Origin of the sequence: Halomonas sp. SpR1 (genome assembly GCF_031010175.1) — a bacterium.
Lineage (GTDB): Bacteria > Pseudomonadota > Gammaproteobacteria > Pseudomonadales > Halomonadaceae > Vreelandella.
Genome location: NZ_JAUAMB010000001.1, coordinates 115344 through 172702 on the forward strand (window position 1 = coordinate 115344; position 57359 = coordinate 172702).

At 55.5% G+C, this 57359-nt stretch carries 53 protein-coding genes and 4 tRNA genes (2 of these 57 cut by a window edge); 32 read left to right on the plus strand and 25 right to left on the minus strand.

From position 1 onward, the window contains the following. On the plus strand, positions 1–102 hold the 3' portion of the coding sequence (locus tag QT231_RS00555; RefSeq protein WP_308335015.1) for an SCP2 sterol-binding domain-containing protein. It extends 396 nt beyond the left edge of the window; 102 of the gene's 498 nt are visible here — the last part of the coding sequence; the start codon falls outside the window, past its left edge; its stop codon occupies positions 100–102. 64 nt (positions 103–166) lie between these two features. Here the strand turns inward: QT231_RS00555 and hmpA are convergent, their stop codons facing one another. After that, a complete protein-coding gene (gene hmpA / locus QT231_RS00560) occupies positions 167–1339 on the minus strand; it encodes an NO-inducible flavohemoprotein (RefSeq protein ID WP_308335016.1) in 1173 nt (390 codons plus the stop codon). Between the two features lie 221 nt (positions 1340–1560). Here hmpA and QT231_RS00565 point away from each other — a divergent pair, with 221 nt between their 5' ends. Further along, positions 1561–2772: an NnrS family protein gene (locus QT231_RS00565; protein WP_308335017.1), complete on the plus strand. Its 1212-nt coding sequence runs from the start codon at positions 1561–1563 to the stop codon at positions 2770–2772. 4 nt (positions 2773–2776) lie between these two features. On the opposite strand, the gene QT231_RS00570 is transcribed toward QT231_RS00565, so the two are convergent. From QT231_RS00570 to QT231_RS00600, 7 genes are all read right to left on the minus strand, one after another. Continuing rightward, positions 2777–3298, minus strand: a complete 522-nt coding sequence (locus QT231_RS00570) for a hypothetical protein (RefSeq protein ID WP_308335018.1) — start codon at positions 3296–3298, stop codon at positions 2777–2779. Between the two features lie 107 nt (positions 3299–3405). Further along, the gene (locus QT231_RS00575) at positions 3406–3852 is read right to left on the minus strand and encodes an Rrf2 family transcriptional regulator (RefSeq protein WP_308335019.1); all 447 of its coding nucleotides are present in this window, start codon (positions 3850–3852) and stop codon (positions 3406–3408) included. 118 nt (positions 3853–3970) lie between these two features. Beyond that, positions 3971–4720: an anaerobic ribonucleoside-triphosphate reductase activating protein gene (locus tag QT231_RS00580; RefSeq protein WP_308335020.1), complete on the minus strand. Its 750-nt coding sequence runs from the start codon at positions 4718–4720 to the stop codon at positions 3971–3973. 68 nt (positions 4721–4788) lie between these two features. Beyond that, entirely contained in the window at positions 4789–4953 is a 165-nt protein-coding gene (nrdD, locus tag QT231_RS00585; RefSeq protein ID WP_308335021.1) for an anaerobic ribonucleoside-triphosphate reductase, read from the minus strand. Positions 4954–4996: 43 nt separating this feature from the next. Further along, on the minus strand, positions 4997–6739 hold the full coding sequence (locus tag QT231_RS00590) for a ribonucleoside triphosphate reductase (protein ID WP_308335022.1): 1743 nt from the start codon (positions 6737–6739) through the stop codon (positions 4997–4999). 162 nt (positions 6740–6901) lie between these two features. Continuing rightward, a complete protein-coding gene (locus QT231_RS00595; protein WP_308335023.1) occupies positions 6902–7843 on the minus strand; it encodes a U32 family peptidase in 942 nt (313 codons plus the stop codon). Positions 7844–7852: 9 nt separating this feature from the next. Beyond that, entirely contained in the window at positions 7853–8848 is a 996-nt protein-coding gene (locus tag QT231_RS00600; RefSeq protein WP_308335024.1) for a peptidase U32 family protein, read from the minus strand. A gap of 214 nt (positions 8849–9062) precedes the next feature. Between QT231_RS00600 and hemN the strand changes: the two genes are divergently transcribed. From hemN to QT231_RS00655, 11 genes are all read left to right on the plus strand, one after another. Then, positions 9063–10448: an oxygen-independent coproporphyrinogen III oxidase gene (gene hemN / locus QT231_RS00605; RefSeq protein WP_308335025.1), complete on the plus strand. Its 1386-nt coding sequence runs from the start codon at positions 9063–9065 to the stop codon at positions 10446–10448. 173 nt (positions 10449–10621) lie between these two features. Then, a complete protein-coding gene (locus QT231_RS00610; RefSeq protein ID WP_308335026.1) occupies positions 10622–14404 on the plus strand; it encodes a nitrate reductase subunit alpha in 3783 nt (1260 codons plus the stop codon). Continuing rightward, positions 14401–15963, plus strand: a complete 1563-nt coding sequence (gene narH, locus QT231_RS00615; protein ID WP_308335027.1) for a nitrate reductase subunit beta — start codon at positions 14401–14403, stop codon at positions 15961–15963. Before QT231_RS00610 ends, narH begins: the two co-directional genes overlap by 4 nt. Continuing rightward, positions 15956–16759 carry a nitrate reductase molybdenum cofactor assembly chaperone gene (gene narJ / locus QT231_RS00620; RefSeq protein WP_308335028.1) on the plus strand — a complete coding sequence of 268 codons (804 nt, stop codon included), beginning with the start codon at positions 15956–15958 and terminating at the stop codon, positions 16757–16759. The genes narH and narJ overlap by 8 nt, the downstream gene beginning before the upstream one ends. A gap of 10 nt (positions 16760–16769) precedes the next feature. Beyond that, entirely contained in the window at positions 16770–17462 is a 693-nt protein-coding gene (narI, locus tag QT231_RS00625) for a respiratory nitrate reductase subunit gamma (RefSeq protein ID WP_308335029.1), read from the plus strand. 39 nt (positions 17463–17501) lie between these two features. Then, the gene (locus tag QT231_RS00630) at positions 17502–18323 is read left to right on the plus strand and encodes a peptidylprolyl isomerase (RefSeq protein ID WP_308335030.1); all 822 of its coding nucleotides are present in this window, start codon (positions 17502–17504) and stop codon (positions 18321–18323) included. 48 nt (positions 18324–18371) lie between these two features. Continuing rightward, a complete protein-coding gene (gene moaB, locus QT231_RS00635) occupies positions 18372–18950 on the plus strand; it encodes a molybdenum cofactor biosynthesis protein B (RefSeq protein WP_308335031.1) in 579 nt (192 codons plus the stop codon). Then, positions 18947–20209 carry a gephyrin-like molybdotransferase Glp gene (glp, locus tag QT231_RS00640; RefSeq protein ID WP_308335032.1) on the plus strand — a complete coding sequence of 421 codons (1263 nt, stop codon included), beginning with the start codon at positions 18947–18949 and terminating at the stop codon, positions 20207–20209. Before moaB ends, glp begins: the two co-directional genes overlap by 4 nt. A gap of 53 nt (positions 20210–20262) precedes the next feature. Further along, positions 20263–20670, plus strand: a complete 408-nt coding sequence (locus QT231_RS00645) for a putative zinc-binding protein (RefSeq protein WP_308335033.1) — start codon at positions 20263–20265, stop codon at positions 20668–20670. After that, positions 20667–21656 (plus strand): GTP 3',8-cyclase MoaA, encoded by a 990-nt coding sequence (gene moaA / locus QT231_RS00650; protein WP_308335034.1) that lies wholly within the window; start codon positions 20667–20669, stop codon positions 21654–21656. The genes QT231_RS00645 and moaA overlap by 4 nt, the downstream gene beginning before the upstream one ends. 158 nt (positions 21657–21814) lie before the next feature. Continuing rightward, on the plus strand, positions 21815–22606 hold the full coding sequence (locus QT231_RS00655; protein ID WP_374694370.1) for a DUF6694 family lipoprotein: 792 nt from the start codon (positions 21815–21817) through the stop codon (positions 22604–22606). 103 nt (positions 22607–22709) lie between these two features. Here the strand turns inward: QT231_RS00655 and QT231_RS00660 are convergent, their stop codons facing one another. Together QT231_RS00660 and ppnN are read right to left on the minus strand one after the other, a co-directional pair. After that, a complete protein-coding gene (locus tag QT231_RS00660) occupies positions 22710–22910 on the minus strand; it encodes a hypothetical protein (RefSeq protein WP_308335036.1) in 201 nt (66 codons plus the stop codon). Between the two features lie 337 nt (positions 22911–23247). Next, positions 23248–24630: a nucleotide 5'-monophosphate nucleosidase PpnN gene (gene ppnN / locus QT231_RS00665; protein ID WP_308335037.1), complete on the minus strand. Its 1383-nt coding sequence runs from the start codon at positions 24628–24630 to the stop codon at positions 23248–23250. A gap of 227 nt (positions 24631–24857) precedes the next feature. On the opposite strand from ppnN, the gene QT231_RS00670 reads away from it, so the two are divergent. Next, complete coding sequence (locus tag QT231_RS00670; protein WP_308335038.1) at positions 24858–25763, plus strand: LysR family transcriptional regulator; 906 nt, start codon at positions 24858–24860, stop codon at positions 25761–25763. A gap of 78 nt (positions 25764–25841) precedes the next feature. Here QT231_RS00670 and gcvP read toward each other — a convergent pair whose 3' ends face one another. After that, on the minus strand, positions 25842–28736 hold the full coding sequence (gcvP, locus tag QT231_RS00675; RefSeq protein WP_308335039.1) for an aminomethyl-transferring glycine dehydrogenase: 2895 nt from the start codon (positions 28734–28736) through the stop codon (positions 25842–25844). Between the two features lie 92 nt (positions 28737–28828). Then, a complete protein-coding gene (gene gcvH, locus QT231_RS00680) occupies positions 28829–29218 on the minus strand; it encodes a glycine cleavage system protein GcvH (protein WP_308335040.1) in 390 nt (129 codons plus the stop codon). A gap of 391 nt (positions 29219–29609) precedes the next feature. Between gcvH and QT231_RS00685 the strand changes: the two genes are divergently transcribed. Both QT231_RS00685 and gcvT read left to right on the plus strand, forming a co-directional pair. Further along, complete coding sequence (locus QT231_RS00685; protein ID WP_308335041.1) at positions 29610–31019, plus strand: sodium:alanine symporter family protein; 1410 nt, start codon at positions 29610–29612, stop codon at positions 31017–31019. Positions 31020–31154: 135 nt separating this feature from the next. Further along, positions 31155–32267 carry a glycine cleavage system aminomethyltransferase GcvT gene (gene gcvT / locus QT231_RS00690; protein WP_308335042.1) on the plus strand — a complete coding sequence of 371 codons (1113 nt, stop codon included), beginning with the start codon at positions 31155–31157 and terminating at the stop codon, positions 32265–32267. Between the two features lie 95 nt (positions 32268–32362). On the opposite strand, the gene QT231_RS00695 is transcribed toward gcvT, so the two are convergent. The 3 genes from QT231_RS00695 to QT231_RS00705 all read right to left on the minus strand — a co-directional run bounded on the left by QT231_RS00695 (position 32363) and on the right by QT231_RS00705 (position 35157). Beyond that, the gene (locus QT231_RS00695; RefSeq protein WP_308335225.1) at positions 32363–33148 is read right to left on the minus strand and encodes a LysM peptidoglycan-binding domain-containing protein; all 786 of its coding nucleotides are present in this window, start codon (positions 33146–33148) and stop codon (positions 32363–32365) included. A gap of 116 nt (positions 33149–33264) precedes the next feature. Beyond that, on the minus strand, positions 33265–34146 hold the full coding sequence (locus tag QT231_RS00700) for an acyltransferase (protein WP_308335043.1): 882 nt from the start codon (positions 34144–34146) through the stop codon (positions 33265–33267). A gap of 114 nt (positions 34147–34260) precedes the next feature. After that, positions 34261–35157, minus strand: coding sequence for a LysR family transcriptional regulator (locus QT231_RS00705; protein WP_308335044.1), 897 nt, complete (start codon positions 35155–35157; stop codon positions 34261–34263). A 165-nt stretch (positions 35158–35322) separates the two neighbouring features. Here QT231_RS00705 and QT231_RS00710 point away from each other — a divergent pair, with 165 nt between their 5' ends. Further along, entirely contained in the window at positions 35323–36021 is a 699-nt protein-coding gene (locus tag QT231_RS00710; RefSeq protein ID WP_308335045.1) for a CoA transferase subunit A, read from the plus strand. Between the two features lie 82 nt (positions 36022–36103). Beyond that, positions 36104–36766, plus strand: coding sequence for a CoA transferase subunit B (locus QT231_RS00715; RefSeq protein WP_088701497.1), 663 nt, complete (start codon positions 36104–36106; stop codon positions 36764–36766). Between the two features lie 44 nt (positions 36767–36810). Here the strand turns inward: QT231_RS00715 and QT231_RS00720 are convergent, their stop codons facing one another. Together QT231_RS00720 and QT231_RS00725 are read right to left on the minus strand one after the other, a co-directional pair. Beyond that, positions 36811–37578: a DUF1338 family protein gene (locus tag QT231_RS00720; RefSeq protein WP_308335046.1), complete on the minus strand. Its 768-nt coding sequence runs from the start codon at positions 37576–37578 to the stop codon at positions 36811–36813. Between the two features lie 104 nt (positions 37579–37682). Next, the gene (locus QT231_RS00725; protein WP_308335047.1) at positions 37683–37946 is read right to left on the minus strand and encodes a GrxA family glutaredoxin; all 264 of its coding nucleotides are present in this window, start codon (positions 37944–37946) and stop codon (positions 37683–37685) included. Positions 37947–38128: 182 nt separating this feature from the next. On the opposite strand from QT231_RS00725, the gene hybE reads away from it, so the two are divergent. Continuing rightward, entirely contained in the window at positions 38129–38554 is a 426-nt protein-coding gene (hybE, locus tag QT231_RS00730) for a [NiFe]-hydrogenase assembly chaperone HybE (RefSeq protein WP_308335048.1), read from the plus strand. Between the two features lie 81 nt (positions 38555–38635). Next, the gene (locus QT231_RS00735) at positions 38636–39409 is read left to right on the plus strand and encodes a 3-hydroxybutyrate dehydrogenase (RefSeq protein WP_308335049.1); all 774 of its coding nucleotides are present in this window, start codon (positions 38636–38638) and stop codon (positions 39407–39409) included. Positions 39410–39469: 60 nt separating this feature from the next. Here QT231_RS00735 and QT231_RS00740 read toward each other — a convergent pair whose 3' ends face one another. From QT231_RS00740 to QT231_RS00750, 3 genes are read right to left on the minus strand one after another with little or no spacing between them, the layout of a single operon-like run. After that, positions 39470–40009, minus strand: coding sequence for a response regulator transcription factor (locus tag QT231_RS00740; protein ID WP_308335050.1), 540 nt, complete (start codon positions 40007–40009; stop codon positions 39470–39472). Positions 40010–40052: 43 nt separating this feature from the next. Further along, positions 40053–41324 (minus strand): ATP-binding protein, encoded by a 1272-nt coding sequence (locus QT231_RS00745; protein WP_308335051.1) that lies wholly within the window; start codon positions 41322–41324, stop codon positions 40053–40055. A 7-nt stretch (positions 41325–41331) separates the two neighbouring features. Then, positions 41332–41748 (minus strand): hypothetical protein, encoded by a 417-nt coding sequence (locus QT231_RS00750; protein ID WP_308335052.1) that lies wholly within the window; start codon positions 41746–41748, stop codon positions 41332–41334. Between the two features lie 222 nt (positions 41749–41970). Here QT231_RS00750 and pyrC point away from each other — a divergent pair, with 222 nt between their 5' ends. Beyond that, the gene (gene pyrC, locus QT231_RS00755; protein ID WP_308335053.1) at positions 41971–43008 is read left to right on the plus strand and encodes a dihydroorotase; all 1038 of its coding nucleotides are present in this window, start codon (positions 41971–41973) and stop codon (positions 43006–43008) included. Between the two features lie 61 nt (positions 43009–43069). Here the strand turns inward: pyrC and mtnN are convergent, their stop codons facing one another. Further along, a complete protein-coding gene (mtnN, locus tag QT231_RS00760; RefSeq protein ID WP_308335054.1) occupies positions 43070–43777 on the minus strand; it encodes a 5'-methylthioadenosine/S-adenosylhomocysteine nucleosidase in 708 nt (235 codons plus the stop codon). Positions 43778–43814: 37 nt separating this feature from the next. After that, on the minus strand, positions 43815–44684 hold the full coding sequence (gene folD / locus QT231_RS00765; protein WP_308335055.1) for a bifunctional methylenetetrahydrofolate dehydrogenase/methenyltetrahydrofolate cyclohydrolase FolD: 870 nt from the start codon (positions 44682–44684) through the stop codon (positions 43815–43817). 209 nt (positions 44685–44893) lie between these two features. On the opposite strand from folD, the gene QT231_RS00770 reads away from it, so the two are divergent. The 4 genes from QT231_RS00770 to QT231_RS00785 all read left to right on the plus strand — a co-directional run bounded on the left by QT231_RS00770 (position 44894) and on the right by QT231_RS00785 (position 45541). Then, a tRNA-Pro gene (locus QT231_RS00770) sits at positions 44894–44970 on the plus strand. Positions 44971–45062: 92 nt separating this feature from the next. Further along, a tRNA-Arg gene (locus QT231_RS00775) sits at positions 45063–45139 on the plus strand. 76 nt (positions 45140–45215) lie between these two features. Beyond that, positions 45216–45290, plus strand: a tRNA-His gene (locus QT231_RS00780). Positions 45291–45466: 176 nt separating this feature from the next. Beyond that, positions 45467–45541: transfer RNA gene (locus QT231_RS00785), tRNA-His, on the plus strand. Positions 45542–45681: 140 nt separating this feature from the next. On the opposite strand, the gene QT231_RS00790 is transcribed toward QT231_RS00785, so the two are convergent. Further along, on the minus strand, positions 45682–46578 hold the full coding sequence (locus tag QT231_RS00790; protein WP_308335056.1) for an EAL domain-containing protein: 897 nt from the start codon (positions 46576–46578) through the stop codon (positions 45682–45684). Then, positions 46487–49063 (minus strand): ammonium transporter, encoded by a 2577-nt coding sequence (gene amt, locus QT231_RS00795; RefSeq protein WP_308335057.1) that lies wholly within the window; start codon positions 49061–49063, stop codon positions 46487–46489. The genes QT231_RS00790 and amt overlap by 92 nt, the downstream gene beginning before the upstream one ends. A gap of 313 nt (positions 49064–49376) precedes the next feature. On the opposite strand from amt, the gene QT231_RS00800 reads away from it, so the two are divergent. The 4 genes from QT231_RS00800 to QT231_RS00815 all read left to right on the plus strand — a co-directional run bounded on the left by QT231_RS00800 (position 49377) and on the right by QT231_RS00815 (position 53571). Beyond that, positions 49377–50618: an FAD-dependent oxidoreductase gene (locus tag QT231_RS00800; RefSeq protein ID WP_308335058.1), complete on the plus strand. Its 1242-nt coding sequence runs from the start codon at positions 49377–49379 to the stop codon at positions 50616–50618. Positions 50619–50759: 141 nt separating this feature from the next. Next, a complete protein-coding gene (locus tag QT231_RS00805; protein ID WP_007114201.1) occupies positions 50760–50969 on the plus strand; it encodes a putative motility protein in 210 nt (69 codons plus the stop codon). 224 nt (positions 50970–51193) lie between these two features. Then, positions 51194–52783, plus strand: a complete 1590-nt coding sequence (locus QT231_RS00810) for a peptide chain release factor 3 (RefSeq protein WP_308335059.1) — start codon at positions 51194–51196, stop codon at positions 52781–52783. A 20-nt stretch (positions 52784–52803) separates the two neighbouring features. Beyond that, positions 52804–53571, plus strand: a complete 768-nt coding sequence (locus QT231_RS00815) for a TatD family hydrolase (protein ID WP_308335060.1) — start codon at positions 52804–52806, stop codon at positions 53569–53571. Between the two features lie 5 nt (positions 53572–53576). Here the strand turns inward: QT231_RS00815 and QT231_RS00820 are convergent, their stop codons facing one another. Further along, positions 53577–54548: a folate-binding protein gene (locus QT231_RS00820; protein ID WP_308335061.1), complete on the minus strand. Its 972-nt coding sequence runs from the start codon at positions 54546–54548 to the stop codon at positions 53577–53579. 177 nt (positions 54549–54725) lie between these two features. Here QT231_RS00820 and QT231_RS00825 point away from each other — a divergent pair, with 177 nt between their 5' ends. The 3 genes in view from QT231_RS00825 to uvrB are tightly spaced (at most 22 nt apart) and all read left to right on the plus strand, a layout consistent with a single transcriptional unit that may run on beyond the window. Further along, positions 54726–54923, plus strand: coding sequence for a hypothetical protein (locus QT231_RS00825; RefSeq protein WP_007114205.1), 198 nt, complete (start codon positions 54726–54728; stop codon positions 54921–54923). After that, entirely contained in the window at positions 54923–55330 is a 408-nt protein-coding gene (locus QT231_RS00830) for an OsmC family protein (protein ID WP_308322992.1), read from the plus strand. The genes QT231_RS00825 and QT231_RS00830 overlap by 1 nt, the downstream gene beginning before the upstream one ends. 22 nt (positions 55331–55352) lie before the next feature. Next, on the plus strand, positions 55353–57359 hold the 5' portion of the coding sequence (gene uvrB / locus QT231_RS00835; protein ID WP_308322993.1) for an excinuclease ABC subunit UvrB. The gene runs 18 nt beyond the window's last position; only the first 2007 of its 2025 coding nucleotides appear in the window; it begins with the start codon at positions 55353–55355; its stop codon lies beyond the right edge, outside the window.

A 57359-nucleotide genomic window follows, 5' to 3' on the forward strand; every position in this document is an offset into this window, starting at 1 on the left:
TTGACGCTCAAGAATCTACTCGATGGTTGCGAGGAAGGCCTTGCACAAGGGCGTTTCGGGGAGTTGCTGCTGGGGCTGGAGCGCTTGGCGCGCAGGGAGTGACTTGATTCTACACTACTGAACTATGGCTAGGCGGCCCCGGCTATACTGCCGGGGCCGCCCAACATCAGGCAGCGTCGAGCGGGTGAGACGGCCCAAAGTGCTCAAAGTGGCGACGATCCTCGTCGACACCCAGTTCAGACAGCGCACTATTAATCGCCGTCATAAATCCTTGGGGGCCAACAAAATAGCAGCGTGCCTTAAGATCAGGCAGGTAGTGAGCTAATAAGCTGCGGTCGATACGACCGATATGTTCGGCTTCGTTGCCGCGCTCATGAATGCGCACGGCCTGAAGACGCTGAGGATACTCGTTTTTCAACGCCTCTAATTCGTCTTTAAAGGCCTGGTGCTCGGCATCCAAGGCAGCGTGTAGATAGGTGACCTGCCGCCCAAGGGACAAGGCTTGGCGCGCCATGGGGAGCAGGGGTGTTTGACCAACACCGCCGCTGGCAAGCAGTAGAGGCTCGTCGCCGTCAACCAAGGTGAGGTCTCCTGCCGGCGGTAACAGTTCCAGAGTGTCGCCTGGCGTTAGCACATCATGGAAATAGCGGCTGACGCGCCCCTGTTCTTCGCGTTTGATTGAGATTCGGTAGCTTCGGCCATTTGGCGTGTCCGAGAGGCTGTAGTGTCGGTAGACCGGCTCCCCGTCAATGGGGAGTCGGACACCGATATACTGACCTGGCTCATGGTCAGCCACGCGGCCCCCGTCCTCGGGTTCGAGTATAAACGAACGAATCAAAGCGCTTTCCTGCTGGGTGCTGGCGATCTTGAAACGACGTGTGCCGCGCCAGCCGCCGGGACGCTGTTCGAATTCGCGATAGCGCTGATCTTCGAGGTCGATCAGAAGGGCGGCAAGCTCGTTATACAGTGCGCCCCAGGCATCGGCGATTTCGGGTGTTACGGCATCGCCGAGTACTTCGCCAATGGCTGCCAGCAGGCACTCACCGACAATAGGATACTGCTCAGGAAGAATGCCTAATGAAACGTGTTTACTGACCACGACATCCAGAGTGGCGCGTGCTTGAGCAGGGTTACTGCGCAGTTGAACATAGGCCAACACGGCGTTGGCCAGGGCGCGGGGCTGACCACCACTTTGCTGATGAACTTCATTAAAAAGCGGCTTGACCTCTGGGTAGCGGATGAACATCAGTGGATAGAAGCGCTGTGTAATCGCATTCAGGTGTTCGGCCACGACGGGAGCTGTCGCGTTAATCAGCTTTTCCTGCTCATCTGTTAGCACGGATAATACCTCAAGTGTTAAGATTCATTACATATGCATCTTAACGCCAAAGAGCTAGAATTAACAACCATGAAAGGGTGAATGAAGGTTGCAGAAGCGCCTGCCATTGACCCTCTCTAGTTCAATCAGAGCATAAAGATGTATTTTTGATACTTGTCATGGTTTTGGTCATTAGCCTGACGCACAATGCACGTTACAGTAAATCAGTGGGGTATTTTGCCATGTCGTCCTTCACCTCCGCCCAGCCGGCCACTAAGCTCATGCAACGACCGTTGCTGCGCCTGGCTTTTCGGCCCTTTTTCCTATTGGCCGCACTGTTCAGTGTTGCATCTTTGCTGGTTTGGTTAGCCTTTTGGCATGGCAACATCCTGCTGCGACCCTATGGCGGCTTGGTGTTCTGGCATCAGCATGAAATGCTGTTTGGCTTTGCCGCGGCGGTGGTCGGGGGATTTTTGCTTACCGCTGTGCGTAACTGGACCGGATTACCGAGTTTAAACGGCGGCCCGCTATTGGGTTTGGTGCTGTTATGGCTATTAGGCAGGGTGCTGATGGCGTTCCCTATGGGGCTGCCGGGATGGTTGCTGCTGGCGGTTGACCTTGCCTTTCTACCCGTGGTCGCCGTAGTGATGGCGCGTCTGGTCATCACCGCAAAGCGTTGGCGCAACTTGATCTTTATTCCCGTACTGTTGCTGTTTGCCGCTGCCAACCTGGCGATGCACTTGGGGGTGATGAAGGGCAACGCCGAGTTGATCCGCCAGGCCGCCTACTTAGCCGTTCTGTTAATCACATTGATGATGACGGTTGTGGGTGGACGCGTGATTGCCATGTTTACCGCCAACCGTCTGGGACGCGCCAAACCTGAACCTATTCCGTTACTTGAAGGGGTGACGCTGGTTAGCACGGCCGGCGTAGTGCTGCTGCAATTAGCCATTATGCTGGGGGTTGCCGTTCCTGCTTTATTACTGGGCGGGGTAATGCTTTTAGCTGCGTTGGCCAATACTGTTCGCATGACGCGCTGGGGCGGGCTCCATAGCTGGCGCGAACCTTTACTTTGGGGGCTGCACGGTAGCTACGCCTGTATCCCGCTAGGGCTTATCATGTGGGGGTTGTCGCTCATGGGGCTGATGCGCACCGAACTTGCCGTGCACGCCCTGACTATTGGTGGCATGGGCACCATGATGCTGGCAATGATGGCTAGGGTTTCGCTAGGTCATACTGGCCGCCCTATACGCACCTTGCCGGGGATAGGTATGGCGCTGGGATTGATGCTAATAGCCGCCTTGGTGCGTTCACCCGTATTAGCATTTTTTCCTCAAATTACCCACTGGACTTATACGCTGAGCATCATTTTCTGGTGCGTGGCCTACGCCATATTTCTAATGCACTACACATGGCCACTGATGCAGGCGCGAGTCGACGGACAGGATGGCTGACGTATTAACGATCGGCGAGAGTGACCCGCGCACCGCCAAAAGCAAGGCTGCGTGGGTTTGCTACAGGACGGTTGTTAGTGAGGTGAGTGATGCCTACCCCGCAACGGCCCACCAGCCAAATCAGACAGGCAGTGAAATAGAGATAACCCAATGCCCAGGGGGCCATTGCCGGTAACCCAATCCACCCCAGTAAGTGCCAAAGAGCCGTGAATACCACCCCGCCGAGTACGCCTAACCAGAACGTCCGAATCTGAAACTGCAGATGGGAAGCGACCCACTCCTCTGCATCTTTTTTTTTCAGATGGGCGAGGAGCACCCCAATGGGGGCGGTGACTACAGCTAACACGCTACCCAAAAAGAGCATATAGACCACGATAGCCGTGCCCCGCCCACGGCTTTTCTTTACGCCATTTGAGGTGTCCGCAGTTGAGGGGGGCATAGTTGAGGTATGCATAGGTGTGGTGTGAATAGTTGATGTGGTCTGGGATTGGGAAGTGGAGGGCATGGATGATGGGGCGTTAGCCATACAGAACCTCATTTGGCAAAGTAGAAGACATTAAGATGTATTATTTATGCATCTATTTTAGTGCATCTATGTAGGGTTTTCCTGTCTGGGATCAAACCTAGTGATCGTTAGACATTGACGGTGGGGATACGCAATAACCCTGCCAACTGCGGGTAACGATTGGACAACACGTCTGCCAGGGTATAGCGGTCAAGCACCTCCAGAAACGCTGAGAGTGCTTCGTTTAGAATGGGTTGGAGACGGCAAGAGGGCGTGATAATGCAGTTGTTATCGCTATGAAAACACTCCACTAATTCCATGCCATGTTCCATTTCGCGTACGAGTTTACCCAGCCCGATAGTCGCAGGGTCGCGTGTAAGCAATAAGCCGCCATTCTTGCCCCGGATAGCGGTAACGTAGTTCTTCTGACTAAGCTCTTGAACGACTTTCATCAGATGATTACGTGAGATATCAAAGGTTTCAGCGATCTCATTGATAGTAGAGCGCTCTTCTCCTTTTACCGCAAGAAAGATCAATACGCGTATTGAATAATCGGTGAATCGGGTGAGATGCATGGAGTGCGCTGTGCTCCGCTGGTAACCTGGCTATAAAACAAGCATGTTGTATGAACGTTCAGTAAGATGCAATCAGAACATAGGCGCATAATGCTGACCTGGATCTAAAAGGGAAGAGTTAGTGGCGCAGCTCAAATCGGCTAAAATGCGGTGCCAAACGTTTGACCAGCGCATTTAATCGAGCGGTAGAGGGGGCATGGGTAACCGGCTGCGCATAGCTGGCGTCAAGGCACTGCCCGCCGCGAGCTACCTGCAGCGCGTAGTGACGTACGCCGCAGTCGGCAAGGGTCAGCGCCAGGCGTTCCACATCGGCAAGCTGAAAATCTTTCCAGTGGATAGTGGTGCGGCACTCGAAACTGAGTCCGCTGTCGAGCAGAATTCCCAAGCTACGGGAATGCCGTTGCCAGATGCCGGGACGACCGCATATACGGTCAAACTCTTTGCCTCGTCCTTTTACATCCAGCCCTACCCAGTCAAGGTGTGGTAACAGCCGGGTGAGGCGGTCAGGATAAGGGCCGGCAGTATGCAGCCCTACCTTAAAACCCAGTGCTTTCACTTCCTTTGCCGCAGCAGGCAAACCGGCGTTCACGGTTGGCTCACCGCCGCTGAAAACGACGGCTTCCAATAAATTTCGCCGGGTACTCAGAAATTCCAGTATTGCTTGCCACTCATGGGGCTCACCCCGTCGCGGTGGGATCATGCTGGGGTTGTGACAGTAGCCGCAGCGTAGCGGGCAGCCTTGCAGAAAAACAACACACGCCAGATGATCGGGGTAGTCCAGGGTTGTCATGGGAACAAGCCCGGCGATGGGCAGCCGAATCGAGTTGGGTTGAGCGCTTGTGTCATCAAGTCCCGTGAGAAGAGTCATTGTGATAACCCCATACAGGGGGCCTGTCGCCAGGCCCCCTGCCGTCGTGAGTGAGAGATAAGGGTTAGTTACAGCGAGGCGGCGCCTTCAGTAAAATGGCGGCGTTCCTGGTGTTCAGCACGCTTACCAATATTGAACTGGCTTACCGGCCGGTGGTAGCCCATGACCCGGGTCCAGACTTCGCAGCGCTGGCGCTGTTCTGTGGGCAATCTAGCGTATCGAGTGGTTTGCATTAAAAAGTTCCTTATACGAGTTGATAAGAGTGAGGCAAATGCCTCATGCCGTGGTGGCGTCGGTTGCGCCCGCCGTTTGTGCCCATAGTGCTTCATCGCACTTAGGGCAGAACTCATGTTCACCGGCCAGGTAGCCATGTACCGGGCAGATCGAAAAAGTGGGGGTCACGGTGAGGTAGGGTAAGCGAAAGTGAGCGAGCGCCGTTTTTACCAGCTTGCGACAGGCGGCGGCCGACGTGATCCGCTCACGCATATAAAGATGCAGCACCGTGCCGCCGGTATAGCGCGTTTGTAAGGGATCCTGGTGGCTCAACGCCTCAAAAGGGTCATCGGTATGGCCAACCGGTAATTGGCTGGAGTTAGTGTAATAAGGCGCCTCTGGCGTGCCAGCCTGTAGAATGTCAGGAAAACGCGCCAGATCCTCCCGGGCAAAACGGTGAGTGGTGCCCTCCGCCGGCGTGGCTTCGAGGTTGTACATATGACCGGTCTGTTCCTGAAATTCACGCATCCGCTCCCGGACGTGATCAAGCAGATCAAGCGCCAGCTGCAGCCCCTGTGGATCGGCGATGTCGAAGCGGTCCGCGCTGAAGTTGCGCACCATTTCGTTGAGCCCGTTCACGCCCAGGGTCGAGAAATGGTTGCGTAGCGTGCCCAGGTAGCGCTGGGTGTAGGGGTAAAGGCCCTGGTCTATCAGTTGCTGAATACGCTCGCGCTTGAGTTCGAGACTATCGCGTCCAAGCGACAGCAGGCGATCCAGTTCGTTGTACAGCCCCGCTTGGTCACCGGCAAAGCGATAACCCAGTCGGGCACAATTGATTGTCACCACGCCCAGCGAGCCCGTTTGCTCGGCGCTGCCGAATAGCCCATTGCCGCGTTTGAGCAGTTCACTCAAATCAAGCTGCAGGCGACAGCACATGGAGCGAACCATGTGAGGTTCAAGATCCGAATTTAGAAAGTTTTGAAAGTAGGGCAGGCCGTACTTGGCGGTCAGTGCAAATAGCCGTTCGGCGTTATCACTTTCCCAATCAAAATCATGGGTGATGTTATAGGTAGGGATCGGGAAGGTGAACACCCGTCCATGGCGGTCGCCGGCCTCCATGATTTCCAGGTAGGCCCGGTTGAGCAAGTCCATTTCAACCTGCAGTTCACCATAGCTGAACGGCTGCTCCTCACCACCGATAACGGGTATCTGCTGGCGTAAGTCTTCGGGGCAGACCCAGTCAAACGTCAGGTTGGTGAAGGGTGTCTGACTACCCCAGCGCGACGGCACATTGAGGTTGTAAATGAACTCCTGGAGTGCCTGCTTGACTTGTGTGTAGGTCAGCCCGTCCTTGCGCACATAGGGCGCCAGATAGGTATCGAAAGAACTGAAGGCTTGAGCCCCGGCCCACTCATTCTGCAGGGTACCCAGAAAATTGACCATTTGCCCCAGGGCGCTGGATAGGTGGCAGGGTGGATGGCTTTCGGCGCGCCCCGGCACACCATTGAACCCCTCAAGCAGCAGAGTGCGCAGCGACCATCCGGCGCAATAGCCGCAGAGCATATCCAGGTCATGAATATGCAGGTCACCTTCTCGGTGGGCTTCACCTATGGCATGCGGGTAAACCTCATCGAGCCAGTAGTTGGCGATTAACTTACCCGAGACATTGAGGATCAAGCCGCCCAATGAATAGCCCTGGTTGGCATTGGCATGGACACGCCAATCGGCGCGCTGAAGGTACTCGTTGACCGTCGAAGCGACATCGATATGACGCTTGGCTACCTGAACGCGGGTGGTGGTTGTCACCGTTATCTCCTATATATGCCAATATTTATTAAAATAAACACTACATGTTGTGTATAGGGTAAGCGTTCAGGATTTTCAGAAAATGATCCAGATCAGAATTAGGTGGATAAGAATAGGGCGAAGCGGAAGCGCTTATTTTTTCGCCTGCCTCTGTTTCTGCGTCTATGCAGTGCGGCTGTTATCCATACCCGGGCGGCCGTGCCAATAGCCGTCGCAGAATTCAGCCTCCACCAAAGTCAGCGGATCGGGAGGAGGCAGCCTGCCATGCCGGGCCTGATCGAAGGCATTGACCACGTCGGCCATGCCTTCCGCTCGTGGGCTGAGACGCGCTACTGAAACGCCCATCTCTGCCATTGCGGTGAGCTCATGGCGGAGATCCTGACAGGCACTCGAAAGGGTCTGAATACCGTTCAGGGTGAAAACATCGCGGGATTCCTGTGAACGCAGCACCAAGCCTTCGGGGTATTTTTGGCAGACGAATTTGCAGCGATCCTTAGGCGTTTGATGGCGTCGAGCGGTAAAACAGCGTGATGACCAGGCCAGCGGCAGGTGCCCATAGGCGAATACTTCGCAAGGGTGGGGCACGCCCTCCTGGTGGCAGTCGTTAATAAGCTGCGCTAACGCTTGCTGCGCCATTTCCACCGGCGCTTGCCAGCGTTGCATGCCGACACGTGCCATGACTCCTAGGGTGGCGGTATTGTAGAGGTTGAGCGCGGCACCAGCGATGAACGGCAACCCGGCGCTGGTGAGACGCTGAAGGGCGCTCTGGTCGTTGGCCTCGACAATAAAGTCACCGTTATCGCATAGTTTGCGCAGGTCACGCAGGTCGGCCTCAGACTCGATTAGTGTCTGGCTGGGGAGTACAACCTGCTTACCCGCCTGGGCAAGCTCGCGCCCAATGCCCAGCCAGTCGTCCAGCTTCATGTCGCGACGCCGGGAGCAAACGGTTTCGCCCAGGGTAATAATTTCTACCGGCCAGTCGGCTGCCTCACGGTAGAACGACTCGTAGCGCTCCCGCGTCCAGTAAAACAGTACCGGCCCCAGGGAGAGCTGTAGGGAATCGGTGGTCGGGATTGGTTGTTGGGGCAGTGTGGTGCTCGACATTTCTAGCTCCTATTTCCAGCGCCGTTCATAGGCGCCCAGGGTGGTGATGGCGCCTTCAGAAAGCTCGGCAAGGCCGGACATCCAGGCAGCGTCTGGATGAAAGCGCTCAGGCTCAGCCGCTAGGTGGTTAAGCGCCCGACGCCAGATGCCAGCGACCGTCGAAACATAGGCAGGGCTGCGCTGGCGGCCTTCAATCTTGACCGCGCTGATGCCCAGGTCGCGCAGCTCCGGCAACAGTTCAAGCGTGTTGAGGCTGGTGGGTTCTTCGATGGCATGATACGTCTCGCCCGCGACCTCAAACCGCCCCTTGCACAGAGTCGGGTAGCCTGCCCGCTCGCCTTCGGCGTAGCGGTCGATAAGCACATCATTAAGGCGCGACTCCAAGCCCTGCGGAGTCTCCTCCCAACGAACATGGGCTGCCGGAGAGCAGACCCCACGAGTATTGGGCGAGTCGCCGGTGAGGTAGGAGGAGAGGTAGCAGCGCCCTTCGGCCATGATGCACAGGCTTCCAAATGCAAACACTTCAAGCTCGACCGGGGTCTGCCTGGCAAGATCGCGAACCTGAGTGATCGACAACACGCGGGGGAGCACCGCGCGCTTGATGCCAAAATGTTCATGATAAAAGCGCAGCGCCTCATGGCTGGTGGCGGAGCCCTGTACCGAGAGGTGACGAGCGACATCGGGATGGACGCGGGCGGCGTAATCCAAGAGCCCCATGTCCGCAAGAATCAGTGCATCCACGCCTAATTCAGCGGCTTGATCGACGGCTTGGGTCCACTGTTGCCAGCCATCGGGCTGGGGGTAGGTGTTGATGGCACAAAAGACGCGCTTGCCATGCTGGTGGGCGTAATCGATTCCTTCCCGGGCGCGTTTGTCGGTAAAATTGAGTCCCGCGAACTGGCGGGCATTGGTGACATTCTGGAAACCGAAATAGACGGCGTCGGCACCTTCATTGACGGCACGCTTCAGGGCGGGCAGGTTGCCAGCGGGACATACAAGCTCCATAGCGAGACTCCTTGCGGGGAAAATCCGAGCAGTTTAGTCACCTATTTCTTGTCGCCTTTTGACTCAGGTCATAATGGGGTGGCTTTCAAAAGTGGGTAGCGCAGCAGAGAAGGCAAGCTGGGTGCAGGCGATTTTAAAACGTATACTGTATGAATGTTAACCGCTTCTTACTTTACCTGCTTCCCTAGCCCTTCCTTAGAGGCCTTTTCCGATCATGCAAGATGAACTACTTTTCAATCGCCCCCTGGTAGAAAAATATGACCGGCCGGGGCCGCGTTATACCTCCTACCCGACGGCGCCGCAGTTTCATGCCGCTTTTGCCGAGGATGATTACCGTAGCGCCGCGGAGCGCAGTAATCGGGCCGCAGAGCCCAAGCCGCTATCGGTCTATGTGCATATCCCTTTCTGCAAAAGCCTGTGCTATTACTGCGCGTGCAACAAGATCATCACCCACAACACCGAACGGGCCGCTGAATACCTCCAGTGGTTAAAACAGGAGATATTTGTTCAGGGCGCGCTGTTCGATACCACCCGGCGAATGACCCAGCTGCACCTGGGCGGAGGCACCCCGACCTACTTAAGCAACGCCCAGCTAAGTGAACTGATGGCGGCACTGGACGAAGCCTTCCACTTCGCCGCGCCTGAAGAGCGTGAGTTTTCGCTGGAGGTAGACCCGCGCACCGTGACACCCGACCAGGTGCATGAACTATACGCGCTGGGGTTCAATCGGTTGAGCTTCGGTGTCCAGGATTTCGATCACGACGTGCAGCAAGCGGTCAATCGCGTCCAGAGCGAAGAGCAGGTGGTATCCCTGGTGAAGGCCGCCCGTGAGACAGGGTTTGATTCGGTCAGCGTTGATCTGATCTATGGTCTGCCGTTGCAGACAGTAGCGAGTTTCGATACCACGCTAACCAAGATTATTGACCTGCAGCCGGATCGCATTGCCGCCTATAGCTACGCCCACCTGCCTGAACTGTTCAAGGCGCAGCGGCTGATTCGCCCTGAGGATATGCCACCCCCCGAGCGCAAGCTGGAGTTGCTGGAGCTAACGATTAACCGTCTGACGGCCGCAGGATATGTCTACATCGGCATGGATCATTTCGCGCTACCCAACGATGAGCTGAGTCTGGCCCGTGAAAATGGCACCCTGCAGCGCAACTTCCAGGGGTATTCGACCCACGCCGACTGCGACATGATCGGGCTGGGTATCACCTCTATCGGAAAAGTAGGGGATACCTATAGCCAGAATGTTAAGGAGACGGCACAGTACCAGCATCGCCTGGATGAAGGCCGCTTGCCGGTCTTCCGTGGCTATCGCTTGAGCGATGACGACAGGTTACGCCGTGACGTCATCAACACCCTGATGTGTCACGGTCGCCTCGCATTTGCCGCCATCGAGGCCCGCCACAATATTAACTTTCACAGCTATTTTGCTAGCGCCTTAGCGAGCCTGGAAGAGATGGCGGAAGATGGTTTGATTGCGTTACGCGACCATGAAATCGAGGTGCTGCCTTCGGGACGGCTGATGATCCGTAACCTGGCCATGGCGTTCGATGCCTACCTGAAACCAACGGAAAATCGCTACTCACGCACGGTGTGATGGTAAGAGCGCCAAGCGTCTATTCCTTTGCGCTGGCCGCTCTATCACCTTGTGGGTAGACAGGGTGTATATGGAGGTAATCACGCAGTAATCCGCTGTTCGATCGCGCAGAATCCACTCCATGGAACCCGCCTGACGGGTATGCAAATTTCCGAGGAGCCTGGAGATCGACCATGAGTCACTTCATAGATCGGCTGAATTTCTTCCGCAAGTCCCGCGAGCCTTTTGCCAACGAACACGGCGAACTACGCAGCGAATCCCGCCAGTGGGAAGATAGTTATCGTGCCCGCTGGCAACACGACAAAGTGGTACGCAGCACCCATGGTGTGAACTGTACCGGCTCCTGTAGCTGGAAGATCTACGTTAAGAACGGTTTGGTTACCTGGGAAACCCAGCAGACGGACTATCCCCGCACACGTCCTGATCTACCCAATCATGAGCCGCGTGGCTGCCCACGCGGTGCCAGCTACTCCTGGTACCTGTACAGTGCCAACCGTCTGAAGTATCCATTAGTCCGCAAGCCGCTGCTGGCCCTGTGGCGCGAAGCGCTGAAGGCGCATCCTGACCCGGTCGACGCATGGGCGTCGATTGTCGAAGACCCCGCCAAGACCAAGCAGTACAAACGTGCCCGTGGTATGGGCGGCTTTGTTCGCGGTGATTGGGACGAGCTCAACGAGCTGGTCGCGGCATCAAATGTCTACACCGCCAAGCAGTATGGCCCCGACCGTATTCTCGGCTTCTCGCCGATTCCTGCCATGTCGATGGTCAGCTACGCCGCAGGCAGCCGCTATCTGTCGCTGATTGGCGGCGTCTGCATGAGCTTCTACGACTGGTACTGCGATCTGCCGCCGGCCTCACCGATGACCTGGGGCGAACAGACCGACGTTCCCGAGTCCGCTGACTGGTACAACTCCGGCTACATTATCGCCTGGGGCTCCAACGTGCCCCAGACGCGTACCCCGGATGCTCACTTCTTCACCGAAGTGCGCTACAAAGGCACCAAGACCGTCTCGATTACCCCGGACTACGCGGAGGTCTCCAAGCTTACCGACGAGTGGCTGTCTGCCAAGCAGGGCACCGACGCTGCTCTGGCGATGGCCATGGGCCACGTCATCCTCAAGGAATTCCACCTTGAAAACCCCAGTGCGTACTTCACCGATTACGTGCGCCGCTATACCGACATGCCGTTCCTGGTGGAACTGGAAGTGCGTGAAGATGGCAGCTTCGCACCGGGTCGCCAGCTGCGGGCCAGCGATTTCGATGCCGCCCTGGGTCAGGAGAACAACCCTGAGTGGAAAACCGTCGCTTGGGACGAAACCCGAGACCAACTGGTGGTGCCGCGTGGTTCCATCGGTTTCCGCTGGGGCGAAACCGGCGACGAAGTGGGCAAGTGGAACCTGGAGTCGCTGGACGCCGCAGGCACTGAAATCAAACCGTTACTCAGTTTGGTCAATCACCACGATAGCGTCGCGCGCGTAGCGTTCCCTTACTTTGGTGGTATCGAGCACGAGCACTTTGAACACGTCAAAGGGGCCGGTGTTGGCGCCGCCGATGACCTACTGTTCCACAATTTGCCCGCCAAACGGCTTAAGAGAGCCGATGGCAGTGAAATGTTTGCCGTCACCGTTTTTGATCTGATGTGTGCCAACTACGGTATCGACCGTGGCTTTGTCGGCGACGGCGAAGACGACGGCGCGACCTCGTTTGATCAGATTCGTCCCTACACCCCCGCGTGGCAGGAGAAAATCACCGGCGTCCCAGCAGAGCAGTGCACCCGCATTGCCCGGGAGTTCGCCGATAATGCCCATAAGACCAACGGTCGTAGCATGATCATCGTGGGTGCCGGTATGAACCACTGGTACCACATGGACATGAACTACCGCGGCCTGATTAACATGCTGGTGATGTGCGGCTGTATCGGTCAAAGCGGAGGCGGCTGGGCCCACTATGTAGGTCAGGAAAAACTGCGCCCGCAAACAGGCTGGACGCCGCTGGCCTTTGGTCTTGACTGGCAGCGCCCACCTCGCCACATGAACTCTACCTCGTTCTTCTATAACCACTCCTCCCAGTGGCGCTACGAGAAGCTCGAGATCAAGGAGATCCTCTCGCCGCTGGTCAAGGCCGAGGAGTACCCCGGTAGTCTGATCGACTTTAACGTGCGCGCCGAGCGTATGGGCTGGCTGCCGTCAGCACCCCAACTGGATACCAATCCGCTGCGCCTGGCCAAAAAAGCCGCAGCGGCGGGCCTCTCGACCGCCGACTATGCGGTTCAGCAGCTTAAGAGTGGTGAACTGCGCTTTGCCGCGGAAGACCCGGACGCGCCAGAGAACTTCCCGCGCAATATGTTCATCTGGCGCTCCAATCTGTTGGGCAGCTCCGGTAAGGGCCATGAGTACATGCTCAAGTACCTGTTGGGGACTCGCCACGGCATCCAGGGCAAAGACCTGGGCGACTTCGGCGGCCAGAAGCCCGAAGAGGTCGTATGGCGTGACGAGGCGCCGGAAGGCAAGCTCGACCTGCTGGTGACGCTGGACTTCCGCATGTCCACCACCTGCCTCTACTCGGATATCGTGCTGCCTACGGCGACCTGGTATGAGAAGGACGACCTTAACACTTCTGACATGCACCCCTTTATTCACCCGCTGACCGCCGCCACCGATCCGGCTTGGGAGTCGCGCAGCGACTGGGATATTTACAAAGGTATTGCCAAAGCTTTCTCCAAGGTATGTGTAGGCCACCTGGGCGAAGAGACCGATCTGGTCACGCTGCCGATGCAGCACGACTCGCCAGGGGAGTTGGCCCAACCGGCGGTGATGGATTGGAAGAAGGGCGAATGTGCGCCGATTCCCGGCAAAACCATGCCAGCGCTGATTGAGGTTAAGCGCAACTACCCCGAAACCTACGAGCGTTTCACCTCCGTGGGGCCGCTGCTGGAAAGTATCGGCAACGGTGGCAAGGGCATCGCCTGGAATACCGATGCTGAAGTGGAGCTGCTGGGCAAACTCAACCATCGTAAGTTGGATGGCCCGCATAAAGGCCGCCCGTTGATCGACAGCGCTATTGATGCCGCCGAAATGATTCTGACCCTGGCCCCGGAAACCAACGGCGCCGTGGCAGTAAAAGCGTGGGATGCACTCTCCAAGATTACCGGGCGTGATCACACACACCTGGCGAGGCCCAAGCACGAAGAGAAAATCCGCTTCCGCGATATCGTCGCCCAGCCGCGCAAGATCATCTCCAGCCCGACCTGGTCTGGCCTTGAGGATGAGCACGTCTCCTATAACGCCGGTTATACCAACGTTCACGAGCTGATTCCCTGGCGCACCGTGAGTGGGCGTCAGCAGTTCTATCAGGATCACGCCTGGATGCGCGCGTTTGGTGAAAGCCTGCTGGTCTATCGCCCACCCATCGATACCAAGGCGGCCAAGGGCTTTACACTGCCCGCCGACAATGGCTTTAAGAGCAAAGCGCTGAACTTCCTAACACCGCACCAGAAGTGGGGCATTCACTCCACCTACTCGGACAACCTGCTGATGTTGACGCTCAATCGCGGTGGCCCGGTGGTGTGGCTCTCCGAGGCGGATGCCGCAGAGATCGATATCGAGGACAACGACTGGATCGAGGTCTACAACGCCAACGGCTCGATTGCCGCGCGGGCTGTGGTCAGCCAGCGGGTCAAGGCGGGCATGGTGATGATGTACCACGCTCAGGAGCGCAATGTGAACGTGCCTGGCTCTGAGGTCACCGGCACTCGGGGCGGGATTCACAACTCGGTCACCCGTGTCTGCCCCAAGCCTACCCATATGATCGGCGGCTACGCGCAGCTCTCTTACAGTTTTAATTACTACGGCACCGTCGGCTCAAACCGCGATGAGTTCGTGTTGGTGCGCAAGATGAAACACGTTGACTGGCTGGATGGTGAAGGCAATGACAGCGTTCAGGAGGCCGTGAAATGAAGATTCGTTCCCAGGTAGGCATGGTTCTCAACCTTGACAAGTGTATCGGTTGCCACACCTGTTCGGTGACCTGCAAAAATGTCTGGACTAGTCGTGAAGGCATGGAGTACGCCTGGTTCAACAACGTCGAGACCAAGCCCGGCATCGGCTATCCCAAAGAGTGGGAGAACCAGGCCAAGTGGAAGGGCGGCTGGATGCGCCGTAACGACGGCCGGATTGAACCGCGCATTGGTGGCAAATGGCGGGTGCTGGCGAATATCTTCGCCAACCCCGACCTGCCCGAGATGGACGACTACTACGAGCCGTTCACTTTCGACTACCAGCACCTGCATACCGCCAAGATTGGTGAGCACCAGCCGGTGGCGCGTCCCCGCTCGCTGATCTCCGGCCAGCGCATGAAAAAGATCGAATGGGGCCCCAACTGGGAAGAGATCCTCGGCACCGAGTTCGCCAAGCGGCGCAAAGACGCCAATTTCGACAAGGTGCAGGCGGATATTTACGGCCAGTTCGAACATACCTTCATGATGTATCTGCCGCGCCTCTGCGAGCATTGCTTGAACCCCACCTGTGTGGCGTCCTGCCCCAGCGGCGCGATCTACAAGCGGGAAGAGGATGGCATCGTTCTCATCGACCAGGACAAGTGCCGCGGCTGGCGAATGTGCATCTCCGGCTGTCCCTACAAGAAGATTTACTACAACTGGAAAAGCGGTAAATCCGAGAAGTGCATCTTCTGCTACCCGCGTATCGAGGCCGGTCAGCCGACCATCTGCTCCGAGACTTGCGTGGGCCGCATTCGCTATCTGGGCGTACTGCTGTATGACGCTGATCGCATCGAGGAAGTGGCAAGCTCTCCCGACGAACGTGACCTCTACCATCGCCAGCGCGAGATCTTCCTTGATCCCAACGATCCGGAGGTGATTGCCCAGGCCAAGCGGGATGGTATTCAGGATAACGTCATCAAGGCGGCCCAGGCCTCTCCGGTCTACAAGATGGCGATCGACTGGGGGCTGGCGCTGCCGCTGCACCCGGAATACCGCACGCTGCCGATGGTGTGGTACGTGCCGCCGCTATCGCCGATTCAATCCGCCGCCGAGGCCGGACATGTGGAGTTTGACGGCGTCCTGCCCAAGATTGAGTCGCTACGTATCCCGGTGAAATACCTGGCCAACCTGCTGACCGCTGGCGAAGAGGAACCCGTGGTGTTGGCGCTCAAGCGCTTAATGGCAATGCGGGTCTATATGCGCGGCAAGCACGTGGAGGGCGCCGCCAATGCCGAAGTGCTCGATGCGGTGGGGTTGAGCGTCGCTCAGGTAGAGGAGATGTATCGCTACCTGGCGATTGCCAACTATGAGGATCGTTTCGTGATCCCTACCAGCCACCGTGAAATGGCCACCGAAGCCTTCCCCGAACGGGGTGGATGCGGCTTTACCTTTGGTGATGGGTGCCACGGTGAGAGCCAGCCCAACCTGTTTAATGGCCGTAAGCAGACCAGCGTTTTGGTAAAACCGGTAGAGGTCTTCGACCCGCAGCCACAACTTGAGGAGTCGCGTCATGACTGAAGCCGCTATCCAATCGCCTACCCCGGTAGAGCCGTTGTTCGAGCCGCTGCAGGGCATGCGTAGCCTACGCGTACTGGCCCGCCTGCTCGATTACCCGACCCAGGAACTGCAGGACGCCTGCGGCGAACTCATCGAAATTCTCAATGCCGAGCGCCGCCTGGGGGCGGCTCTCAAATCGTCGCTAATGGAGTGGTGTCAGCGTCTTCAAGAGGGCGACCTGCTTGAGCTGCAGGCCGAGTATGTGGCGCTGTTCGATAAGGGACGAGCTACCTCGCTGCTACTGTTCGAGCACGTTCATGGTGAATCCCGTGACCGTGGTCAGGCCATGGTGGATCTCATGGCTGAGTACAGCGCGGCCGGTTTCGAGCTGGATGCCCGCGAACTGCCCGATCATCTACCGGTGTTCCTTGAGTACCTTTCCATGTGCGACGAAGCCGAGATCGGCCGCTGGCTGGGTGAAATACGCCATATCCTGGCGCTGCTCACCGCTCGGTTGGAAGAGCGGGGAGCGGATCACGCCCTGGTGCCGCTGTCACTACTGGCATTAATTGGGGCCGAGGGCGATGTGGAGGAGCATCGGCCCCAGGTCAAAAAAGAAGTGCCTGACAACACCCCCGAAGCCTTGGACGCCGTATGGGAAGAAGAGGCCGTGCGCTTCTCGGCAACCTCCGACGAAGATTGCGCGCTGCAGTCTGCTGAAGGCCGTCGTCTTGCTGAGCGTAAAAATTCCGTTAAGAGCGAGGCTGTTCGCATTATGACGGCCACCTCGCCATCCCCTTCTGCCAATCGTCAATAGGAGAACCGCTATGAATGACGCGATTGCGCATTACTTAACCCATCTGATCTACGGTTACTACCCCTATCTCGCTGGCACGGTGTTCCTGCTGGGTAGTCTGCTGCGTTTTGATCATGGTCAGTACACCTGGAAGACCGGTTCCAGCCAGATGCTGTCATCCAAGCACATGCGACTGGGCAGCAACCTGTTCCATATCGGTATCATTGTGATTTTCTTTGGCCACCTTGTGGGCATGCTCACACCGCACTGGGTTTATGAACCGTTCCTGCACGCCGGTACTAAACAGTTAGTGGCCATCGTGGTGGGCGGTATTGCTGGCGCCATGTGCGTGGTGGGCGGTGCCATGTTGCTCTATCGGCGTCTTGCCAACCCACGTGTAAAGGCGTCGTCGAGCATGATGGATACCTTGATCCTGGGCTTGATTGTCCTGCAGGCGTGCCTTGGCATGGTGACCATCATCTTCTCGTTGGGCCATATGGACGGTGAGATGATGTTGACCCTCTCCAGCTGGGCGCAGTCCATCGTCTTCTTCAGCGGCGGCGCGGCGGACTATATGCAGGAAGTGTCGTGGATCTACAAACTGCATATCTTTATCGGCCTGACCATCATCCTGCTGTTTCCATTTTCGCGGCTGGTGCATGTGTGGAGCGCGCCGTTTGGCTATGTTACCCGGCGTTATCAGCTTGTTCGCCGTCGTGGCTGAAACTGATGCTTTCTCGCCCATGCTCAGAGGAGAAATAACATGCAGATGATTGATATCGAACAGCTACCTGGGGGAGTTGCTCCGCCCCCAATACGTGTCGGCGACGCCAGTATCGATGAGGAAACGATTGCATTAGAGATGCAGTATCACCCCGCCGAAACGGCGGGGGAGGCTCAGCTTCAGGCGGCTCGTGCGTTGGTGGTCAGAGAGCTGCTGCGCCAGCGGGCTAACGCTCTGGGCCTACTGTCGATGCAGGAAGCTACCGAAGCGCAAGAGGATGCGGCGATTGCTGCTTTGCTCGAACAGGAGCTTGAGGTGCCTGAGCCGGGAGAGGCAGACTGCCGCCGCTTTTTTGACACCCACCGTGAGCGTTTCAGCGAACCGACCCAGTTACGCGTTCGGCATATTCTGCTCGCCGCAGCGCCGGATGACTCCTTGGGGCGCGACGAAGCGTACCAGCTTGGCGAAAAGCTACTCGAACAGCTTAATCAAATACCCGAACGGTTTGCCGAATTTGCTCAACACCACTCCGCGTGTCCTTCCAAAGAGCTGGATGGTGATTTGGGCTGGCTAGTGACGGGGCAGACCGTTGCGGAGCTTGACCGCGCTTTGCAGCACTTGCCGGAAGGTCTACACGAGCGCCCTTTGGCGTCTCGCTATGGCTGGCACGTGGTGAGTATTGACGAGCGCCGTGAAGGCCGGGCGTTACCTTTCGATCAGGTCATCGACCGAGTGCGCCATAGCCTACGGGAACAGGCAACTCGACGGGCGTTGCGCCACTATTTACTGGCGTTACAGAGCGACATAGGCGTCGAAGGAATTGTCCTGGACGACGATGCTGGCGGCAGTTTGATGCAATAGCTTGAGGCAATAGCTTGATGCAACAGTAAGGCTAAGAGGAGAGGGTTGATGTCCCATGTTCCTGTAGATGCACTTTTCGCTCCGCTTGGCATCGCGGTGCTAACGGTTTCCGATACGCGTGGATTCGATGAAGATGGCAGCGGTGACCTGCTGGTTAAACATCTAAATGAAAGCGGCCATGTCCTGGTGGAGAGGCGCATCGTTGTTGATGATATCTACCAGGTTCGCGCCGTGGTCTCGGAGTGGATTGCGCGAACAGATATCCACGCGATTCTGGTTAATGGCGGCACTGGTTTTACTACCCGGGATACCACTCCCGAAGCGCTGTTGCCGCTGTTTGACAAAGCGATTGAGGGGTATGGGGAGCTATTTCGGCACTACTCCCTGAAGACGATCGGCACTGCAACGATTCAGTCCCGCGCTGTAGCGGGGGTGGCCAACCAAACGATGGTGTTTGCGATGCCTGGCTCGCCTAAGGCGTGTGCCTTAGCGTGGGACAGAATTATCTCTTTGCAATTGGACGCCCGCACTCGTCCCTGTAACTTTGCCGCCATGGTGCTCCCTTCAGTGACCCCGTGCAGCGGACGTCACGTAGCGAGCCTTTCCAGTGAGGTGGAGCGCTTATGAACTGTCAATGCGCTGACTTAGTAACCCCCGGCTTATTAGATCTGTTTGAGGCACGCCAACGGCTTATTGACGCAGCCACGCCCATCAATGCAGTAGAAAATGTCACCCTTGAACAGGCGGCGGGGCGGGTATTGGCAGAGACGGTTGTCGCGCCTCTCGATATGCCGGGGGTGGATAACAGCGCTATGGATGGCTATGCGCTGCGTCTAGCTGACTACCAGGCCGTACCTGATAGGGCTGGTTTGCCGGTTCTTCAGCGCGTACCTGCGGGGGCAGGGGTATTGCTGCTTCCTGAAGGGGGCTGCGCGCGTATTTTTACCGGCGCTCCGGTGCCGGTGGGGGCTGATATCGTGGTACCGCAAGAGCGGGCCACCCTTGATCAGCGCGGGCATATCCATCTTGAAGGTAAGCTGTCCGCAGGCGCTAATATTCGCCGTCAAGGCGAGGAGACCCGCATGGGCACCCCGCTACTTGCTAAAGGTGAGTCTCTTGATGCTGCATCCATTGCGCTGCTGGCAAGTCATGGAATTAACACGGTGTCCGTCAAACGGCGCCTGCGGGTGGCGCTGCTCTCAACCGGCGATGAGCTGATTGCCCCAGGCACGGCGCGATCACCAGGGCAGGTGTACGACAGCAATCGCGCCATGCTTAACGTGCTGCTCGCGCAAGCGCAGTGCGATGTGCTGGATCTGGGCGTCATCGCGGATTCACCGCATTCACTGCATCAGGCCTTTGAACACGCACAAGCCGTTGCGGATGTGGTGGTGTGCAGCGGAGGCGTTTCGGTAGGTGAGGAGGATCACGTGCGTCCGGTAATAGAGCAGCGCGGCGGGCTACATTTTCATGGGGTCGCCATGAAACCAGGAAAGCCCTTTGCGTTCGGCTATCTAGGCGCGGCGCCTTCCTCTTCCATTCCGTTAATCGCGCTGCCGGGCAACCCCGTGGCTTCACTAGTCGGTTGGCAACTGCTGGCGCTGGCGTTTTTTCATGCCATGCAAGGTAAAGCGGTAGCGGCACTTCAGCGTTACCCGATAAAAGCTGGCTTTGCTCAGCGTGGCCCCCGGGGGCGCTGCGAACTGTTAAGGGTGGTGCTTGAATGGTCAAAGGGGCATCCGGTTGCGCAACTAGCGGGTGGGCAGGGCTCGCATATGCTCAGTGCGGCGAGCCAGGCCCACGGCTATTTAATGGTACATCCTGATACCGACGTGGCGGAAGGGAGTACCTACCACTACTACCCCATCAATCAGTTCGCCGTTTGAAGAGATTTTTTAGTCAGTGGCCGCTGATGACGTCTGTTTCTATAGGAGAGGGTATGTCTTCACATCACAAACCTCGCACACTGATTTATGCCTGCTCCGGCTGCTCTGATGTGGCGCAACTTGCCAATAGTGTAGCCCTTCGCCTGGATCATGCAGGAGCAGCAGAAATGTCCTGTATTGCCGGTGTCGGGGGCGGCGTGCCGGGCCTGGTGCGCATTGCCCGTTCCGGGCGTCCTATTGTGGCTATTGATGGCTGTCAGATGCACTGTGCCAGCCACTGTCTCTCCAAGGCGGGTGTGATTCCCACTGAGCACGTAAAACTGTATGAGAATGGACTCCGCAAGCGGCGAGGCCAATTTTATGATGAGCAAACCATCTCCGACGTCACCGCAGAGGTGAAAGGGCTCATTGCCCGGCTGCCTGTTAATGCCAGCTCCCAGGTTGAGGAGCCCGCAGAATGAGTAAGTTAGTCGATGGCTATGGCCGGACGGTACGTTACCTGCGCATCTCGGTGACTGACCGCTGTGATTTTCGCTGTGTGTATTGCATGGCGGAGGAGATGACCTTTCTGCCGCGTGCCCAACTGCTTACCCTCGAGGAGATAGCCGCGCTGTCGCAAGCATTCGTCGAGTTGGGCGTAGAGAAAATCCGCCTGACCGGTGGTGAGCCGTTAGTACGCCAAGGGGTGCTAACGTTAGTGGAAAAACTCGGTAAATTGGCAGGCCTGGGCGAACTGGCCATGACCACCAACGGCTCTGGGCTGGTCAAACATGCCAGCGCTTTGCGACAAGGCGGGCTTAATCGGCTCAATATTAGCCTCGATTCGCTCAAACCAGAGCGCTTTAATGCCTTGACCCGTACGGGCGACCTTAGTCAAGTGATCGCGGGTATTCGCGCAGCTCGCCAAGCGGGTTTTGATTCCATCAAACTTAACGCCGTATTACTCAAGGGGCGTAATGATGACGAAATCCTCGACCTGGTGAACTTTGCCCGGGTTGAGGGCGTGGATATCAGTTTTATCGAAGAAATGCCGCTAGGCGCGATTAGCGAGCATAATCGTGGTGAAACCTTTCTTTCCACCGATACGGTGCGTGAGACCATAGCGCAACATTATCAACTCTTACCCACTACCGAGACCACCTTGGGGCCATCCCGTTATTACCGCATGGCGGACAGCCAGTCGCGCATTGGGTTTATCTCCCCCCATAGCCACAATTTCTGTGGCGCTTGTAATCGTGTTCGGGTTACGGCGGAAGGGCGGCTACTCCTTTGCCTGGGCAATGAGCACTCGGTAGATTTACGTGCCGTCATGCGCCGTTATCCGGGGGATACCCAGCGGCTTAAAACCAGCATTGTGGCGGCAATGCAGAAAAAACCAGAACGGCACCACTTCACCACGGATGGGGATGTTCAAATAGTGAGGTTTATGAACGCAACAGGTGGGTAATACGATTCAGTCAATGCTCTTAACTACCTAGTTCTAAACTACCAGGGGGTAGTGGTTAATTGCGCTTTCCGTTAAGCTCCTCTGCAATTTTTATCTGCTTGCTTTGAGGTGAGTGTATGTGGAGCCTAAGGCTGTCTGCAATATCACTATCAGTACTCATGATAGCGGGTTGCACAGATCCCAAAATAGATACTAGCTCCATGCCTGCGGCGGTGGTCTCCGTTGAGGAAGTGCGTAACTCGTTGCCTACCTACAAGCGCGATGAGTTTGACCAGGGGTTGATCATTATCGCTACGTCGACCTCGTTCAGGGGGATCGATATTCTCAACCCCCATCGTATGAACGCCGCTGAGATCGCTGAAACCGCCAATGCGCAAATGCATGGATTAACGGGGGATCAGGTGATCCAGCGTGCCGACCAGATTCTGCGCGAGCGCCGGTCACGGGAACGCGAACAGGCTATTCGCACTTTAAAGCGACTGGAAGAGAAACGCGAAAAAGCCGCCAGTGACCAGCAGCAGTTAGCGCGGTTCACTATTGATAGTGCCCGCTATTACATTGGCGCAAGCCCCTATGGTGCCCCGGAGCCCGTGATTGATCTTGAAGTGACCAATGGCACAGATCAGGTCATTTCCGAGCTGCTGCTGAACGGCGTTGTGACGAGCCCTGATCGCTCAGTTCCGTGGGTGGATGAGTCTTTCTACTATGTCATTCCTGACGGCATTGAGCCGGGAGAAACCTTGTCTTGGAGCCTTGCGCCTAACCGCTTTGGTCCATGGGGAAATGCTCAAATACCCGTTGATGCAGAACTGACAGTGACCCTGGAAGGGCTGAAGGGGATTGATGAGCAACGATTATGGGACTCACCTGAGCTCACGGAACACGAATTGGCCAAACTTGAGCGACTGCGGGAGGAGTATGGCGGCATTGCACTCTCGCGTGTGGAATAAGAGCAGCGTAAAAACCAGAGCGCCCTATTCGATAACAGATAGGGCGCACGCATAGCTAGGTTAAATTAGCGTTACTCATTTACCCATGACTAAGCGGGGTTACTTACTCTTTGGCTTCATGATCGGCCAGGGCGGCGACAATTGCCTCTTCCCACTGCCCTTCGGTTAAACCCCAATGCTCCATCTCTGACTGATCGGCGCTGCCTTCCGACGCCGCGCGCAGTTTATCGACGCTGCTGCTCTCATAACAGTGCTTGGCGAAGTCTTTGGTTTTTACATCTTTTAGCTGGTTAATCATCGACATGTTGAGTTCCTTTCAAGGTCAATAGTGAGGAAATGCCCACTCATTGTAGCAATTCTGGCCACTTTTACCTGACTTGGTTCCCAGCTCTGCTGAGTAAAGGTGAGAAAAATTGTAGAGAAGGCTTGCTATGGGGCTATGCAGCCATCAGCGTATCGATAAAAATCTTACCGGCGATACTCGCCAGCAGCAGCATAACCAAATTATCAAACCAGCGGTGGGGCATTGCTAAACAGGTTCACTGCGACTAATAGGGCGATAGCGAGTTGAAGGCTACCCGTCGCTCTTCTAGCGCATAGCTGCCACTCAATCGGCAGCTATACGTTTAGGTTTAGCGCTGTTACTTCAATACATAGCAGGGCACATAGTGCTGACCATCGAGTTTCATGCGCCCTTGGGCTACAAACGAGGTGAGTAGCTCGTCAAGGCGTTCCATGAGTTCGGGCTCTGCGGTTAGCACAAAGGGGCCGTGGGCTTCAATGGCACGAATGCCGGCTTCTTTGACGTTACCCGCGACGATCCCCGAGAAAGCGCGGCGCAGATTGGCGGCGAGCTCGTGGGTGGGCTGCTGGCGGTGCAGCGCTAAGCCACGCATGGCGTCGTGAGTCGGCTCAAAGGTTGCCTGAAAATCGCGTGCAATGGTCAATCGCCAGTTGTAGTAAAACGCATCCTGATGGGTGCGTCGGAACTCAGAGATCTCATCGATACCCTGACGCATGGTGCGCGCAACCGAGACCGGGTCGCCAGTAATGATGGTATAGTAGCGGCGGATATCCTCACCGAGGGTATAGACCAGGAATTCATCAATTTTCTGAAAGTAGGCCGCAGAATCGGCGGGGCCAGTGAAAACTAATGGGAAGGGAATATCCTTGTTGCTGGGGTGGAGCAGGATGCCCAGCAAATAGAGAATCTCTTCAGCGGTGCCAACCCCACCTGGGAACACTATAATGCCATGGCCCAGACGCACAAAGGCTTCCAAGCGTTTTTCAATGTCTGGCATCACCACCAGTTCATTGACAATGGGGTTAGGCGCTTCGGCAGCGATAATGCCGGGCTCTGAAATACCTAAATAGCGACCCTCTTTGCGCCGCTGTTTGGCATGGGCAACGTTAGCGCCTTTCATGGGGCCTTTCATTGCGCCAGGGCCACAGCCGGTACAAATATCTAAATCGCGCAGGCCTAAATGGTAACCCACATCTTTGGTATATTCGTACTCTTCCCGGGAGATAGAGTGTCCGCCCCAACACACCACCAGGCTAGGGTCTCGGCCAGGTTTTAGCGTTCCCGCTTTACGCAGAATATGGAAGACCGCATTGGTGGTGCCTTCTCCCGTACTAAGATCAAAACGGTTGTGGTGCTGAATTTCGTTGTAAACGTAAACAATATCGCGAATGATCGAAGATAAGTGCTCACGGATACCGCGAATCATGCGGCCATCTACAAAAGCTTCGGCGGGGGCGTTGGTTAGCTTTAAGCGAATGCCGCGATCTTGCTGCAGCACTTCAATATCGAAATCTTTATAGGCTTCTAAAATAGCCAGGCTATCGTCACTGGGATTGCCACAATTGAGTACTGCCAACGCACAGCGCCGAAGTAGGTCGTGGAGACCGCTTTGAGAAGTTTTGTGCAGCCGGTTAACTTCATGCTGAGAGAGTACTTCGAGGCTTCCTTCGGGGGAAATAATGCTGGAAAGGGTGGCGCGAGGTTGAACGTTTTCGGTCATTAGCGGGGCTGTCCTTAATCGTTAGATGTCTCTTGGCATATTACCACGCCCAGGCGGAGGGTACAGAGCGCAGCTGCCCCGCCCTGCTGTGCTATTATGAAGCATATTTTACAGGACGGCGGCAATAGCGCTTTTGGGTACTTACTTTTACTTACTGAGCTGTTGCCTAAAGCGTGCTCTCATAGAGAGCGGCTAAAGACCGTTACCCAAGACCATGGCGCTTTACTATGTTCAATGCCCACTATTTTCGTACCTTTATTACGCTTGTTGAAACAGGCAGCTTTACCCGCACAGCTCAACGTTTAGAAATGACCCAGCCAGGCGTAAGCCAGCACGTTCGCAAATTAGAAGATTATTTAAATAAAGCGCTGTTAGAGCGTAAAGGGCGTAGCTTTACCTTAACCGAATCGGGGCGGCGTGCTTACGATTACGCCTTAAAACTGTTTGCTGAGCATGAGCAGTTTCGTCACGGGTTAGACGATGACTCCTTGGATAGCGGTGACTGCCGTATTGCCTCGCCGGGCAGCGTTGGTCTGATGTTTTATCCATATATATTGGGGCAGCAGCAGATGCACCCCAATTTAACGGTCAATTACAGCTTTGCGTTTAATCACGAAATCGTTAATGACCTGCTAGAAGGGCGTTATGACATCGGGATAGTCACCGAAGCAATGCGCCATCCTGAACTCGATTGCACTATTTGGCATGAAGAGCCGCTCTGCCTGGTTGTGCCGGCTGACTTTGCGGGCAATACGCTGTCAGATTTAATGGGCATCGGCTTTCTCAACTATTACGATGGCATTAACCATGCCAATGCACTCCTGCGGGCCAATTACCCCGACGAGTTCCGCTCAATGACTCATTTCCGCCATCAAGGCTTTACCAATGAAGTCAGTATGGTGCTGGATGCCGTGGCCAGGGGATTAGGTTTTTCGGTAGTGTCGCGATTGGTACTGGAAACCTCGCCCTGGCAGCGCCAGGTAAAAGCGTTGAACCTGCCCAATGCGGTCAATGAAGTCCTCTATTTGCTGCGCCGCCGCGACTCGGTGCTGCCCAAACGTTACGAGAAGCTGTTAGACGGTTTTCACGCTCAGCGTCTACAAGAAAAATCGCCCCTGGTGCCGTCTAGTTAATAAGGCATCAAGGGCGTTTTTATTACTTAAAGCGCTATCACTTCACATCTGGCCAACTCTGCCGTTAGTCACGACATGTTAGTCACGATATTCATCGATGCTGGGGCAGGAGCAGATTAACTGCCGGTCGCCAAACACGTTATCAACGCGGTTTACGGCGGGCCAGTATTTCGCCGCTTGAACCGCTGCGGTTGGGAAGGCGGCCAGTTGGCGGTCATAAGGCCGCTGCCAGTCGCTATCCATTAGATCCGCTTGAGTATGCGGCGCATTGACCAGCGGATTGTTATCCAACGGCCATTCGCCGCTCTCTACCCGGCCAATCTCTTCTCGTATGGCAATCATCGCATCGCAGAAGCGGTCAATTTCATACAGTGACTCAGATTCGGTCGGTTCGATCATCAGCGTGCCTGGCACCGGGAACGACATGGTCGGTGCGTGGAAACCGTAATCCATTAAGCGCTTGGCAATATCCTCCTCGCTAATTCCTGAGGCCGCTTTGAGCGGACGAATATCGATAATGCACTCATGGGCAACCGTACCGTTCTGACCACGGTAGAGAATCGGGAATGACGCTTCCAAACGCTTGGCAATATAGTTGGCGTTAAGGATGGCAAGCTCGGTGGCTTCGCGCAGCCCGCGTGCACCCATCATCTTAATGTAGGCCCAGGAGATCGGCAGAATAGAGGCGCTGCCGAAAGCCGCCGCAGAGACCGCACCGCTATCAGCGTTGACGCCGTTGATCGGTGTTACCACATGGTTGGAAACGTAGGGCGCTAGGTGGGCTTTAACGCCGATAGGGCCCATGCCTGGGCCGCCGCCACCGTGGGGAATACAGAACGTTTTATGCAGGTTAAGGTGAGAAACATCGCCGCCAAAATCACCGGGGCGGGTTAACCCAACCTGGGCATTCATATTGGCGCCATCGATATACACCTGACCACCGTTGTCGTGAACGATCTTGCACGCTTCGCGCACGCTGGTTTCAAACACCCCGTGCGTAGATGGGTAGGTCAGCATGATGGCGGAGAGCTGATCGCGATGCTGCTCGGCTTTAGAGCGCAGATCTGCGATGTCGATATTGCCGTTTTGGTCGCACTCGACCACCACCACCTTCATCTGCACCATGGCCGCTGAGGCAGGGTTAGTGCCGTGGGCGGAGCTGGGAATCAAGCAGACATCGCGGTGGCCTTCACCCTGAGCCGCCTGGTAGCGGCGAATGGCCACAAGGCCAGCATACTCCCCTTGAGCACCGGAGTTGGGCTGCATCGAGAGATGATCGTAACCGGTGACTTCGACCAGAAAGGCCGAGAGTTCGTCGATCATCTGATGATAGCCAGCGACCTGGTCGCGAGGCGCGAAGGGGTGCAGATGCGCAAACGAGGGCCAGGAGACGGGGATCATTTCGCTGGTGGCATTAAGCTTCATGGTGCAGGAGCCGAGCGGGATCATTGCATGGGCAAGCGATAGATCCTTATTCTCTAACCGCTTTAAGTAGCGCAGCATTTCGGTTTCGCTGCGGTAACGATTAAAGGTCGGGTGGCTCAAAAAGTCGCTTTCGCGCTGGCAGGCAGCAGGAATGCCGGATGCACCGTTAGCCACTACCTGCTCGTCCAAAACAGCAACGGAAAGGCCGTGCTCATCGCCCAGCAGCACGTCAAACAGTGTGGCTACATCGTGGGCGGTGGTGGTTTCATCCAGGCTGATACCCACATCGCCATTGGCGAAGTAGTGCAGGTTAATATCGTGGGTCATGGCGCGGCCGTGAATCTTGCCTGCATCAACGCCGGTCAGGCGCAGTGTATCAAACCAGCTATCATGGGCGAGCGTTATACCTGCCTGCTTGAGGCCCTCGGCGAGCAGGGTTGCCAAGCGGTGAACGCGGCCAGCAATTTTACGCAGCCCTTCTGCACCGTGATAAGTGGCGTAAAAGCCGGCAATGTTGGCCAGCAGCGCCTGGGCAGTACAGATGTTAGAGGTCGCTTTCTCGCGGCGGATATGCTGTTCGCGAGTCTGCATCGCCATGCGTAGGGCGGTGTTGCCACGGCTATCTTTTGACACGCCGATGATACGTCCGGGGATCGAACGCTTGAGCTTGTCGGAAGTCGCGAAGAAAGCCGCATGGGGGCCGCCAAAGCCCATGGGTACGCCAAAGCGTTGGGAATTGCCCACCACAATGTCTGCACCCAGCTGGCCGGGTTCTTTAAGCAGCACCAGGCTCAAAAGATCGCTGGCCACGCAGGTCATGATGTTGCGCTCAGCCGCGGCGCTTAATAGCGGTGCCAGGTCGCGCACTTCACCACTGGCGGAGGGGTACTGCACCAGGGCTCCAAACACATCGTGGTTGGCCAGCTCTTCCGCAGGCCCGGTGATCAATTCAAAGCCAAAGAACTCGGCGCGGGTTTTGACCACGTCCAGCGTTTGCAGGAAAACGTCGTCGGCGACGAAGAAAGCGTTGGATTTGCTTCTCTTATTACCACGCTTACACAGCGCCATGGCTTCGGCGGCGGCGGTGGCTTCGTCAAGGAGCGACGCATTCGCCAGCTCCATACCGGTTAGATCCATCACCACTTGTTGGAAGTTAAGCAAGCCTTCCAGGCGGCCTTGAGAAATCTCCGGCTGGTAGGGGGTATAGGCGGTGTACCAGCCTGGATTTTCCAATACGTTGCGCTGAATCACCGTGGGCATATGGGTGCCGTAATAGCCCTGGCCAATATAGCTTTTGGCCACCCGGTTTTGCCGCGCCAGCTGGGCTAAGTAGTCTAGCGCCTCTGCTTCGCTGCGCGGTTCATCAAGGGCTAGCTCGCGGCCAAGACGGATATCGCTCGGCACGGTCTGTTCAATCAGATCTTCCATGTGCTGCATATTGAGCGCTTTTAACATGGTGGCCACGTCATCTTGACTTGGACCATTATGACGTTTGATAAAAGCATCGTGATCGGCCAGCTCGGCCAGACGGCGTGTTTCAAGAGACATGAAGAAGATTCCGAACGTTAAGAGAGAACCGTGCAGGAGCAAACAGCGTAGAGCCTGCCGTTAACGGGCAGGCTCAAAAATACCAAACTTACTTACTCGTCGGCGCTTAAGGTGGCTTGATAGGCGTCTGCGTCTAGCAAGCCGTCAAGGGTATCGCTGTCTAAGCGCACTTTCATAATCCAGCCACCTTCGTAAGGCGCTTCATTGACCGTTTCGGGGGCGTCTTCAAGGGCGTCATTCACCTCAATGACTTCGCCAACAACCGGCGAGTAGAGATCAGAAGCGGCTTTGACCGATTCGATAACGCCAAACTCTTGGCCTTTGCTCAGCGCGGTACCTACTTCAGGCAGTTCAACAAACACGACATCGCCAAGTGCCTGCTGGGCGTGATCAGTAATCCCCACGGTGACAGTGCCGTCTTGATTATCCAGCACCCACTCGTGGCTTTCAGCGTAACGGAGATTGGCAGGAAGATTGCTCATGATGTTTTCCTATATGAAACAGTTTACTGGGCCCGAGCATACTAGCGTTTGTCGCCCGCCTTGGCGAATAGTGGCTAGGGCTGATAGAGCGAATAAGCAAGCATGTTAACGTGTTTCCAATCGGAAACAAATTTCTTCGTTGCTACAGGGCGTGCGTAATAACGCTACCTGTTCAGCTGTATTTAGACGGGTGGGTGGGGGCGATGGGATTATGAAAAAAGCGGTATCCTCTATGCGCAAGCGACATCACCCTAGAAGCTTGCTAAGTTTATGGTGTAAAACATTTACATCCTATGCTAATCGGCAATAGCGACGTCAGATATAACCCATATAGGGTAGCTAGCCAATAATACACACCACCACTACATACCAACAAAGCGAGGAAATGAACATGGAAGCATTAACTAGCCTCTTAGGGGCAATCAACGGCGTGGTCTGGGGGCCCGTCATGTTGATTCTGCTACTCGGTGTGGGGATTTACCTGCAGCTTGGCTTGAAACTGATGCCGATTAGAAAGCTCGGTATGGGTTTCAAGCTAATGTGGGCGGGGCGTGATGCAAAACCAGGGGTGGGTAAAGCGGCGCCTGGTAAAGAGGGGGACGAAGGGGAGATATCGCCTTTTGACGCCTTGATGACCGCACTCTCTGCAACCATCGGTACCGGTAATATTGCTGGTGTCGCCACGGCCATTGCGTTAGGTGGCCCCGGCGCCGTGTTTTGGATGTGGATTACCGCACTGGTGGGGATGGCCACTAAGTTTGCCGAAGCGGTGCTGGCCGTGCGTTATCGTGAAACTGATAGTACCGGCTATCACGTGGGCGGGCCGATGTTTTACATCAAGAATGGCCTGGGTAAAAAATGGCTATGGTTAGGCGGCCTGTTCTCGTTTTTCGGCGCTGTCGCAGCCTTTGGCATCGGCAATACCGTTCAGTCCAACTCCGTAGCTGATGCCATGGATGCCACCTTTGGCGTGCCGCATTGGCTTACGGGGGTGGTGATCATGGTGCTGGCGGGCGCGGTGATTCTGGGCGGTATCAAGCGTATCGCTAAAGTAGCGGGCAAGCTGGTGCCGGTTATGGGCATTGCCTATGTAGTTGCCGGCTTGTTGGTATTGATCGTCAATGCGGGTCAGATCGGTGAAGCCTTTGGTTTGATCTTCTACTACGCCTTTAACCCCATGGCGGCCGCAGGCGGATTCGCTGGTGCCGCAGTCATGGCGGCGATTCGTTTTGGTGTGGCACGCGGTATCTTCTCTAACGAAGCGGGTTTGGGTAGTGCGCCTATTGCACACGCAGCGGCCAAAACCAAAAACCCGGTGCGCCAAGGCTTAATCGCGATGCTGGGCACCTTTATCGATACCATTATTGTGTGCACGATTACCGCGCTGGTGATTTTGACCTCAACGGTTTGGCAAGAGGGTGAAGCGGGGGCGTCGCTGACCGCGCTCTCGTTTGACGCCGCACTGCCAGGCTTTGGTAATCAGATCGTTGCTATTGCGTTGGCTATTTTTGCCTTTACCACCATCCTAGGCTGGTCTTTTTACGGCGAGAAGTGCTGCCAGTTCCTGTTTGGCACGCGCTCCATTATGATCTATCGAGTGCTGTTCGTACTGGCTATCCCGCTGGGTGCTATCGCTCAACTGGGCTTTATCTGGCTGATGGCGGATACCTTCAACGCCATGATGGCGATCCCGAACCTGATTGCCTTGGCACTGCTTTCGCCGGTAGTCTTTAAGCTGACCAAGGACTATTTCGATGGCAAAGATGTATTGCCGGGTGAAGAGCTGGATCACGACCAATAATACCCGCAGCGCCTCTATAGGCGCTGTAGGTGAATGTGAATAGGTGAACGTGAATAACAGCAGAGTCGGGAAGACACTTAACCAGTGGCTTCCCGTTCTCTTTTTTAGTGAGCAATTTTTTACAGGAAAGCCCCTATGTCCGAATTAAAACAAACGCCGCTTCACGCGCTACATCTCAAACTAGGTGCCAAGATGGTGCCTTTTGCTGGCTATGATATGCCGGTGCAGTATCCGCTGGGGGTCAAAAAAGAGCATGAACACACCCGCCAAAAGTGCGGACTGTTTGATGTCTCCCATATGGGGCAGATTAGTGTTTCTGGAGACAGCGCGGCCAACGCGCTGGAAACCCTAATACCCGCAGATTTGGTGGGACTCGAAAAGGGCGCGCAGCGTTACGGGCTTTTCACCAACCTCGAAGGCGGCATTATTGACGATTTGATGGTGGTCAATGCAGGCGATCATTTCTATTTGGTGGTGAACGCAGCTTGCAAAGTTCAGGATTTGGCTCATCTGCGGCTTAATTTGGCGTCAACGCATACGATTGAACCTCTGGATCGTGGCTTACTGGCGTTACAGGGCCCCCAGGCGCGGGAGGTGATGCAACGGCTGTGTCCTGAAGCGTGTGAGCTTGTCTTTATGCAGCATGCCCGCTTCACCATTGCCGGCCAGGAAGTATGGGTGAGCCGCAGTGGCTATACCGGTGAAGATGGTTTTGAGATTTCTGTCGCCGCCGATGGCTGTGAAGCGTTCGCCGAGCGATTACTGGCCGAGCCCGAAGTCGAAGCCATTGGCCTGGGGGCGCGTGACTCGCTGCGTTTGGAAGCGGGTTTATGCCTATACGGACACGATATGGATGAGCAAACCACGCCGGTGGAAGCAGGTCTGATCTGGGCAATCGGCAAGCCGCGTCGCCGTGATGGTGATCGACCTGGCGGTTTTCCAGGCGCTGACGTGATTCTTCATCAGGTCGATGCCAAAGATCACACCCGCAAGCGCGTTGGGCTATTGGCTGAAGGGCGTGCGCCGGTACGCGAGGGCGCGCCGCTGGTTGATGAGGCGGGCAACGAGATAGGCCGTGTGACCTCCGGCAGCTTTGGCCCAAGTGTCGGTAAGCCGGTGGCGATGGGGTATGTCAGTCGCGAACTGGAAGCGCCGCAAAGTGCAGTGTTCGCGGTAGTTCGGGGTAAGCAGCTACCCATGGTGGTAACCCCCATGCCGTTTGTAAAACCGGGCTACTATCGGGGATAGAGGTATGCTCACTGCCCAGCGGCCCCCGCTTAATTTGGGGGCCGCTGTTTTATTGAGGACACTATTACCAAGAGCAGTATTACCAAGCGGCTGTTTTAGCGCAGTACCTGTTTGGGATCGATGGGTTTGCCGCCTTGGCGCAGATCAAAGAGTAGATCATAGCGCTGGGTGGCACTGCTTTGACCTACCTCGCAGAGCGGATCTCCTGTGCTCACCTGCTTGCCTACCTCGACCAAAATACGTTCGCAAAGGGCGTATACGGTCTGCAGATTGTCGGCATGGTGCACAATTACCACTTCACCTAGCTGACGCATTCCATCGGCAAAGCGCACCTCACCGGGGGCGACGGATTTAGCCTGGGCACCGGCCTGAGTAGCCAGTAGCATAGGCTGAAGAGTGCCACGGCTGTCCGGCCCGAAGCGGCGAACCACGCGATAATCATCCAGCGGCCAGGGCCAGCGCCGCGCTGAAGAGGGCAGTGCTTGACTGGGCGCGCTACTGGTGGGCGCAACAGCAGGCTTGTTAGCGCTGGATGAGCTACTGCTGCTCGCCGTGCTGCGTGGTGCTGAACCACTCAGCGGTAGGCTGACTATTTGGCCAATTCTCAAGTTAGTGGGGGAGGCGCTAGGGTTTGCGCTCTGAATGCGGCCACTGGTCGTACCAAAGTGGCGGGCGATACTTGAAAAAGTATCCCCGGGACGAATTTGGTAGCGGTAGGGGCCGCCGGAAGGCGCACGCTCTTGCTGGGTGGGTATTAGCAGTCGCTGCCCAATCTCCAGGCGCCGCGCATCGACGCCAGGATTGAAGCGCTCTAAGCGTTCTAGCGGCACGTTAGCCCTTGCCGCCAGTTTGCCCAGTGTGTCGCCACGCTGCACTTGCACCCAGTCACCGCTAATCTGGCTGGCGCTAGGCGCGGCCGCTCGCTGGGATGATGATGGCGGAGCGCTGGAGCAGCCGGTGAGTAGTCCCGCTAACAGCCAAGCGGTAAGCCAGCCAGCTAGTCGTGATCGGTTCGGCTGTCCAGCATGCCATCTTTTTCCAACCAGAGTGCATTGATCCATGTGTGGAAGCGTTCCTTATGCTGCTTTTCTTCGTGGTTATCTGATGCGTACATCCACTCAGGAATGCTGAGTTGCCGGATCTGTAAGGTAACGGGTGCTTCTCTGCCGCACAAAAAGCCCCAAAACGTGGGCGAGGGGTTAGCGTAGCTGATCGTTACATCCAGGATACCATCCAATTGACTGCCTAGCAGGCTAAGAACCTGGGCGACGCCGCCAGCTTTGGGGCGTAACAAATGGCGGTAGGGGCTCTGCTGGGCATCACGTTTGGCCACCGTGAAGCGGGTGCCCTCGACAAAGTTAAAAATCGCTATGGGGGAGAGGCGCCCCTGCTGACACATACGTTCGGTAGCGATACGGTCAATGGTGGCCAGTTTAGGGTTTTGGGCAACCTGTTCGCGGCTAAAGCGGCGCATAAAAGGGAATTCCAGTGCCCAAAAAGCCAGTCCTACTATGGGGATCCAGATTAATTGACGCTTTAGAAAAAAGCGTGGCATGGGGATGCGCCGATGCAGCGCCATTAGCAGCATAAAGATATCGGTCCAACTGCGGTGGTTGGAAATTACCAGCCACCACTGCTGCGGACTCAAATGGTCGGGGACGCTGGCGTGTAGCACGGGCTTGAGCCAGTGGCGCATCCACCAGAGGTTTACGCCTATCCAGTTTAGCGCGACACCATTCAGCCCCTGCAGCACTAACTGCTTAAGCCGTTGCCCTGGGGCAATGACTTTAAGTAGCGTCAGCAGAATGAGAGGTACGCCCCAGACCAGCGTGTTGAGCGTTAGCAGCAGTGCGCTAACCAGCCCCTTAAAAATAGGCATACCGCGTTTCCTTACCGTCAAACCCATAGCGTAATACTGAATGCTAAATGATCCTAGCCACGCTGCCCAGCAGAAACCCTGCGTAGCGCATCAACAGGCCGCCTGGGTATGGGGCTAGTCGAGAGGGAGTGAGGGCGCTTGAACGGTATTAAGCAGTACGGTGCGCAGTGCATGGGCGGCGACAGAGAGTTCCTGGTGGGTCAGGATGCCTACTCGACAGGAAATAGCGGGCGCGGTTAGCGGTATGCAGCGGGCGCCCAATTCATGCATTTGGCGAATGCACATGGAAGGCACCGCGCTGACCCCCAAGCCGTCGGCCACCATCCTGCCCACGGTGGAGAGCTGGTGGCTTTCGAAGGCTACCGTTAGCTCCATATGCTGTTTGCCCAACTCCTGCTCCAGTAAGCGACGCACCATGGAGGGGCGCTGAAGCGTAATAAAGTCGTGGTTGAGCAGTTTCGACCAGGCGAGCTGGGAAGACTGGATTAACGGAGAGCCAGGCGGTACGACTGCCACAAAATGGTCTTCAAACAGCGGCGTAAAGAGCAGGCTGCCGGTTCCCTCCGGCGAAAAAGCGATCCCCATCTCTACCTGTCGGGAGCGCACCATGGCGGTGACCTCCTCGTTGATCACATCGTGAACGGTAATGTTGATTTTGGGATACTGCTGGCGAAATTTAACCAGCGCCGCAGGGAGTAAGTTACCCGCAAAGGCGGGCATCGCCGCGACGCTGAGGCGCCCTAACTGGAGGGTGAAGCGCTGGCGCAAACGCTCCTCGGTATTGTCCCACTGGGCCAGCAGATGTTTGGCTAGCGGTAGCAGCGACTCGCCTTCTGGGGTTAGTCTGACGCTACGGGTGCTGCGAATCAGCAGTTTGCCACCCAGGGACTCCTCCAGGCCTTTAATCGCCAGACTCAGCGCCGGTTGGGATAGGTGCAGTCGCTCGCAGGCTTGGGTAAAGCTGAGGGACTGGGCGACCGCCAGAAAGGCGCGTAGCTGTTTGACGGTCATTAAAGTACCTTTTATAAGTTTAAAAAATAAATTGATAAGAAAAACAAACTTAACAAATATATCATCTCGCACAACACTGACACTATCGTAAGCGTCAGTTCGCGTATTTTGGGCAGTACTCATTTACGCTAATAGTGTTCATCAACAACAATGTGAGGCACAACAATGGCAGGATTCGATAAGCGTGTAGCTTCCTACGAAGAGGCAATGGAAGGCATCGAGAGCGGCATGACCGTCATTGCCGGTGGCTTCGGGCTCTGCGGCATCCCTGAAAACCTGATTGCCGAGATCAAGCGCCGCGGCGTCAATGATCTTACCGTGGTGTCCAATAACTGCGGTGTCGATGGTTTTGGCTTGGGGATACTGCTCGAAGATCGTCAAATCAGTACGATTCTGGCCTCTTACGTAGGTGAGAATGCCCTATTTGAGAAGCAAATGCTCAACGATGAAATTGAGGTGGTATTAACGCCTCAAGGCACCTTGGCGGAAAAAATGCGTGCAGGTGGCGCTGGTATTCCTGCCTTTTACACTGCCACCGGCTACGGCACCCCGATTGGTGAGGGTAAAGAGGTTCGCGAATTTAATGGGCGACACTGTATTTTAGAAGAAGCCATCGTAGGTGACTTTGCCATCGTAAAAGGCTGGAAGGCGGATCGCTATGGCAACGTAATGTATCGCCATACGGCGCAAAATTTTAATCCCATGGCTGCCACAGCAGGGAAAATTACCGTGGTGGAAGTTGAAGAAATCGTTGAGCCGGGTGAGCTTGAGCCTAGCCAGATCCATACCCCAGGCATCTATGTGGATCGGATTATTCAAGGCACGTTTGAAAAGCGAATTGAAAAACGCACGGTGCGCAGTTAACGCGTCATGGCTACAAACTTAGTCGGATTCAAGCGTAGTAACACTCGCTTCTCATTTAACGATTCAGCAAGAGGAAACTACCATGGCTTTAACACGCGAACAGATGGCTCAACGTGTCGCCCAAGAACTTCAAGATGGTTTTTACGTCAACCTGGGTATTGGTATTCCCACCCTGGTCGCTAACTACATCCCGGATGGCATCGATGTCATGCTGCAATCCGAAAACGGGCTGTTGGGAATGGGCCGCTACCCCACCGAAGACGAACTTGATGCCGATATGATTAATGCGGGCAAAGAGACGGTAACGGTTCGCCCAGGTGCGGCGATTTTTTCATCCGCAGAATCTTTTGCGATGATTCGTGGCGGCCACGTGGATCTGACGGTACTGGGTGCTTTTGAAGTGGATCAGCAGGGCAACATCGCTTCCTGGATGATTCCTGGCAAGCTGATCAAAGGCATGGGCGGTGCCATGGATCTCGTTGCCGGTGCTGAAAACATTATTTGCACCATGACACACGCCTCGAAGCACGGTGAGTCCAAATTGTTGGAAAAATGCGAACTGCCGCTAACCGGCGCAGGCTGCATTAACCGTGTCTTGACGGATCTCGCCTATCTTGAAATCAAAGATGGCGCCTTTATCCTCAAGGAGCGCGCACCGGGCGTAAGCGTCGAGGAGATCGTCGAGAAAACGGCGGGCAAACTAATTGTGCCTGACCATGTTCCTGAGATGACGTTTGACGCCTAATAACCACCGCTTTCCTTGAGACGCTAGTTTATGCCGCTAGCGTCTCAAGCCATCTCACAGCGCGTGTGGTGGGGAAGCAGGACATCGGCAATGCGCTCGTGGTTATCTTCAACGTGCTTTTGGACGAGCGCCAGGCCACCCAGGCAGAGACGATGCTCATCGCCATCGGCGAAAACTGTTTTCTGCGGTGTGGTGGGGTAGAAACGGTGATCCAGCAGCGACGACACTGCAAAAACGCCGTTCTGCTGCCCCTGCAGGCTTGGCATGCCCACTTCGTTTAGGCGTTGATCCAGTGCCTCCAAGGGTTCCCCAAGCTGCCCGCAATCAAAGCCAGCATGATGTAAACGGGGGCCCATCACGGCTATCCAGGCAGCTAATGGATGCGCTTGCTGCAGCTGTTGGTAAAGCGCCCAGCTAGGCATTGGCCAAGGGCGGCCACGGCAGAGTAAGTTATGGCCCTTGCAGTCCTGAGGATGAGATTGTTGCACCAACCCTTCAATGGCTTCCCGTGGCGCTTTGGAGAGTGTGCCAATTTGCAATTCTGCTAGCACCAGCCAACTGCTGCCGTCGCTTGGGGCGAGCAGTTGTACTAGTAGACCTTTATCGGCCATGGCGTAGTGGCCCATCCGGCGATAGCCCATATGGGCCAATTTGCCGGTAAGCGCGGCAGCGGTAAAAGGGCCGTAATTGAGCGTGACGAGCGTTAAATATTCGGCCGCAGTTGATAATGGCCACAGCCTAAGCGCGCCAATATCGGGGTGGGTATGCACATAGTCAAGCCACAGCTGTTGAACAAACTCCTGACGCTGCATGGTGAACTCCTTGCCTAAAGTGGCACACCTAGCGTGAGCCATTAAATAACTGCTCAGTATAGGCAAGCGAGATAAGCAAGGGTTCAACGCGTATTAACGAGCGGTTAAACGGCAAGCAACTGCTGATCGCGAACAAACTGATCAAATTCAGTAAAGCCGCCCACGTGGGCTTGATCGACAAACACCTGCGGAACGGTGTGAATGGGTTTACCTGCCGTTTTGGCAATATCTTCTTTCGTTACGCCTTCGGAAGGCATATCTACATAGCGATAACCCTCAATTTTACCGGCTTTTTCCAAGTGCTCGGCGAGCTGTTTTGCGCGCACACAGAAAGGGCATGACATCCGACCAAAAATAACCACAAACATAGCGGGTACTCCTTTACGATAAGCAGAATAAGTAACCAAGTGGGCAGCCACTGAAGGGTAAATAGCCGTTGGCTGAGCGATAAATTCGCGCCCATTGTGGCTGAGCGGAGCTTGTTTCGCCAATAGCAGCTCGCTACACGAACCATTAATGCCCGTTATCATCTGGGAAAACGATTAAGCCTATGCAAACGCTTACCGCTGACGAATACACCTTCCTTGCTGAACTGGCGCAGGCGTACCGAGATGCGCACTTGCCATCAATTAAACAAAGAAGTGACTGGAACCCGCGTTTAGGGGTTGATGCGCTATGCTTTCAGCATTACGGCGCTGAGTACATGGTGGGTGCGCTGATTACGCCCTGTGAGCTGTGGTTGGTCGTAGTGCCCGACCAGTCTCTGCTGACTGAGTCCATGACGGAGACTTTTACGCTCGCATTGCCCTCAGGCGCTTATCAGCTATCCCTTGAGCGCTTACCCGGCGGCTACCAACTCTACAAGCGCGCCATTTTGGGTGATTTAAGCGAGCTGGAGAGCATGCAGGAGGCCGCGAGGCTGGCGCAGCAAATGATGACGCGTTTAATGCAACCCGCTGAAGTCCCCAACGCCTAGATAGCTATACTGACAAGGACTCTACAAACAGAACTTCCATCCACCAGAACTTCCATCCACGTAGTGAAAAGGAAATTGCCTATGACTTCTCAAGCCGTTACAACGCCGCGAGTTGCGCTGGTCACCGGTACCAGCAGCGGGATCGGTGCCGCTGTGGTTAAGCACTTTTGTGAACTAGGCCATCAAGTGCTGGCCGTCGATTTTAATCCTGCGGGTAAGGCTGTCGCTGAACAAGCCGGCGCGGCTTTCTTTGAAGCGGATCTAACCGATCCTGATGCCTGCCGTGCGGCGGTGGCAGATGCAGTTAAGCGCTTTGGCGGTGTTGATATATTGGTCAATAACGCTGGGATTCAGCACGTTGCTTCGATTGAGACCTTCCCCGAGGAGAAGTGGCGTCAAATTATCGATCTGATGCTGACGGCGCCTTTCTTACTGACTCAGGCGGCGTGGCCGCATATGCGCGAAAAGGGCTGGGGACGCGTCGTTAATATTGCCTCGATACACGCGCAGGTGGCTTCACCGGGTAAGGCGGCCTATATCAGTGCCAAACACGGTATGATCGGTTTGACCAAAACGGCTGCGCTCGAGGGCGGTGAACAAGGCATCACTGCGAATGCGGTATGTCCTGCCTATGTCAAAACCCCGCTGGTGGACAATCAAATCGCCGACCAGGCTAAATTGCACGGTATGGATGAGCAGGAGGTGATCGAAAAAGTCATGCTCAAACAGGCGGCGATCAAGCGCTTGATCGAGCCTGAAGAGGTGGCGCAGTTAGTTGCTTACCTAGCGTCCGACGCCGCCGGTGCCGTGACCGGATCGAGCTTTAATATTGATCTTGGTTGGACGGCGCATTAAATAATCCGTTTGTCCCCGCCAATGACCTTTTGTGGTTGGCGGGGTAGCTTTTTCCAGCCTCTAACGCCGTACCGGGCGTTTTTGTAACTTACGCTGCAGAGTACGGCGATGCATGCCCAGCGCCCGGGCGGTGGCGGATATATTGCCATCGTGCTCCTGCAGCACTTTCTGAATATGCTCCCAGGTGATGCGGTTTATCGAGGGCGGATTGTCAGCCAGTTCAATATCCGGGTCGCCAGCTTGGCGCTCGAAAGCGATTAAAACGTCATCAGCATCCACCGGTTTACACAAGTAATTAACCGCGCCAAGTTTCATTGCCTCAACGGCTGTGGCAATACTCGAATAGCCCGTTAGCACCACAACGCGGCACTGGGGGACGGTGGCAAGTAGCTCGGGAAGCAGTTTCAACCCTGAGCTGTTTTCCAGCTTTAAATCAAGGGTCGCCATGGTAGGCGCATGCTGTGCGGCCATGGTCAGGGCCTGCTCTGCGTCGTGGGCAACAATAACGTCGTAACCGCGGCGGGTTAGGGCACGATTCAGTACATGACAAAACATTTCATCGTCATCAATGATCAGCAGGCGTTGCTCTCGCGTTTGCATGTTGTCCTCAATCCATTACTGGCGGTGCTTGGGGCGGTCGCGTTTAGTTTGGCGCCGCGCAGCGAGGCAGCGTAACTTCCGTTAGCGTACCCCCTTCCGGGTGATTATACAGGCTTACGCCGCCACCAAAGCGATTGATGGTGGCATGGGTTAAAAACAAACCGATACCCATGCCCTTGCTTTTCGTCGAAATAAACGTCTCACCCAATTGGTCGGCAATCGACATGGCGACACCTGGGCCATGGTCACGTATATCGATCACCACGCTCTCACTTTGCCAGTCTAAGCGTATGGCAATGTGTTCAGGGTTGGCGTCAGCGGCGTTATTCAGCAAATTCGTTAACGCCTGGTCAAGCGTGGCATCGACGGCCAGCCAGGGCCTTCCGCGTTTCTCGGCCACATCGAATTGATGGCTTACATCCGGGCGAAGCACCAGCCAGCGCTGTACAACGCCTGCCAGCCACACTTCAGCATCGAGCACTTCAGGTTCGGCCATGCGACGTCGATCAGCGTTTGAGACTAAATTCTGCAGGCGCGATTTGCACACGTCTACCTGCTGACGAAGTAAATTAATGTCTTGATCGAGCGCCGAGTCGGCGGGGGCATCGGCCTGCATCTCTTTGAGGAGAACTGCCATGGTAGAGAGGGGGGTGCCCAGCTCATGGGCAGTGCCCGCGGCTTGGGTAGCAACTGCCAACACCTGCTCATTACGCAGGGCGGCTTCCCGAGTGCGTGAGAGCGCCTGATCACGGCTCCGCAGTGCGTGGGCCATTTTATAAATAAAAAACGTCACCAGACCTGCAGAGAGACCAAAGTTAAGCCACATGCCTAGTATGTGTAGGCTCAAGGGGCTATCGCTATTGATATGGCCCAACTGAGGGATCGGATAGTAGGAGAACATCAAAAAGGTATAGCCCGCCATGGAGCAGGCGGCGATGATCCAGGCGTGGCGCCAGGGGAGTGTGGCGGCTGCGATGGTGACCGGCACCAGGTAGTAGGTGATAAAAGGGTTGGTGGAGCCGCCTGAGAAGTAGAACAGAAGTGTTAAGCCGGTAATGTCGGCGAGTAAATGCAGCAAGTACTCTAGATGTGTCACTGCACGTGGGCGGCCCAGGCGCCACCAGGTGGCGATATTGAGCACGCCCATGGATATAACCACGCTCACCACAGCGGTTACCGGTAGATCGAAGGCCAGCAGCTCTACGCCCACCACAATAGCCAGTAAAAAACCGGTCCAAGTGATGCCGCGCACAATAGTCAGTCGCACCAGATTACGGTTGGGGGTAGACAGCGGAAGGGGTAGGGCAGTCGGCATGATGGGCTTACTTGTGTTTGGCTTTAAAGCCATGAATGATAAATTTAATCAGCAGGGTCATGACGTAAGTTGCCCAGCCTGCAGAAGCCAAGATATTGAACAGCAGCATTTTAGGCGGAAGCCAGGCGCTACCCAGCAACGCTTCAATCATTATGTGGAAGAACATCGCCAACAGAAGCGGTAGCGCCAGGGTATGAATCCACATATCGGTGCGCCGTTTGCGAATATGGTAGCGTCCCAATAAATAGCGTAGCGGCCGATGTGCCCAACAGAAAACCACCAGGGCACCAATCACTAATAGGCTAGCGAGAGTGGGTTCCGTGCTGCCGATATGAACGGAGAGTGAAATCGACCAGGCTAGGCTTAGCCACATCAATCCTTCCAGGCTGGCAATAATATCCGCATAGCGCCGCACGTTCTGCATAAACAACCGAATCCTTAGCGTCAAAAACCAACTGTTATAAAAGCGTGTAAAAATTAACCGTTCGAGCTGAGTCTTAAAATAGCCGTGTCTTAAAAAGCAGCGCCATGATACGACACTTGGACGAGGGTGTGGGCGCCTGAGTAGCGGATTTATCCCATCGCGCAATTGCGTATACTGTACACGCTGCATTCTATCTGTCTTCACACCACTACAGGACTTGCCGTGGACACCGTAACACTGACCCGCCCCGACGATTGGCACCTTCACTTGCGCGACGATGAAGCGCTTAAAGCGGTAGTCGGCCATACTGCTGCGCAAATGGGGCGGGCGATCATTATGCCCAATCTCACCCCGCCGGTTACCACCACGGCCAAGGCGCTAGAATACCGTCAGCGTATCCTCGATGCCTTGCCCGCGGGCAGTCCCTTCGAGCCCTTAATGGTGCTCTACCTCACCGATACAACCCCACCGGAAGAGGTCGAGCGCGCGGCGCAAAGTGGCATTGTCAAAGCGGTGAAGCTTTACCCTGCGGGCGCCACGACTAACTCCGACTCAGGGGTGACTGACTTGGCCCGCTGTGATGCAACGATTGAGATGATGGCCAAAGTGGGCATGCCACTTCTGGTGCACGGTGAAGTCACCCATGCAGAGATCGATATTTTTGATCGCGAAGCGGTATTCATTGAAACAGTGATGAAGCCACTGCTGGAACGCCACCCAACGCTGAAAGTAGTGTGTGAGCATATCACCACCCAGCAGGCAGCTGAATTTGTTGCTCACGCGCCTGATAATGTGGCGGCTACCATTACCGCTCATCACCTGCTGTTTAACCGCAATAAAATGCTGGTGGGAGGGATTCGTCCTCACTACTACTGCCTGCCGATCCTGAAGCGTGAACAGCATCGCCAGGCGCTGCTGAAAGCAGCCACCAGTGGCAGCCATAAGTTCTTTTTGGGCACCGATAGTGCACCTCACTCCCAGGGGGCTAAAGAATCAAGCTGCGGCTGTGCCGGTGCCTATACTGCCCCTGCGGCCATTGAGCTTTACGCCACCGCCTTCGATGAAATGGATGCATTGGACAAGTTGGAAGCCTTCGCCAGCCTCAATGGGCCGCGTTTTTATGGGCTCTCACCTAACTCAGACACCATTACGCTTGAGCGACGGAATTGGACGCTGCCGGAGAGTTATCCTTACGCCCAAGGGGAGCAAATCATCCCGCTGCTGGCGGGGGAGACGCTTAGCTGGGCGATAAAGTCTTAGCGGGTAACGAGTGCCGTCGACGGCTTTACCGCCGACGGCTTCAAGCATCTAGCAAGCCCCGTTAGGCATTGCCAAGCTGCTTAAGCATTTGATCAACCATGCGCGATGAGTGGTCGGCAGCCACTTCCAGAAACTCATCGAAGGAGAGGTGGTTGTCGCCACTGCCGGGAATATCCGAAAGTGCGCGGATAACCACGAAAGGGCAATTGTAGAGGTGGCACGTTTGGGCAATGGCGGCGCCCTCCATCTCTACGGCAAGCATGCTGGGGAATTGGGCCCGGGTTGCGTCTACCCGGGCTGGATCGGACATAAAGGCGTCACCGGTGGCGATCAAGCCTTCGCGCACCTTGACCTCACCTAATGACGCTATGGCGTTACGCGCGATTTCACGCAGCGCTGTGTCGGCTAAGTAAGCAGCGGGCATCCCCGGCACTTGGCCAATTTCATACCCAAACACCACGGCGTCTACGTCGTGATGACGCAGTTCGTCAGAAATAATCACATCGCCAATGTTTAAATCGGTGGCAAAGCCACCGGCGGAGCCAGTGTTGATAATGGCGTCGGGCTGATGGCGTTCTAATAAAATAGCCGTGCCTACTGCGGCGTTGACTTTGCCTATCCCCGACTGCAGCACTACCACCTCAAGTCCATAACGGGTGCCGGTATGAAACACAAAACCCGCATGCTCGTAGCGCTGGGGGTTGTCCAGTTGACTCACTAAGGTGCTTACTTCCTGCGCCATTGCGCCAATAATACCAATACGCTTCACTGCGCTGTGCTCCTAGATAAAAAGGGTGATGTTTAACTCAGGCGTGACCAGCCGCTAAGTCGTGCTGTTCGGCGGCTTCCAGGGTGTTTTCCAGCAGTGTTGCGACGGTCATTGGCCCCACACCGCCCGGTACGGGGGTGATAAAGCTGGCGCGTTCGGCGGCAGTAGCAAAATCGAGGTCGCCTTTTAACGTGCCATCCTCTTGGCGATTGATACCCACGTCGATCACAATAGCGCCCGGCTTAATCCATTCCCCTTTGACAATCCCCGGCTTACCCACAGCCACGATTAAAATATCTGCACGGCTTACGTGGGCTTCAAGGTTTTGGGTAAAGCGGTGACACACCGTGATTGTGCAGCCCGCCAACAGCAATTCCAGCGCCATAGGACGACCAACAATGTTGGAGGCCCCTACCACGGTAGCGTCCAGACCGCGCAACGCGATATCGTTCTGTGCCAGTAGGGTCATGATCCCCTTTGGTGTGCAGGGGCGCAGGGCGGGCATACGCTGCGCTAAGCGGCCAATGTTGTAGGGGTGGAAGCCGTCGACATCCTTGCTCGGCAGAATGCGCTCTAAAATAGGCTCGGCATCGAGATGGTTGGGCAGCGGTAGCTGAACCAAGATGCCATCAATAGCTGGGTCGCTATTAAGCTGGTCAACCAGGGCTTCCAGCTCATGCTGAGAGGTCGTAGCGGGCAGGGCGTGCTGAAAGGAGAGTATGCCTGCCTGCTCGCAGGCGCGGTGCTTATTACTGACATATACATGGGAGGCGGGATCGTCTCCGACCACAACCACGGCTAGTCCTGGTGCCCGCCCGCCAGCTTGACGGCGTACGGCGATCTTTTCGGCAACCTGTTGGCGGACATTAGCAGCGATGGCTTTGCCATCGATTAGTTGGGCGGTCATGTAATGGAATCCCTGTGGATGTTAAAAATGGCCTAGACAGTAAAGCGCTCACGCAACAGCGCTTTAAAGACGACAATTTTCGCATGCCGGGGCATCCAGGCAAAGCGCCTTCACTAACAATCACTTTAATGGTTGACTTTAAAATTAAAAATAGTAATATATGCCTCGCTTGAGACGGGCAGCACGGTAGCGTCTAAGGTGATAAAAATCGGGATGTAGCGCAGTCTGGTAGCGCGCCTGCTTTGGGAGCAGGATGTCGGGGGTTCGAATCCCTCCATCCCGACCAATCACTTAGCATGAAAGGTAGTAGTTTGCTTTTCCAAGCTGCAGTTGTGGTCTAGTGCTCATCAGTATTCGTTTCTTATGAATGCTATATGTGCGCCCATAGCTCAACCGGATAGAGCAACGGCCTTCTAAGCCGTAGGTTGCGGGTTCGATTCCTGCTGGGCGTGCCACTTAACTCAGTGGTAACAACCTGTCAGAATCCTATCTACAAGCGCATGCTATTTGTTTTACGTAAGATTGTCTTTGGTGGGTGTAGCTCAGGGGTAGAGCCCCGGATTGTGACTCCGGTGGTCGTGGGTTCAAATCCCATCATCCACCCCAGTGACAATATTTGCGTTTCCAGTTTCTGGATTTGTACGAAAAGTCACCGAGCGAAGACTAGACGAGGCAAAAATTAACGAAAAAGCGGAGTTTACAAGTTGTAAATGAGCATTTTGAGTTGATTTTTAACGACGGATTGTCAAGCACAGGTAGTTTTCGACAAAACCAAGGTTGTGGTGGGTGTAGCTCAGTGGTAGAGCCCCGGATTGTGACTCCGGTGGTCGTGGGTTCAAGTCCCATCATCCACCCCATTACCCCCCCCCCCGCATATCTCCCCAGTATTTTTCCTTGCCTATCCTGGCAACGCTAATCTTAGCAAACAGATTTCTATTAGAGACCATGCCCTTGTTGGGTTTTTTTTGCGTTTCTGGCATTTAGATTCCTCTGCGCGCTAGCGTGGCATCACCTTAATGCGGTGGCTCGCCATCTGGGTAAGTGGTTCAGGTCTGCCCAGTAAGTCCCCCTGTGCGAAGTCGATACCCATTTGGTGCAGCGTGTCCAGCGTGGCTTGGGTCTCCACAAACTCAGCGATTGTCTTAATTGCCAGCGCCTTGCCGACGGCATGGATCGCCTCTACCATCGCCCGGTCAATTGGATCCTGATGCACATTGCGGATAAAGCTACCGTCAATTTTTAGATAATCGACGGGCAACTGCTTTAGGTAGCTAAAAGAGGAGAGGCCGGTGCCAAAGTCATCCAGTGCAAAGCGGCAGCCGTACTCTTTCAGGGTAACAATTAATTCGCTGACACTTGAGAGTTGGGCAATGGCGGTGCTTTCGGTAATTTCAAAACACAGCGTGCCGTGGGGCAGCCCTGCCTTGGCGACTTGGGTAATAAGATCCTGGCAAAAATCAGCATCGGATAGCGAAGCGCCGGAAAGATTGATTCCCCATAGGCTATGTGAAGGCAGGGCAGCGTGGCGGTTTTGATCCCCTAGCCAGGCCAGGGTGTTGCGAATGACCCAGCGGTCAATGCGCACCATGAAGTGATAACGCTCAGCAGCGGGCAGAAAGCTACCCGGCGCGATGATTTCTCCCTGCTCTTCAAGGCGGAGCAGAATTTCGTGGTAACCAGGGCCATCGGCACACACGGCGGTAATGGGTTGGCCAAAAAGGCGGAAGGCGTCGTTGTCCAAGCCATTTTGCAGGCGTTGTGCCCACTGTAGTTCGCCATGCTTTTCCAATAACGAATGATCGTCAGGCTGGTAGCAGTGGATGCGATTGCGGCCAGCCTCTTTTGCAACGTAGCACGCCGCATCTGAGGCGTGGAGTGCCTGGCTCAACTGCATGGGCTGAGCCGCGTTTAATCCAACCAAACCCATGCTCACGCCGATAACCAAAGGTGTGCCCCTGCCAGGCAAAACGGTACTGTTCGATATCGCAGCGCAGCGCCTCGGCAATTGCCAATGCATGCTCGATAGCGCAGTCAGGTAGCAACAAAGCGAATTCATCGCCACCCAGCCGGGCGGCGATATCACTGCTGCGCACATGTCCTTTCAGTTTTAATGCTACTTGGCGCAACAGCTCGTCTCCTGCGAGATGGCCGCAGGTGTCATTGACGATTTTGAATTGATCGAGATCCAGGTAGCACAGCACATGGTGACCATCGTCGCGATTAAGTAGTGCGGTGAGCGCGGATTCGAAGGCGCGACGATTGAGCAGGTCGGTTAGGTTGTCGTGGCTGACCTGATAGCTAAGCTGTTCAGTGAGCTGGCGAGTGAGGCTGACATCCTGAAAAACAACCACTGCGCCGAGGGTAATGCCGCTGCGCGAGCGTATCGGTGAAGCGCTGTGCTGGATGGGCGTGTGCGAGTGATCACGATTCACTAACAGGCAGTGTTCGGTGGAGTGTACCGGGGTTAGCTGGGTGAGAACTTGCCTGGCCGGGTTGCTGAGCGGCTCACCGCTGGCTTCCTCAATTAATTGGTACACCCTGTAAATGGGTTTATCGATAGCATTGTCGGGTGTCCATCCGGTTAAGCGCGACGCTTCGGTATTGATAAACGTCACGTTGCCACTGGCGTCGCAGGTAATCACGCCATCACCGATGGATGCCAGCGTGGTGCGGGCAAGGTCGCGTTCGCGGTTTAGCTGCTCTTGGAGCTGCTTGCGTTCGGTAATGTCGCGCACCATTCCTGAGCGCTCTGACGCGGAGCCGCTGGCTCCCTCGCTCACCTGAATTTCCAGATAGCGCACCTGCATATCTGAGGTGCGTCGCTTAATTTCATGGCGCGCCCCAGGGGTAAGGGAGCGGTTTGGCAATAGCCGCGTAATAGGTTGGCCAATAAGCTCTAGGGCCTCTACCTCAAAGAGTTGTTCCGCGCCGGGGTTAAGGCTTGTCAGGGTGCCGTCTGCCTGCCAGGTAATCACGCCGTCGCGCAGATTACGCAGCATCACGCGGGTATGCCCAACGGCGCGTTCAAGGGCGGCGGTGACGCGATTATAGCTCGCCGCTATCTCGCCTACCTCGGTAAACGGGTCGGCGTCAATTCGCTGGCGCATATCGCCCTGTTTTTCATGCTGGCGCATATGCTCAAGCAGTTGGTTTAGTTCATTATTGGCGCCATGCTCGGCGAGGTTGAGGCCCATTTTTTCTGCCTCCGGTGAGACGCGAATGGGTAGGAAGTGCCGGGTGATACGAAACAGCAGCCAAGCGCTGCCAAAGCTCCAGACACCGCACACCACAACGCCTATCAGTTGAACGCCAAACTGAGCGGATCGAGACAAACCGCTATCCAGCAGCGTTAAGTCAGCCACCCAGGGCAGGGCGAGCGTCCCCCATATTCCTGCGACAAGATGCGAAGGGATGGCGCTGACGGCATCATCAATATGCTTACTTAGCAGCCATTCGCTGGTCAGCACCATCAGTACGCCGCTAACCGCCCCTAGGCCAAATGCCGCCGATAAAGAGATCACGTGGGCGCTGGCGGTGACGGCAACCAAGCCTGCAATGGCGCCATTAATCGCGTACATCACATCGGCGTAGCGCCGCGTTCTTAGCCCCATTAGCATGCCCGAAAGAATGCCACCAACGGCGCCCAAAACAGTATTGGCTATTATGCTGGGTATTTGTTCGGTAACCGCCAGGGTGCTGCCGCCGTTAAAACCAAACCAGCCTAAAATCATAAACAGCGCGCCCAGCATGGCGAGGGGAAGGTTGCCAGAGGGAAAGGCGGTGGGTGGTTTGCCCTGGGTGAAGCGCCCAGTGCGTGGGCCAATACAGAGTACCGCTGCTAGCGCTACCCAGCCGCCAACGCTATGCACTACCGTCGAGCCCGCAAAGTCGACAAACCCAAGCGACCCTAGCCAGCCCTTCGCGCCGCTCAAAAGCCCGCCCCATGCCCAGTGGCCAAATACCGGATAGATAAGTAGGGCAATCCATAGGGCCGTCCAGGTGTAGGCTAAAAAGGGCATACGTTCTGCCACCGCGCCCGACACAATGGTAGCGGCGGTAGCACAAAACATGGCCTGGAAAATAAAAACGCTAATCACCCAGCTACCGGAAGCTTCTAACTGCCAACCCAACAGGGTCGTGCCGATTAAGCCATGGTGGGAGTCGCCAAACATAATGCCAAAACCGACTAACCAAAAAACACTGACGGCAATGGCAAAGTCCGCTACGTTTTTCATAGCGACGTTGATGGCGTTCTTGGTACGCGTAGTACCCGCTTCCAGGCAGAGAAAGCCAGCTTGCATCACAAATACCAGGGCAGCGGCCCAAAGTACCCAGAGCGTATCGAGCAGCGAGCTATGCAAATCAAGCGTGGCAGGCATGGTGTTTTCCTTAGCAACTTTTGGTGCGCATGCGCTTCTTTTTGGTGCTTTATTGGTTTTGCGCGGCAGGGGGGAGAAACCATTACATCGGCGCTAACTGAATGCCATCAAGGTTTCTTAATAGAAACTAAGCAATTGTTATGCCGCTAATAGTGGAGTCATCGCTTTTAACGTTTATGGCAGTATTAATTGCTGTTTATTGGCATAAAAATAGCGTTTACGACTATATAAATGCGGATGAATTGGTGATATTTTTCAAATAGTTATTGATCTTCAATTGTGGTTTTAAATCCGTAAAAGGGAGTGCATCAAAATGGCGCGTCAAACGGTAGTTTTGGGAGCAGGCATGGTGGGTGTCAGCATTGCCTGGCATCTTCGCCAGCGAGGGCATGAAGTCACTCTTGTGGATCGCCTTCAGCCTGGTCGTGAAACCTCGTTTGGCAATGCGGGCATTATTCAGCGTGAAGCGGTTAGGCCTTACCCTTTTCCTCGCGATATGAAGACACTACTTAGCGTTTTACCTAACCGTCGGGTAGATATTCGTTACCGTCCGGCAGGCATGGTCAACGCCGCCTCACCGCTTTTGCGTTATTGGATGAACTCTGCGCCGAAGGCTTACCAGAAGATTGTTCCGGAATACGCCTCACTGATTCAGCTTTCGCTAAAAACCCACGGCCCGATGATTGATGCCGCAGGCGCCGAGCACTTGGTGCGTAGGCAAGGGTGGCTTGAGCTTTACCGCACTCCGGAAAAGCTGACGGCGCGAATCAAAGAGGCCGAAGAGGCGCGGCGCCTTTATGGCGTGCAGTTTGAGCAGCTAGATAGGGCGGCACTTGAGGAGAAAGAACCTTCTCTGAGTGACACCATTATCGGTGCGATTCATTGGCTTGACCCATGGACTGTTGCTGACCCCGGTGCGCTGGTTGCGGCATACGCGGAGGCGTTTAGTAACCACGGTGGACGCATTTTGCAGGCGGACATTCGATCAGTTAAGCAAATAGGTGAGCGCTGGCAGGTCAATACCGACTCTGAAAGCTTAGAAGTAGATGATGTAGTGGTGGCGCTAGGGCCCTGGGCGGGAAGCTGGCTAAAAGAGCTGGGCTATCATTTCCCTACTTTTGTAAAGCGCGGCTACCACATGCACTACGCACCCCAAGCGCCTGCAAAGCTGAATTTCTGGGTCATGGATGCCGAGGTGGGTTACCTGCTTGCGCCGATGAACGCCGGCATTCGCTTGACCACCGGAGCTGAGCTGGATCGCCTGGATGCACCTGCTGACGTCAATCAACTGGGCGCAGCAGAGAAAGTCGCGCGCAGTGTTTTCCCGCTAGGCGAGCGCCGTGATGAGGCTCCTTGGAAAGGCGCGCGGCCCTGCTTGCCTGATATGAAGCCGGTGATTGGGCCTGCGCCAAGACATCCCGGACTATGGCTTGCCTTTGGTCATGGCCATCAGGGGTTCACCCTCGGGCCGGCGACCGGGCAGTTGCTGGCGGATATGATGGAAGGGCAACCTACCGCCATTGATATGGCACCCTTCCGGGCTGATAGGTTCTAGCGGGCGTTAAATTCATTAATGATCAGTCCAGTTAAGCCGATAGTAGTAGTTGCTGGCACTAGTAATAGTGAACGATTGCTTTGCGCGTGATCTAATGCTTTGCTAGTTTATAAGTACATTTGCACACCATGAGGTGGATATATGGATGTAGGCATCAGCAGTTCAGTAAGCGCGTCGCTTTATATGAACCAGGCGCAAACCCCCGAGCAGGCACAGATGCAGGTGTTTAAAGAAGCGCTGGATACTCAGGCACAGCAAGTGACCGAGATCATGGCTTCTGCGGATACTGGGGCTCAACCAGACCTTGCCAAAGAGGGTAGCGTAGGCACTCAGGTAAACACCTACGCTTAATGCTATTTGGCGGCAACACGATTGCCGCTAATTTTTAAAACGCTGACTTGTTCAGCGTTTTTTTTGTCTTTTTTTTCAAGGAGCGGCACTTTTGATGCCACCCGCGACAACAGCTGCCTCCAGGCGTTACAATTGCCCCAATGAACATTCTCATTGCGCGGTGGCTAGTTAGCGAGAGCTGCTGATTGAGTGCTGCGCTGAGACTCTATATTTGAAGAGGCACAATGAAAGAGACACAACTAGCCCAAGAGGCAGGGCTTAGGCGCACCTTTGCAATCATTTCGCACCCCGACGCCGGTAAAACCACGATCACCGAAAAGATGCTGCTGTTTGGCAATGCCATCCAGTTAGCCGGTTCGGTGAAGAGCAAGCGTAACGACCGTCACGCTACCTCGGACTGGATGAAAATGGAGCAGGAGCGGGGGATCTCTGTGACGACCTCGGTGATGCAATTCCCCTACGGCGGACGTATCGTTAACCTGCTGGACACGCCCGGTCACGAAGACTTCTCTGAAGATACCTACCGCACGCTCACGGCGGTTGACTCTGCCTTGATGGTCATCGACGGTGCCAAGGGTGTTGAGGATCGCACCATTAAGTTGATGGAAGTGTGTCGCCTACGTACCACGCCGATCCTCACCTTTATCAATAAAATGGATCGCGATATCCGCGACCCCATTGAGGTGATGGATGAAGTCGAAACGGTATTGAATATCCAGTGTGCGCCGATGACCTGGCCGATTGGTATGGGGCGCCATTTCAAGGGCGTTTATCACCTCTATAACGACGTGATTCATCTTTATACTCAGGGCCAGGGCAGCCGGATCCCCGATGATAAACGCATTGAGGGCTTGGATAGTCCCGAAGTGGATGCCGTGCTTGGTGAGGAGCAGGCCGAAGAGCTGCGCATGGAAGTAGAGCTGGTGCGTGGGGCGTCCCATGAGTTTGATCTGGATGCTTATCGCCGTGGTGAGCTTTCGCCGGTCTATTTCGGTACCGCCATGGGTAACTTTGGGGTGCGCGAGATGATGGATGGCTTTGTGGAGTACGCCCCGCCGCCCCAGGCCCACGAAACCGATACACGGGTAGTCACTTCCGATGATGAGCGCTTCACCGGCTTCGTGTTTAAGATCCAGGCCAACATGGATCCGAATCACCGTGACCGCATCGCCTTTTTGCGGGTCTGTTCGGGTAAGTACGAAAAGAACATGAAGATGCGTCATGTGCGTATCGGCAAGGACGTTAAAATTGCCGATGCGCTGACCTTTATGGCCTCTGATCGCTCCCAAGTGGAAGAAGCCTGGCCAGGCGATATTATTGGTCTCCATAACCACGGTACGATTCAGATTGGCGATACCTTTACCGTGGGTGAAGATATGCGCTTTACCGGCATACCGCACTTTGCTCCCGAGCTGTTTAAGCGCGTGCGGTTGAAAGACCCACTGAAAATGAAAGCGCTGCAAAAAGGCTTACAGCAGCTTTCCGAAGAGGGCGCTACCCAGGTCTTTATGCCTATGGACAATAACGACTTGATTCTCGGCGCCGTGGGTACTCTGCAGTTTGATGTGGTCGCTCACCGCTTGAAAGAGGAGTACAAGGTCGACTGCTTGTACGAAGGCGTTAATGTACAGACGGCCCGCTGGGTTTACTGTGAAGACGCTAAGAAACTTGAAGAGTTTAAGCGTAAAGCCAGTGCCAATCTGGCTGTCGATGGTGGTGGTTATCTTACCTATATCGCGCCGACCCGGGTGAATCTGCAGATGACCCAGGAGCGCTGGCCGGACATTCGCTTCCAGCCGACCCGCGAGCACTAACGTTTATAGGGTAAGCCTCTATGCTGGTTGATGCCCATTGCCATCTCGATTTTGCCCAGTTCGATGATGATCGAACTGACGTATTTGAGGCCGCTAAGGCAGTGGGCGTAGTGCGTTTTGTGGTGCCGGGCACTACCCGTTCGCGCTGGCAGCAGGTGCTGGCGCTGGGTGCACGGGCGGATACCTCGGTATGCCTGGGCATGCACCCCTACTTTGTGGATCAGCATCAAGAGGCAGATATTGCTGCGCTGGATAACCTGCTCAGCGAGCACCCAGAGGTGGTAGCCGTAGGCGAGTGCGGTATCGATGGCCGCTTTACTGACACCCTTGACGCCCAGTGGCACTATTTTGACGCCCAGTTAAAGCTGGCTAAGCAGCATGGGCTGCCAGTAGTGGTGCACTGCGTTCACGCCAACGACAAGGTCGCTAAACGGCTTCGCCAGTTAGCGCTGCCCAACGCAGGGTTGATCCACGCCTTCTCGGGGTCAATTGAGCAAGCGAACAAGTTTCTCGATCTAGGTTTCAAGCTGGGGTTGGGTGGAGCGATTACCTATGAGCGCGCCAAACGCTTGCGGCGAACCGTTGCGGCGCTTCCTGACGATGCGTTTGTGCTGGAAACCGACAGCCCCGATATGCCGCTTAGTGGCTATCAGGGGATGCGGAATGAGCCGCGTCGAGTGGCCGAGGTATGTAACGTTGTGGCCACCCTGCGCGGACAAACAGCGCAGCAGGTTGCGGCCCAGAGCAGTGATACCGCTGCGACGCTGTTTGGCTTAGCTAGTGCCTAGAAGCCCTAGCCATGAAGGCTAACCGCCAGTTGCTCTGGATCAACGCGCTCGATTGCATAGGGTAACGGGAGAAGGGTCGCTGGCCCGCCTGCCAAAAAGAGAGGCGTCTGTTCTTCGGCTACTTTGGTGTTCATGACCGCCAGTAACTCGACGCCGCCTTGTGGTGTCGTCGTGCTGACGACCACTTCGCCGACCGCTTTATCGTCACCATTGACTACGCTAGCGCCCACCTCAGGCAGTGTGTCTGTGTCCAGACTGACGCGCATTAGGCGTTTTTTTACTTGGCCACGAAAGTGGGCTCGGGCAACAACTTCCTGACCGGTGTAACAGCCCTTTTTAAAGCTAATCCCACCCAACGCTTCCCAGTTAAGCATCTGGGGTAGGAAATGATCCTGCTGGGCATCGGTTAGCCACGCCAAGCCGCTACGAATATCTTCAAGCTGCCAAGCGTTGCGGCTCGCTTGGTCATCTTGAACCGACACTACATCGACTTTGTGGTCTTTATCGAAACACAGCAGCCAACGCGATGTCTCACCTGGGTAGCGGAGTACGCTGGCTTGGTCGTTGTGGGTATGGGTGCCCACTTGATCGGGTAGCTCCAGATCCAGCTGATTCGCCAGGGATTGGGCATCATCCCTGGCGCCAATCACGATAAGGTCGGGTAGCGAGACCAGCTCAGTCTTATAAAAAGCGGCAAATTTTTTAAGATGGTTGGCTAAACTCTCTAACAGGGTAACGCTTAGTAGCAAACGGAAATGCTCTTCGCCCAAGCGCACCAGTTGGGCGTTGGCTAACATTCGCCCCTTGGGCGTACAAAAACAGGTTAGCGGCGCAAAACGCCCATCGGCCAAGCTGACTTGAGCGCTGGTCTGACCCTGCAGGAACTTTTCTGCATCCGCCCCTTTCACATCCAGGGCGGCTAAATGGTTAAGGCGGACGCTGCCAAGGGCCGGGTTGCTAGCGGTAACGGTCGCCATAAAAACTCCTGAAAAAGTGAGAAAGCGTTCGGTAGTAATGTATTCAGTACGAAAGCGTGAAGCGTATCTTTACTGCTATTAGGTGTGGGCAGTCGGCGCTGATTGCAAGGCACCATTAGCGTGCTAGACTCTTTCTCTTGTATCAGTTTTGCACAGGTCAACAGGCAGGGAAACGCTATGGCGCAGCAGTCGTTAACATTCCAAGGTGTTAAATCGGTCGATCAGGTCAACAAAATTACCACGGCTCTGATGATGCTTGACGGCGTTGATAGCGCCGAAGTGGGGCGGCATGGTGCTGATGTGGACGGCCGGGCAAAGCGCGAGACGCTGATTAATGCCATTGAAAAACTCAAGCTAGGCGTAAAGGTATCATAATGCATCCTCCGATTACCGTGATCAGCGAACGCAACCATGCCTTTAGGCAGCGAGTTGAAGTCAATGGCCTAGAAGATCTCTATGCCGACGTGCCACCCATCGTCGGCGGAGAGGGAAGCGCTCCAGATCCCCACGACTATTTCGATATCGCCTTGGGCACCTGCAAAGCGATTACCGTGCAGATGTACGCCAAGCGTAAGGAGTGGCCCCTTGAAGGCATTACCGTCACCGTTCAGCGGGATGACAGCCAGGAAAAAAAGGGCATCTACAAACTAGACGTGGCCTTAACGCTGCACGGTATTGAAGACCCAGAGCAGCGCGCCAGGCTTGAAGATATTAGCCACCGCTGCCCCATTCAGCGCCTTATGACGCAGTCAACGGTCGAGATCGCCACGCGGTTAGTTTAATTTATTTCTTTTAGGAGCACCGATGAGCAAAGCCTTCCGATTGCAGTCAAAATTTCAGCCAGCTGGCGACCAGCCTGCCGCCATCAAGGGGCTGATTAGTGGCCTGGAATCTGGGCTTGCCCATCAAACCCTGCTGGGTGTAACAGGCTCGGGCAAAACCTTCACCATGGCCAATGTGGTCGAGCAGCAGCAGCGCCCAACCATTGTGATGGCGCCGAACAAGACCCTGGCGGCCCAGCTGTACGGTGAGTTTAAGGCGTTCTTCCCCGATAATGCTGTGGAGTATTTTGTCTCCTACTACGACTACTATCAGCCCGAAGCCTACGTGCCTTCATCGGACACCTTTATCGAGAAAGACGCCTCGATTAACGACCATATCGAGCAGATGCGGCTTTCGGCCACCAAAGCACTGCTGGAGCGCCGCGATGCGCTGATTGTGGTATCTGTTTCAGCCATTTACGGCTTGGGTGACCCCGATCAGTACTTAAAGATGCGGCTGCATTTTACCCGCGGTGAACTGATTGACCAGCGTGCCTTCTTGCGCCGCTTGGCCGAGCTGCAATATACCCGCAACGATATGGATTTCCGTCGTGGCACCTACCGGGTGCGCGGGGATGTGATCGATATTTTCCCTGCTGATTCCGACGAAGAGGCGGTGCGGGTAGAGCTGTTCGATAGCGAGATCGACACCATTCGCCTGTTTGATCCGCTCACTGGTGCTGTGCGCGGGGAAGTGCCGCGGATGACCATCTATCCCAAGTCCCACTACGTCACCCCGCGGGAAACGATTCTGGGCGCCATCGACGCCATTAAACAGGAGCTCAAGGAGCGCCTTGAGTGGATGCGCAAGCACGAACGGCTGGTAGAGGCGCAGCGTCTAGAGCAGCGCACCCTTTACGACATTGAAATGATGCTGGAGCTGGGCTACTGCAACGGTATTGAAAACTACTCCCGCTACCTCTCTGGCCGTGCGCCGGGCGAGCCGCCGCCTACCTTCTTCGACTACCTGCCTGATGACGCATTACTGTTTATCGATGAGTCCCACGTCAGCGTGCCCCAGGTGGGCGGTATGTATAAGGGCGACCGCTCGCGCAAAGAGACCCTGGTGGAGTACGGTTTCCGGCTGCCCTCGGCGCTGGATAACCGACCCATGAAGTTTGAAGAGTGGGAGGCTATTTCCCCGCAAACGATTTTTGTGTCCGCCACCCCCGGCCGCTACGAAGGCGAACACGCTAGCCAGACCGTTGAGCAGGTGGTGCGTCCTACCGGGCTGCTGGATCCCGAAATCGAAGTGCGCCCGGCCAGCACCCAGGTAGACGATCTGCTTTCGGAAATTGGTCTGCGCACCGCAGTCGGCGAGCGGGTGCTGGTGACCACGCTAACCAAGCGCATGGCGGAAGACCTGACCGAGTATTTTGACGAGCACGGTATTCGGGTGCGCTACCTACACTCGGATATAGATACCGTCGAGCGGGTGGAGATTATCCGCGATTTACGCCTGGGCAAGTTTGATGTGCTGGTAGGCATCAACCTGCTGCGCGAAGGCCTGGATATTCCCGAAGTGTCGCTGGTGGCGATTCTCGATGCCGATAAAGAGGGCTTTCTGCGCGCCGAGCGTTCGCTGATCCAGACCATTGGTCGCGCGGCGCGTAATGCCCACGGCAAGGCGATTCTTTACGGTGATCGCATTACCGACTCAATGCGCAAGGCGATCGATGAGACCGAGCGTCGCCGCGCCAAGCAGACTGCTCATAACGAAGAGCACGGTATTACCCCGACCACCGTGACACGCTCGGTGGCCGATATACTTGAAGCTGCCCAGGCCCCAGGCAAGAAGAGCAGCCGTCGCCGTGGCAGTGAGCGTAAAGTGGCTGAGAGCGCCGCGGAGTATGATGTCACCACCATGAGCAAGCAAGACTTGCTGGGCGCCATCAGCAAGCTTGAGGATGCCATGTTCGAAGCGGCGCAGAATCTCGAGTTTGAAGAGGCAGCGCGGCTGCGCGACCAGCTCCATCAGATGAAAGAAAAA

What these genes read in the sequence shown, in the direction of transcription:
- QT231_RS00565 (WP_308335017.1), top strand. Translation starts at nt 1,561, where the DNA reads ATGTCGTCCTTCACCTCCGCCCAGCCGGCCACTAAGCTCATGCAACGA.
- QT231_RS00570 (WP_308335018.1), bottom strand. Translation starts at nt 3,298, where the DNA reads ATGGCTAACGCCCCATCATCCATGCCCTCCACTTCCCAATCCCAGACC.
- QT231_RS00575 (WP_308335019.1), bottom strand. Translation starts at nt 3,852, where the DNA reads ATGCATCTCACCCGATTCACCGATTATTCAATACGCGTATTGATCTTT.
- QT231_RS00580 (WP_308335020.1), bottom strand. Translation starts at nt 4,720, where the DNA reads ATGACTCTTCTCACGGGACTTGATGACACAAGCGCTCAACCCAACTCG.
- nrdD (WP_308335021.1), bottom strand. Translation starts at nt 4,953, where the DNA reads ATGCAAACCACTCGATACGCTAGATTGCCCACAGAACAGCGCCAGCGC.
- QT231_RS00595 (WP_308335023.1), bottom strand. Translation starts at nt 7,843, where the DNA reads ATGTCGAGCACCACACTGCCCCAACAACCAATCCCGACCACCGATTCC.
- QT231_RS00600 (WP_308335024.1), bottom strand. Translation starts at nt 8,848, where the DNA reads ATGGAGCTTGTATGTCCCGCTGGCAACCTGCCCGCCCTGAAGCGTGCC.
- hemN (WP_308335025.1), top strand. Translation starts at nt 9,063, where the DNA reads ATGCAAGATGAACTACTTTTCAATCGCCCCCTGGTAGAAAAATATGAC.
- QT231_RS00610 (WP_308335026.1), top strand. Translation starts at nt 10,622, where the DNA reads ATGAGTCACTTCATAGATCGGCTGAATTTCTTCCGCAAGTCCCGCGAG.
- narH (WP_308335027.1), top strand. Translation starts at nt 14,401, where the DNA reads ATGAAGATTCGTTCCCAGGTAGGCATGGTTCTCAACCTTGACAAGTGT.
- narJ (WP_308335028.1), top strand. Translation starts at nt 15,956, where the DNA reads ATGACTGAAGCCGCTATCCAATCGCCTACCCCGGTAGAGCCGTTGTTC.
- narI (WP_308335029.1), top strand. Translation starts at nt 16,770, where the DNA reads ATGAATGACGCGATTGCGCATTACTTAACCCATCTGATCTACGGTTAC.
- QT231_RS00630 (WP_308335030.1), top strand. Translation starts at nt 17,502, where the DNA reads ATGCAGATGATTGATATCGAACAGCTACCTGGGGGAGTTGCTCCGCCC.
- moaB (WP_308335031.1), top strand. Translation starts at nt 18,372, where the DNA reads ATGTCCCATGTTCCTGTAGATGCACTTTTCGCTCCGCTTGGCATCGCG.
- glp (WP_308335032.1), top strand. Translation starts at nt 18,947, where the DNA reads ATGAACTGTCAATGCGCTGACTTAGTAACCCCCGGCTTATTAGATCTG.
- QT231_RS00645 (WP_308335033.1), top strand. Translation starts at nt 20,263, where the DNA reads ATGTCTTCACATCACAAACCTCGCACACTGATTTATGCCTGCTCCGGC.
- moaA (WP_308335034.1), top strand. Translation starts at nt 20,667, where the DNA reads ATGAGTAAGTTAGTCGATGGCTATGGCCGGACGGTACGTTACCTGCGC.
- QT231_RS00655 (WP_374694370.1), top strand. Translation starts at nt 21,815, where the DNA reads ATGATAGCGGGTTGCACAGATCCCAAAATAGATACTAGCTCCATGCCT.
- QT231_RS00660 (WP_308335036.1), bottom strand. Translation starts at nt 22,910, where the DNA reads ATGTCGATGATTAACCAGCTAAAAGATGTAAAAACCAAAGACTTCGCC.
- ppnN (WP_308335037.1), bottom strand. Translation starts at nt 24,630, where the DNA reads ATGACCGAAAACGTTCAACCTCGCGCCACCCTTTCCAGCATTATTTCC.
- QT231_RS00670 (WP_308335038.1), top strand. Translation starts at nt 24,858, where the DNA reads ATGTTCAATGCCCACTATTTTCGTACCTTTATTACGCTTGTTGAAACA.
- gcvP (WP_308335039.1), bottom strand. Translation starts at nt 28,736, where the DNA reads ATGTCTCTTGAAACACGCCGTCTGGCCGAGCTGGCCGATCACGATGCT.
- gcvH (WP_308335040.1), bottom strand. Translation starts at nt 29,218, where the DNA reads ATGAGCAATCTTCCTGCCAATCTCCGTTACGCTGAAAGCCACGAGTGG.
- QT231_RS00685 (WP_308335041.1), top strand. Translation starts at nt 29,610, where the DNA reads ATGGAAGCATTAACTAGCCTCTTAGGGGCAATCAACGGCGTGGTCTGG.
- gcvT (WP_308335042.1), top strand. Translation starts at nt 31,155, where the DNA reads ATGTCCGAATTAAAACAAACGCCGCTTCACGCGCTACATCTCAAACTA.
- QT231_RS00700 (WP_308335043.1), bottom strand. Translation starts at nt 34,146, where the DNA reads ATGCCTATTTTTAAGGGGCTGGTTAGCGCACTGCTGCTAACGCTCAAC.
- QT231_RS00705 (WP_308335044.1), bottom strand. Translation starts at nt 35,157, where the DNA reads ATGACCGTCAAACAGCTACGCGCCTTTCTGGCGGTCGCCCAGTCCCTC.
- QT231_RS00710 (WP_308335045.1), top strand. Translation starts at nt 35,323, where the DNA reads ATGGCAGGATTCGATAAGCGTGTAGCTTCCTACGAAGAGGCAATGGAA.
- QT231_RS00715 (WP_088701497.1), top strand. Translation starts at nt 36,104, where the DNA reads ATGGCTTTAACACGCGAACAGATGGCTCAACGTGTCGCCCAAGAACTT.
- QT231_RS00720 (WP_308335046.1), bottom strand. Translation starts at nt 37,578, where the DNA reads ATGCAGCGTCAGGAGTTTGTTCAACAGCTGTGGCTTGACTATGTGCAT.
- QT231_RS00725 (WP_308335047.1), bottom strand. Translation starts at nt 37,946, where the DNA reads ATGTTTGTGGTTATTTTTGGTCGGATGTCATGCCCTTTCTGTGTGCGC.
- hybE (WP_308335048.1), top strand. Translation starts at nt 38,129, where the DNA reads ATGCAAACGCTTACCGCTGACGAATACACCTTCCTTGCTGAACTGGCG.
- QT231_RS00735 (WP_308335049.1), top strand. Translation starts at nt 38,636, where the DNA reads ATGACTTCTCAAGCCGTTACAACGCCGCGAGTTGCGCTGGTCACCGGT.
- QT231_RS00740 (WP_308335050.1), bottom strand. Translation starts at nt 40,009, where the DNA reads ATGCAAACGCGAGAGCAACGCCTGCTGATCATTGATGACGATGAAATG.
- QT231_RS00745 (WP_308335051.1), bottom strand. Translation starts at nt 41,324, where the DNA reads ATGCCGACTGCCCTACCCCTTCCGCTGTCTACCCCCAACCGTAATCTG.
- QT231_RS00750 (WP_308335052.1), bottom strand. Translation starts at nt 41,748, where the DNA reads ATGCAGAACGTGCGGCGCTATGCGGATATTATTGCCAGCCTGGAAGGA.
- folD (WP_308335055.1), bottom strand. Translation starts at nt 44,684, where the DNA reads ATGACCGCCCAACTAATCGATGGCAAAGCCATCGCTGCTAATGTCCGC.
- QT231_RS00790 (WP_308335056.1), bottom strand. Translation starts at nt 46,578, where the DNA reads ATGCAGTTGAGCCAGGCACTCCACGCCTCAGATGCGGCGTGCTACGTT.
- amt (WP_308335057.1), bottom strand. Translation starts at nt 49,063, where the DNA reads ATGCCTGCCACGCTTGATTTGCATAGCTCGCTGCTCGATACGCTCTGG.
- QT231_RS00800 (WP_308335058.1), top strand. Translation starts at nt 49,377, where the DNA reads ATGGCGCGTCAAACGGTAGTTTTGGGAGCAGGCATGGTGGGTGTCAGC.
- QT231_RS00805 (WP_007114201.1), top strand. Translation starts at nt 50,760, where the DNA reads ATGGATGTAGGCATCAGCAGTTCAGTAAGCGCGTCGCTTTATATGAAC.
- QT231_RS00810 (WP_308335059.1), top strand. Translation starts at nt 51,194, where the DNA reads ATGAAAGAGACACAACTAGCCCAAGAGGCAGGGCTTAGGCGCACCTTT.
- QT231_RS00815 (WP_308335060.1), top strand. Translation starts at nt 52,804, where the DNA reads ATGCTGGTTGATGCCCATTGCCATCTCGATTTTGCCCAGTTCGATGAT.
- QT231_RS00820 (WP_308335061.1), bottom strand. Translation starts at nt 54,548, where the DNA reads ATGGCGACCGTTACCGCTAGCAACCCGGCCCTTGGCAGCGTCCGCCTT.
- QT231_RS00825 (WP_007114205.1), top strand. Translation starts at nt 54,726, where the DNA reads ATGGCGCAGCAGTCGTTAACATTCCAAGGTGTTAAATCGGTCGATCAG.
- QT231_RS00830 (WP_308322992.1), top strand. Translation starts at nt 54,923, where the DNA reads ATGCATCCTCCGATTACCGTGATCAGCGAACGCAACCATGCCTTTAGG.